The organism is uncultured Alsobacter sp., assembly GCF_945952055.1.
GTDB lineage: Bacteria > Pseudomonadota > Alphaproteobacteria > Rhizobiales > Beijerinckiaceae > Alsobacter.
The window spans coordinates 1-42,528 of sequence record NZ_CAMFHB010000051.1 but is presented as its reverse complement, the minus strand read 5'-3'; the positions used below and the strand labels follow the sequence as shown (position 1 = coordinate 42,528).

General features: G+C 69.4%; 36 protein-coding genes and 1 tRNA gene. 20 read left to right on the top strand and 17 right to left on the bottom strand.

Annotated elements, in window-relative coordinates:
* The 7 genes from Q0Q47_RS26195 to Q0Q47_RS26165 all read left to right on the top strand — a co-directional run.
* The coding region (locus Q0Q47_RS26195) for a 2-oxo acid dehydrogenase subunit E2 (protein ID WP_293867242.1) at window positions 1-494 on the top strand (494 nt) is incomplete at its 5' end.
* Window positions 495-610: 116 nt separating this feature from the next.
* A complete protein-coding gene (gene lpdA, locus Q0Q47_RS26190; RefSeq protein WP_293867240.1) occupies window positions 611-2,008 on the top strand; it encodes a dihydrolipoyl dehydrogenase in 1,398 nt (465 codons plus the stop codon).
* A gap of 810 nt (window positions 2,009-2,818) precedes the next feature.
* Window positions 2,819-6,217 carry a helicase-related protein gene (locus tag Q0Q47_RS26185; protein ID WP_293867252.1) on the top strand — a complete coding sequence of 1,133 codons (3,399 nt, stop codon included), beginning with the start codon at window positions 2,819-2,821 and terminating at the stop codon, window positions 6,215-6,217.
* 6 nt (window positions 6,218-6,223) lie between these two features.
* Entirely contained in the window at window positions 6,224-6,544 is a 321-nt protein-coding gene (locus Q0Q47_RS26180; protein WP_293867238.1) for an RNA-binding S4 domain-containing protein, read from the top strand.
* Window positions 6,545-6,644: 100 nt separating this feature from the next.
* Window positions 6,645-6,983 (top strand): ferredoxin FdxA, encoded by a 339-nt coding sequence (gene fdxA, locus Q0Q47_RS26175; protein WP_293867236.1) that lies wholly within the window; start codon window positions 6,645-6,647, stop codon window positions 6,981-6,983.
* A 382-nt stretch (window positions 6,984-7,365) separates the two neighbouring features.
* Window positions 7,366-7,962 carry a CarD family transcriptional regulator gene (locus tag Q0Q47_RS26170; protein WP_293867250.1) on the top strand — a complete coding sequence of 199 codons (597 nt, stop codon included), beginning with the start codon at window positions 7,366-7,368 and terminating at the stop codon, window positions 7,960-7,962.
* A 151-nt stretch (window positions 7,963-8,113) separates the two neighbouring features.
* Window positions 8,114-8,198: transfer RNA gene (locus tag Q0Q47_RS26165), tRNA-Leu, on the top strand.
* 41 nt (window positions 8,199-8,239) lie between these two features.
* Here the strand turns inward: Q0Q47_RS26165 and Q0Q47_RS26160 are convergent.
* On the bottom strand, window positions 8,240-9,493 hold the full coding sequence (locus Q0Q47_RS26160) for a PAS domain-containing sensor histidine kinase (protein ID WP_293867234.1): 1,254 nt from the start codon (window positions 9,491-9,493) through the stop codon (window positions 8,240-8,242).
* A gap of 233 nt (window positions 9,494-9,726) precedes the next feature.
* On the opposite strand from Q0Q47_RS26160, the gene Q0Q47_RS26155 reads away from it, so the two are divergent.
* The gene (locus tag Q0Q47_RS26155) at window positions 9,727-11,196 is read left to right on the top strand and encodes a hypothetical protein (RefSeq protein WP_293867232.1); all 1,470 of its coding nucleotides are present in this window, start codon (window positions 9,727-9,729) and stop codon (window positions 11,194-11,196) included.
* Window positions 11,197-11,248: 52 nt separating this feature from the next.
* Window positions 11,249-11,587: a hypothetical protein gene (locus tag Q0Q47_RS26150; RefSeq protein WP_293867230.1), complete on the top strand. Its 339-nt coding sequence runs from the start codon at window positions 11,249-11,251 to the stop codon at window positions 11,585-11,587.
* A gap of 79 nt (window positions 11,588-11,666) precedes the next feature.
* On the opposite strand, the gene Q0Q47_RS26145 is transcribed toward Q0Q47_RS26150, so the two are convergent.
* The 6 genes from Q0Q47_RS26145 to rsfS all read right to left on the bottom strand — a co-directional run bounded on the left by Q0Q47_RS26145 (window position 11,667) and on the right by rsfS (window position 17,269).
* Window positions 11,667-12,173 (bottom strand): RNA pyrophosphohydrolase, encoded by a 507-nt coding sequence (locus Q0Q47_RS26145; protein ID WP_293867228.1) that lies wholly within the window; start codon window positions 12,171-12,173, stop codon window positions 11,667-11,669.
* Window positions 12,174-12,212: 39 nt separating this feature from the next.
* The gene (locus Q0Q47_RS26140) at window positions 12,213-13,421 is read right to left on the bottom strand and encodes a divergent polysaccharide deacetylase family protein (protein WP_293867226.1); all 1,209 of its coding nucleotides are present in this window, start codon (window positions 13,419-13,421) and stop codon (window positions 12,213-12,215) included.
* Window positions 13,422-13,666: 245 nt separating this feature from the next.
* Window positions 13,667-14,995, bottom strand: coding sequence for a S41 family peptidase (locus Q0Q47_RS26135; RefSeq protein WP_293867248.1), 1,329 nt, complete (start codon window positions 14,993-14,995; stop codon window positions 13,667-13,669).
* Window positions 14,995-16,398: a peptidoglycan DD-metalloendopeptidase family protein gene (locus tag Q0Q47_RS26130; protein WP_293867223.1), complete on the bottom strand. Its 1,404-nt coding sequence runs from the start codon at window positions 16,396-16,398 to the stop codon at window positions 14,995-14,997. The genes Q0Q47_RS26135 and Q0Q47_RS26130 overlap by 1 nt, the downstream gene beginning before the upstream one ends.
* A gap of 16 nt (window positions 16,399-16,414) precedes the next feature.
* Complete coding sequence (gene rlmH / locus Q0Q47_RS26125; RefSeq protein WP_293867220.1) at window positions 16,415-16,894, bottom strand: 23S rRNA (pseudouridine(1915)-N(3))-methyltransferase RlmH; 480 nt, start codon at window positions 16,892-16,894, stop codon at window positions 16,415-16,417.
* A gap of 18 nt (window positions 16,895-16,912) precedes the next feature.
* Window positions 16,913-17,269, bottom strand: coding sequence for a ribosome silencing factor (gene rsfS, locus Q0Q47_RS26120; protein ID WP_293867246.1), 357 nt, complete (start codon window positions 17,267-17,269; stop codon window positions 16,913-16,915).
* A gap of 302 nt (window positions 17,270-17,571) precedes the next feature.
* Here rsfS and Q0Q47_RS26115 point away from each other — a divergent pair, with 302 nt between their 5' ends.
* The 3 genes from Q0Q47_RS26115 (at window position 17,572) to Q0Q47_RS26105 (ending at window position 21,768) form a co-directional block, all read left to right on the top strand.
* Entirely contained in the window at window positions 17,572-19,377 is a 1,806-nt protein-coding gene (locus Q0Q47_RS26115) for a long-chain-acyl-CoA synthetase (protein WP_293867217.1), read from the top strand.
* A gap of 136 nt (window positions 19,378-19,513) precedes the next feature.
* Window positions 19,514-20,779, top strand: a complete 1,266-nt coding sequence (locus Q0Q47_RS26110) for a GNAT family N-acetyltransferase (protein ID WP_293867214.1) — start codon at window positions 19,514-19,516, stop codon at window positions 20,777-20,779.
* A complete protein-coding gene (locus Q0Q47_RS26105) occupies window positions 20,776-21,768 on the top strand; it encodes a cupin-like domain-containing protein (RefSeq protein ID WP_293867212.1) in 993 nt (330 codons plus the stop codon). The genes Q0Q47_RS26110 and Q0Q47_RS26105 overlap by 4 nt, the downstream gene beginning before the upstream one ends.
* A gap of 39 nt (window positions 21,769-21,807) precedes the next feature.
* Here the strand turns inward: Q0Q47_RS26105 and Q0Q47_RS26100 are convergent, their stop codons facing one another.
* The 4 genes from Q0Q47_RS26100 to Q0Q47_RS26085 all read right to left on the bottom strand — a co-directional run bounded on the left by Q0Q47_RS26100 (window position 21,808) and on the right by Q0Q47_RS26085 (window position 26,165).
* Window positions 21,808-23,424, bottom strand: coding sequence for an AMP-binding protein (locus Q0Q47_RS26100; protein ID WP_293867210.1), 1,617 nt, complete (start codon window positions 23,422-23,424; stop codon window positions 21,808-21,810).
* Between the two features lie 107 nt (window positions 23,425-23,531).
* Window positions 23,532-24,320 carry an ABC transporter permease gene (locus Q0Q47_RS26095; protein WP_293867208.1) on the bottom strand — a complete coding sequence of 263 codons (789 nt, stop codon included), beginning with the start codon at window positions 24,318-24,320 and terminating at the stop codon, window positions 23,532-23,534.
* A complete protein-coding gene (locus Q0Q47_RS26090) occupies window positions 24,317-25,102 on the bottom strand; it encodes an ABC transporter ATP-binding protein (RefSeq protein ID WP_293867205.1) in 786 nt (261 codons plus the stop codon). Before Q0Q47_RS26090 ends, Q0Q47_RS26095 begins: the two co-directional genes overlap by 4 nt.
* 34 nt (window positions 25,103-25,136) lie before the next feature.
* Entirely contained in the window at window positions 25,137-26,165 is a 1,029-nt protein-coding gene (locus Q0Q47_RS26085; protein WP_293867202.1) for an ABC transporter substrate-binding protein, read from the bottom strand.
* 299 nt (window positions 26,166-26,464) lie between these two features.
* Here Q0Q47_RS26085 and Q0Q47_RS26080 point away from each other — a divergent pair, with 299 nt between their 5' ends.
* Window positions 26,465-27,469, top strand: coding sequence for a TerC family protein (locus Q0Q47_RS26080; protein WP_293867199.1), 1,005 nt, complete (start codon window positions 26,465-26,467; stop codon window positions 27,467-27,469).
* Between the two features lie 12 nt (window positions 27,470-27,481).
* On the opposite strand, the gene Q0Q47_RS26075 is transcribed toward Q0Q47_RS26080, so the two are convergent.
* Entirely contained in the window at window positions 27,482-28,810 is a 1,329-nt protein-coding gene (locus Q0Q47_RS26075) for an NRAMP family divalent metal transporter (RefSeq protein WP_293867196.1), read from the bottom strand.
* A gap of 164 nt (window positions 28,811-28,974) precedes the next feature.
* Here Q0Q47_RS26075 and Q0Q47_RS26070 point away from each other — a divergent pair, with 164 nt between their 5' ends.
* A complete protein-coding gene (locus Q0Q47_RS26070; RefSeq protein WP_293867193.1) occupies window positions 28,975-29,595 on the top strand; it encodes a TetR/AcrR family transcriptional regulator in 621 nt (206 codons plus the stop codon).
* A 313-nt stretch (window positions 29,596-29,908) separates the two neighbouring features.
* Here the strand turns inward: Q0Q47_RS26070 and Q0Q47_RS26065 are convergent, their stop codons facing one another.
* Both Q0Q47_RS26065 and Q0Q47_RS26060 read right to left on the bottom strand, forming a co-directional pair.
* Window positions 29,909-31,072: a M20 aminoacylase family protein gene (locus tag Q0Q47_RS26065; RefSeq protein ID WP_293867190.1), complete on the bottom strand. Its 1,164-nt coding sequence runs from the start codon at window positions 31,070-31,072 to the stop codon at window positions 29,909-29,911.
* Window positions 31,073-31,135: 63 nt separating this feature from the next.
* A complete protein-coding gene (locus Q0Q47_RS26060; RefSeq protein ID WP_293867187.1) occupies window positions 31,136-32,107 on the bottom strand; it encodes a threonine/serine dehydratase in 972 nt (323 codons plus the stop codon).
* Between the two features lie 133 nt (window positions 32,108-32,240).
* Here Q0Q47_RS26060 and argE point away from each other — a divergent pair, with 133 nt between their 5' ends.
* From argE to Q0Q47_RS26030, 6 genes are all read left to right on the top strand, one after another.
* Window positions 32,241-33,401 (top strand): acetylornithine deacetylase, encoded by a 1,161-nt coding sequence (argE, locus tag Q0Q47_RS26055; RefSeq protein ID WP_293867185.1) that lies wholly within the window; start codon window positions 32,241-32,243, stop codon window positions 33,399-33,401.
* A 148-nt stretch (window positions 33,402-33,549) separates the two neighbouring features.
* Window positions 33,550-35,136 (top strand): ABC transporter substrate-binding protein, encoded by a 1,587-nt coding sequence (locus Q0Q47_RS26050; RefSeq protein WP_293867182.1) that lies wholly within the window; start codon window positions 33,550-33,552, stop codon window positions 35,134-35,136.
* Between the two features lie 73 nt (window positions 35,137-35,209).
* On the top strand, window positions 35,210-36,187 hold the full coding sequence (locus Q0Q47_RS26045; RefSeq protein WP_293867179.1) for an ABC transporter permease: 978 nt from the start codon (window positions 35,210-35,212) through the stop codon (window positions 36,185-36,187).
* Window positions 36,188-36,202: 15 nt separating this feature from the next.
* The gene (locus tag Q0Q47_RS26040; RefSeq protein ID WP_293867176.1) at window positions 36,203-37,141 is read left to right on the top strand and encodes an ABC transporter permease; all 939 of its coding nucleotides are present in this window, start codon (window positions 36,203-36,205) and stop codon (window positions 37,139-37,141) included.
* A complete protein-coding gene (locus tag Q0Q47_RS26035) occupies window positions 37,138-38,184 on the top strand; it encodes an ABC transporter ATP-binding protein (protein ID WP_293867173.1) in 1,047 nt (348 codons plus the stop codon). Before Q0Q47_RS26040 ends, Q0Q47_RS26035 begins: the two co-directional genes overlap by 4 nt.
* The gene (locus Q0Q47_RS26030) at window positions 38,181-39,149 is read left to right on the top strand and encodes an ABC transporter ATP-binding protein (RefSeq protein WP_293867170.1); all 969 of its coding nucleotides are present in this window, start codon (window positions 38,181-38,183) and stop codon (window positions 39,147-39,149) included. Before Q0Q47_RS26035 ends, Q0Q47_RS26030 begins: the two co-directional genes overlap by 4 nt.
* Before the next feature lie 21 nt (window positions 39,150-39,170).
* Here the strand turns inward: Q0Q47_RS26030 and Q0Q47_RS26025 are convergent, their stop codons facing one another.
* From Q0Q47_RS26025 to Q0Q47_RS26015, 3 genes are all read right to left on the bottom strand, one after another.
* The gene (locus Q0Q47_RS26025; protein ID WP_293867167.1) at window positions 39,171-40,388 is read right to left on the bottom strand and encodes a peptide ABC transporter permease; all 1,218 of its coding nucleotides are present in this window, start codon (window positions 40,386-40,388) and stop codon (window positions 39,171-39,173) included.
* A gap of 184 nt (window positions 40,389-40,572) precedes the next feature.
* A complete protein-coding gene (locus tag Q0Q47_RS26020; protein ID WP_293867164.1) occupies window positions 40,573-41,718 on the bottom strand; it encodes a M48 family metallopeptidase in 1,146 nt (381 codons plus the stop codon).
* 22 nt (window positions 41,719-41,740) lie between these two features.
* On the bottom strand, window positions 41,741-42,304 hold the full coding sequence (locus Q0Q47_RS26015) for a LemA family protein (RefSeq protein ID WP_293867244.1): 564 nt from the start codon (window positions 42,302-42,304) through the stop codon (window positions 41,741-41,743).
* Between the last annotated feature and the right edge of the window lie 224 nt (window positions 42,305-42,528).

Here is a 42,528-nt window from a genome sequence, read left to right as displayed (position 1 = left end):
GCGTGCAGGCGCTGAAGGAGATCCCGGCCGTCAACGCCGAGATCGACGGCACCGATCTCGTCTACAAGAACTATTACCACGTCGGCATCGCCGTCGGCACGGACAAGGGCCTCGTGGTCCCCGTGGTGCGCGACGCGGACCAGCTGTCGATCGCCGGCGTCGAGAAGAAGATCGCCGAGTTCGGCAAGCGCGCCCGCGACGGCCAGCTCAAGATCGAGGAGCTGCAGGGCGGCACCTTCACGATCACCAACGGCGGCATCTACGGCTCGCTGATGTCCACGCCGATCCTGAACGCCCCGCAGTCGGGCATCCTGGGCATGCACAAGATCCAGGACCGGCCGATGGTCGTGGGCGGCAAGATCGAGATCCGCCCGATGATGTATCTGGCGCTCAGCTACGACCACCGCATCGTCGACGGCAAGGAAGCCGTGACCTTCCTCGTCCGGGTCAAGGAAGCGCTGGAAGATCCGGCGCGCCTCGTCCTGGATCTCTGAGTCCCCCTAGCGTCGTGCCCGGGCCACGCCCGGGCATCCCCGCCTTTCGCCCGCAGCGCCACAGCCGTGGATGGCCGGGCCAAGCCCGGCCGTGACGGGCCCCGGAGAGCGAGACCATGTCCTACGACCTCATCGTCATCGGCACCGGACCGGGTGGCTATGTCTGCGCCATCCGCGCGGCCCAGCTCGGCCTCAAGACGGCCGTCGTCGAGAAGCGCAAGACGCACGGCGGCACCTGCCTGAACGTCGGCTGCATTCCCTCCAAGGCCCTGCTGCACGCCTCCGAGATGTTCGACGAAGCCGGACACGGCTTCGAGGCGCTGGGCATCTCGGTGCCCGCGCCCAAGCTCGACATCAAGGGCATGATGAAGCACAAGGACGACACCGTCGCCGCGAACGTGAACGGCGTCGGCTTCCTCCTCAAGAAGAACAAGGTCGAGGCCTTCCTGGGCACGGGCACCATCGTGGCCCCCGGCCAGGTGAAGGTCACGGCCGAGGACGGCACGACGCAGACGCTGGAGACGAAGGCGATCGTCATCGCCACCGGTTCGGACGTCGCCCCGCTGCCGGGCGTCACGATCGACGAGAAGGTGGTGGTCTCGTCCACCGGCGCGATCGCGCTCGAGAAGGTCCCGGGCAAGCTCGTCGTGGTGGGCGCCGGCGTGATCGGCCTCGAGCTCGGCTCCGTGTGGCGGCGCCTGGGCGCGGAGGTCACCGTGGTCGAGTATCTCGACCGCATCCTGCCCGGCATGGACGACGAGGTCGCCAAGCAGTTCCAGCGCATGCTGCAGAAGCAGGGCTTCGCCTTCCACTTGGGCTCCAAGGTCACGGGCGTGAAGACCGGCAAGGGCGGCGCAAAGGTCACCGTGGAGCCGGCGGCCGGCGGCGAAGCCAAGACGCTCGACGCCGACGTGGTGCTCGTCGCCATCGGCCGTCGTCCCTACACCGAGGGCCTCGGGCTCGACACGGTGGGCGTCACGATGGAGCGCGGACGCGTCGTCATCGACAACCACTTCCAGACCAACGTGCCCGGCATCTTCGCCATTGGCGACGTGGTGCGCGGCCCGATGCTGGCCCACAAGGCCGAGGACGAGGGCATCGCGGTCGCCGAGATCCTGGCCGGCAAGGCGGGCCACGTGAACTACGACGTGATCCCGGGCGTGGTCTACACGATGCCGGAGATCGCCACCGTCGGTAAGACCGAGGAAGAGCTCAAGGCGGCCGGCATCGCCTACACCGTCGGCAAGTTCCCCTTCACGGCCAATGGCCGGGCGCGCGCCATGCGCCACTCGGACGGGTTCGTGAAGGTGCTGGCCGACGCCAACACCGATCGCGTCCTCGGCGTCCACATCGTCGCCGCGGGCGCGGGCGAGATGATCCACGAGGCCGCCGTGCTCATGGAGTTCGGCGGCTCGTCGGAGGACCTGGCCCGCACCTGCCACGCCCATCCCACGATGAGCGAAGCCGTCAAGGAAGCCGCTCTGGCGGTCGACAAGCGCGCCATTCACATCTGAGGCGGCGGACCCGACCTTCTCACGACGGGACCCAACGAAGGCCCGGGGCGCGCTGCGCCCCGGGCCTTTTGCGTTTTGGGACATGCCCCGGACCCGCGAATCGCCGATCTCCCGATTCGTGCCGGTCCTGTTCACCTTTGGCGCCAGACGTGAACGCCCGAAGCGATCCCGGGGCGGACGTCCTTCACGTTTCGGCAAGATCCGTCCCGCCGCCGTCGCGCGGAATGCGTCGTGCCGGGACGAGAGTGTGAACGCGCGAACCACTCCGGCGCCCCCGCCGAACCGCTCGCGCCGGCGACGGCCCGAGGCGGGCCAAGGCCCCGGCGCCGCCGACAGTGATTCGTGCACGGCCTGTTCCCGCCCCGCACCATTCATGAACGGCACCACTGCGAATTGCGCGCTCGTGTTTACCACCCGTCAATGATCGGCCGCCCACTGTGCCACTTCCGCACGCCCGCCTGCGGCAAAGCTTAAGACGGGCCGAGTCTTGGCAGAGTTGTATCGCTGACGGTTACAGTTTTCACGCGCGCCTCGTGAGTCGTTACGAGTCATCGGCGGTAAACGACGAATCACCGCGAATCGTCCCCCTATGCAAAAGCACCCCCAAGACTCTGGTGGCACCGACGAGCCGCAGGCCCAGATCTTGTGGAGAACGAACGAAGACTCTGCCCGAGTCAGCGATTCGGGCGCGATTCGTTCCCACACCGTTCTGTCCGTAAACGGGGTGCCGCCCCGGCGTGCCGACGTGGTACACAGGGGTGCGTGACAGCCGTCCCCCGGGGGCGGCGCACGGCCGGACGTCAGGTGTCGATGTTTCCTCGCTCGCTTCCTTCCTCGATCAGATCCCGCGGCGTCACGGCAGTCCTGGGTCCGACCAACACCGGCAAGACACACCTCGCCATCGAGCGGATGATCGGGCACGGCTCCGGGATGATCGGGCTGCCCCTCCGGCTCCTGGCCCGCGAGGTCTACCAGCGGGTCGTCGATCGCGTGGGTCCGTCCGCCGTGGCGCTCGTCACCGGCGAGGAGAAGATCAAGCCGCCGGATGCGAAGTTCTGGGTGGCGACCGTCGAGGCGATGCCGCGCGACATCCAGGTGCCGTTCGTCGCCATCGACGAGATCCAGCTCGCGGCCGACAGGGACCGGGGCCACGTCTTCACGGACCGGCTGCTCAACATGCGCGGCCGGGCCGAGACCCTGCTGATCGGCGCCGCCACCATGCGCCCGCTCATCGAGCAGCTGCTGCCCGGCGTGGCGATCGTCTCGCGCCCCCGCCTCTCCACGCTGAGCTTCGCGGGCGAGAAGAAGATCACGCGCCTGCCGCGGCGCTCGGCCATCGTCGCCTTCTCCGCCGACGAGGTCTACGCCATCGCCGAGGTGATCCGCCGCCAGCGCGGCGGGGCCGCCGTGGTGCTGGGCGCGCTCTCGCCCCGCACCCGCAACGCCCAGGTCGCCCTGTACCAGTCTGGCGACGTGGACTTCCTGATTGCGACCGACGCCATCGGCATGGGCCTGAACCTGGACCTCGATCACGTCGCCTTCGCCGCGGATCGCAAGTTCGACGGCGCCATGCACCGCCGGCTCACGCCCGGCGAGTTCGGCCAGATCGCCGGCCGCGCCGGCCGCCACCTGCGCGACGGGACGTTCGGGACGACGGGACGTTGCGAGCCGTTCGAGCCGGAACTGGTGGAGCGCCTCGAGGATCACAACTTCGATGCGATGAACGTGCTGCAGTGGCGCAACGTCGACCTCGACTTCGGATCGGTGGCCCGTCTCGTCACCTCCCTGGAACAGCTGCCGACCGAGCCCGGGCTGACGCGGGCGATTGCCGGCGAGGATCTCGTCGCCCTGGAGATCGCGGCACGCGATCCCGAGCTGGCCGGATTCGCCTCGACCCCGGCGACGGTGGAAAGACTGTGGGAAGTCTGCCAGGTGCCCGACTATCGCCGCGTGGCGCCCCAGGCCCATGCCGACCTCGTGGCCACCCTGTTCCGGCAGCTGATGCGCCAGGGACGGGTCGCAAACGACTGGTTCGCCCGCCAGGTCGCCGAGATCGACAGGACGGACGGAGACATCGACACCCTCTCAAACCGCATAGCCCAGGTTCGCACCTGGACCTTCGTGGCCAACCGGCCCGACTGGCTCCGCGATCCTGAGCATTGGCAGGGCGTCACCCGTCAGGTAGAGGACAGGCTGTCGGATGCTCTGCACGAGCGCCTGACGCAACGGTTCGTGGATCGGCGCACCAGCGTGCTGCTGCGTCGACTGAGAGAAAACGCGATGCTCGAGGCGGAAATCACGGCGGCGGGCGATGTGCTTGTCGAAGGTCATCCCATCGGCCGCCTGCAGGGCTTCCAGTTCGCGCCCGATCCGCAGGCCGGCGGTCCGGATGCCAAGGCCCTGCGCAATGCCGCAATGAAGGCTCTCGCAGGCGAGATCGAGACGCGCGCGGCGCGGCTCGCCGGCGCCGGGGACGATGCCTTCGTGCTGTCCAACGACGGCGCGCTGCGCTGGCAGGGCGAGGCGGTGGCCCGGCTCGTGGCCGGCGACAAGCTTCTCGAACCACGGCTTCGGCTGCTGGCCGACGAGCAGCTGACCGGCGGCGCACGCGAGCAGGTCCAGGGCCGGCTCGACGCCTGGATCAAGGCGCATGTCGAGCGTCTGCTGGGCGGCCTGCTCAAGCTCGAGGATCCGGCATCGCTGTCCGGCATCGCCCGGGGGCTCGGCTTCCAGATCGCCGAGGCGCTGGGCGTGCTGGAACGCTCCCGCGTCGCCGACGAGGTGAAGGGGCTCGACCAGGAGGCCCGCGCCGCGCTGCGCAATCTCGGCGTGCGCTTCGGCGCCTACCACCTCACCGTGCCAGCCCTCCTCAAGCCGGCACCGCGGTCGCTGGCCGCGCAGCTCTGGGCCCTGAAGCACGGCGGCCCCGAGGTGCATGGCCTCAGCGACATCCTGCATCTCGCCGCGTCCGGCCGGACCTCGATCCCGGTGGACAAGGAGGTCCACAAGGGCCTCTACCGCGCGGCGGGCTTCCGCGTCTGCGGCGAGCGCGCCGTGCGCGTCGACATCCTGGAGCGCCTGGCCGACCTGATCCGGCCCGCGATCCACTACCGCCCCGGCGCCACGCCGGGCGAACCGCCGCCCGGAACAGCCGACGGCGAGGGCTTCGTGGTGACGACGTCGATGACCTCGCTCTGCGGCTGCGCCGGCGAGGATTTCGCGTCCATCCTGCGCTCGCTGGGCTACGTGATGGACCGGCGTGCCGGCCCCGCGATCACCGTTCCGCTGCTGAAGGCGGCCCCGACCGCCCCCGCCGCACCTGCCGCGGCCGAGACCCCGGCCGCCGGCGAGGCGCAGCCCGAGGCCGCGTCCGAGGGCGCCATGGCAACCGAGGACGGCACGCCGCCGGCCGAGGCGGCCACGGAAACGCCTGCCGCCGACGCGACCCCGGCGGCCGAAGCGCCGGCCCAAGACGTCGTGGCCCAAGACGTGGTGGCGCAAGACGTCGCAGCCCCTGAAAGCGTGGCGCAGGACAGCGCAGCTCAGGAGAGCGTGACGGAGCAGCCGGCCGCGACCGAGGCGTCTGCCGAGGCCCCGGCCACGGATGCCCCCGCGGAAGAAGCCCCGGCCGAAGTGCCGCTGATCGAGGTGTGGCGGCAGCACCGCCACCAGGGTGGGCGGCACCAGAACAACCGGCGTCCGCAGCCCCGCCGTGGCGAGGGAACCGGTCCTGCCGAGGGCCGCGAGCGTGGGCCGCGCGACGGCCAGCGCCGCGACCGTGGACCGCGTCAGGATCGTCCCGCCGGTGGCGAGCGTCCGGCAGCGGCGCAGGGTGCCTCGACCGAGGCGACCGCCGAGCGGGCTCCGCGGCCCGATCGCCAGGACCGTCCCGGTGGACAGGACCGCTCCGGCGGCCAGGGACGCCAGGACAGGCCGGCACGTCCGCAGGGCGAGGGCCGCCAAGACCGCGGAGAGCGCCGCGACCAGCGCCCGCCGCGCCGCGACGACCGTCCCGACGGGGGGCGCGGTCCGCGCCCGCAGGGTGGCAGGCCGGGAGGTCCGCGTCCCGATCGCGACCGTGGAGACCGGCAGGATCGGTCGTGGAGCAGCGAGCGCCCGTCGCGCGACCGGGCACCCGACCCGAATTCGCCCTTCGCCAAGCTGTTGGCGCTGAAGGCGGAGCTGGAAGCCAAGCAGGGCAAGGACTGACGCCTGGTGGCCCGCCAGCGCGAACCGCGGGACGAGGATGCACCGGATCCCGCGGAGCGCCAGCGGCTCGACAAGTGGCTGGTCTATGCCCGGTTCGCCCGCACCCGGTCGATGGCCACCGACCTGGTTGAGGGCGGGCGGGTCCGCGTGAACGGGCAGCGCGTCACGAACACGAGCCGCCTGGTCGGCCCGGGGGACGTTCTGACCATGGCCTTGCCGCATGCGACCAAGGTCGTCCGCATCCTGGGGGCCGCCGAGCGCAGGGGCTCCTTCCCGGACGCGCAGCAGCTCTACGAGGACTTGGGATCGGGAAACGAGCGGACCTGATGCGCGGCGGCGTTGCCTTGCCAGCGCGGCGCATCTCCGCTACGGAGGCTGTCGACCCTGTCCTTGAGAAGGACCGGCCGCTGGGGGCCGGAAGCACCACATGACGTATGTCGTCGTCGAGAACTGCATCAAGTGCAAGTACATGGACTGCGTTGAAGTGTGTCCGGTGGACTGCTTCTACGAGGGCGAGAACATGCTCGTCATCCACCCCGACGAATGCATCGATTGCGGCGTCTGCGAACCCGAATGCCCGGCCGAGGCGATCAAGCCCGACACCGAGCCGGGTCTCGACAAGTGGCTGAAGCTCAATGCCGAGTACGCCAAGGGCTGGCCCAACATCACCGTCAAGCGTGACGCCCCCGGCGACGCCAAGGAGCACGACGGTGAAGAGGGCAAGCTCGAGAAGTATTTCTCCCCGAACCCGGGTGAGGGCGACTGAACGATCCGGCCTCCGGCTGTGTCAAGCTGGAGTTAACGTAAGGGTTGCCGTGCGGGTCAGATGGCCCGCGCGGACGAAAGCCTTTGATTTAGTGCCCGTTTTGAGGTAGTATCTCTGTTGTGGTCGATCGCGCCCGGCAGATCCTGAACCATCCCACCTCTCCCCTTGGCTGCGGCCTGATGCCGTGGCGGGAGTACCCGAAACGGCGACGGGGTCGCCCGGTCATTGGGATAGCAGGCTTGCGGTTTCGTCATTCGGCTCGGTGAATCTCCGCGGCGTGGACTGTATCGATCGGTCCGGGCCGTGGTGTTGTCGTGCCGGGGAGGACCCGGCCTTGCGTGATGAGCCGGCCTGCGCGCCGGCACGGGAGAAGAACTGGATCATGACGAACGCCAAGAAGAATTCCCACCGCCAGGGTTATCGGACCGGCGAGTATGTCGTTTATCCGGCCCACGGCGTGGGGCAGATCACGGCGATCGAGGAGCAGGAGGTCGCTGGCTTCAAGCTCGAGCTGTTCGTGATCTCGTTCGAGAAGGACAAGATGACGCTGCGCGTCCCGACCGCGAAGGCCGCGGCCGTGGGCATGCGCAAGCTCGCCGAGAACGCGCTCGTCACCAAGGCGCTCGAAACCATCACCGGCCGCGCCCGCGTCAAGCGCACCATGTGGTCGCGCCGCGCCCAGGAATACGAGGCGAAGATCAATTCCGGCGACCTGATCGCCATCGCTGAAGTCGTGCGCGATCTGCATCGCTCCGACGCCCAGCCCGAGCAGTCCTATTCCGAGCGTCAGCTCTACGAGGCGGCCCTCGACCGCATGGCGCGCGAGGTCGCGGCCGTGAACAAGCTGCACGAGGGCGAGGCCCTGAAGCTCATCGAGGCGCAGCTCGCCAAGTCCCCGAAGCGGGCGAAGCCGGCCGACGCCGACGCCGATGCGGAATCGGCCTCCGACATCGACGAAGTCGAGGAAGAGGCGGCCTGAACCGCCACCTCTTGCCCCTGATTGCAAAGGCCCGGCTCACGCCGGGCCTTTTGCTTTGCGGGCCTTTTGCCTTGACGCCGACGATTTCCCCGCCTGCCACGTTGACCTGCGAGTCCCGGCGGCTATGATCCGCCCGCTGCCCTCGGGGCATGCCCCTGTGGCGGAACTGGTAGACGCGCTCGACTCAAAATCGAGTTCCGCAAGGAGTGCTGGTTCGATCCCGGCCAGGGGCACCAAACAATCTCTCCTCCTCGGCAGTCCCGCGGGTACTTACCGTTCAGAAGGTGCCGGGCGGATGGGCCTGGTCGCCATCGCCCTCGTCGTCCGACGCCAGGAACGTCATCTCGCAGACGAGACCCGTCGCGTGCCACGCGATATCGATCGAGCGGTTCGCCGTGGCAAAGCCGCGGCCGAGCAGCCGCGATCCGAAGCCGGAATGGGTCGGCTGCGACACCGTTGGCCCACCCTCCTCCACCCAGGCCAGGTGGACGCGCCGCGCCGCGGGATCGGCCAGGCGCCAGCGGATCGAGACATGGCCGTCGGCGGTCGAGAGCGCGCCATACTTGACCGCATTGGTGGCCAGTTCGTGCAGCGCCATGTTCAGGGCGAGCGCGAGGTCGGCCGCGATGGCCACGCTCGGTCCTTCGACGAAGACGCGGTCGTAGGGCGCGAGCGTCTGCGTCACCACGTCCGACAGCAGGGCGCCTTCCCACGATTCCGTCATCAGCAGGTCGTGAGCCCGCGCCATCGCCGTGATCCGTGCCGTCAGGGCGTCCCGGTACTGTGCGGCCGTCCCGGACGTGGCGGTCTGACGCGCCAGGGACAGCGCCGACGTCAGCACGTTCTTCACGCGGTGATTGAGCTCGCGCATGAGAAACTTTTGCTTCTCGATGGTCGCCCGGGTGTCGGTGATGTCGCGAAACGTGACGGCGATGCGGTCGCCGCCGGCGCGCGTGGCGAAGTTGTAGAACCAGCGGCGGCCGGCCTCGAGCATGAACTCGTCGGCCGCCGGAATGCCGGTCTCGAGCACGGTGACGTAGCGGGTGAACAGGGCCTCCCGGCTCACCGTGGGAGAGCTGTCCAGGTAGCTCTGGCCGACGAGCTGCCGCGCGGGGCCCAGCACGCGCTCGGCCGCCGCGTTCATGGCGATCCTGCGCAGGTCGACGACCTTTCCTGCGCCGTCCCTGATCGCCTCGTAGATGACGATGCCGTCCAGCGCGACGTGCTGGACGACGCCGTACAGGTCCTCCAGCTCGCGCAGGTCCGCACGCGAGCGCCTGAGACCCACGGCCAGCACCGACAGGACGCCGCAGGAGGCCACGAACAGCGCGGCGTTGAGGGCCATGTCCGCCGGCGGCTGGCCGGGCGGCATGAACAGCCATACGGCAAGCCCCGTCGCGGCCGCCGTGGTGGCGAGCGCGGGCAGCGTTCCCCCCGTGAAGGCGGCCCAGGTGACGACGGGGAAATACAAGGCGAAGGGCACGACGAGCGCGGCGTAGGCGCCCAGCTGCCAGCGCAAACCGGTCGCCACGGCAATGCCTGCCCCGGCCTCGACACAGGCGCGGAGCAGTGACCGGGGTGCGACGAGCCGCTCGAACCAACCATTCGGGTCGGACGAGCCGCGGCCAATGCGAGCTGAGCCCATGGTCCGGTCAACGCGCTGCCACGCCAAAGGTTCCCTGGCGCGTTGACACCGTCCGCTGCGCGTGTAACCGTTTGGTGAATTAGCGCGACCGCCGATCGGGTCCGCAGGGGAAGAAACGCATGAAGTTCGGTGACTATCCCAAGGTCGCGTCGCTCGCGACCGGCGAGGGCTTCAAGGCTTATCTGCAGGCCCAGGGCCTTGCGATGCCGTTCGACGACGTCATCGAGGCAGGTCCCTCCTCACCCCTGGCACAGCCCCTGTCCGTTGGGCGGATGCGCATCGGCAATCGCCTCGCCGTCAATCCCATGGAAGGCTGGGACGGCCAGACCGACGGTCGCCCCTCGGCCAATACCATCCGGCGCTGGCGGCATTTCGGCCTCAGCGGGGCAAAACTCATCTGGGGCGGCGAAGCCGTGGCCGTGCGGGCCGACGGACGGGCGAATCCCAACCAGCTCATGCTGACGGACGCGACCCAGGGCGACATCGCGGGACTCCGCGACACGCTGGTGAAGGCCCACCGGGAGGCCTTCGGCAACGACGACGGGCTCGTCGTCGGCCTGCAGCTCACCCATTCCGGCCGCTTCTGCAAGCCGGACGACCACAAGCGCTTCAAGCCGATGATTGCCTACCGGCACCCCGTGCTGGACCGGAAGTTCGGGATCACCTCCGACGACGCGGTGATGAGCGACGACGACCTGAAGCGCCTGATCGACGATTTCGTGCGCGCCTCGAAGCAGGCCCTGGCCTGTGGCTACGACTTCGTCGACCTGAAGCATTGCCACGGCTATCTCGCCCACGAGCTGCTGACGGCCGTCGACCGGCCCGGCCCCTTCGGCGGCAGCCTGGAGAACCGCACGCGCTTCCTGCGGGAGATCACGGCCGGCATCCGCGCCGAGGCCCCCGGCCTGGAGATCGGCGTCCGCCTGAGCGCCGCCGATTTCGTGCCGTTCAAGCCCGACCCGGAGCAATCGACCCCCGGCGCTCTCGGCCCGGGCATCCCCGAGACCGTGGCCCTGCCCTACCCCTACGCCTTCGGCGCCGATCCCCAGGATCCGACCCGCGTCGACCTGGCCGAACCCGCGGCGATGATGACGATCATGCGCGAGCTGGGAATTGTTTTCGTCAACGTCACGCTGGGCAGCCCCTATTATACGCCGCATCTCATCCGCCCGGCCATCTATCCCCCGTCCGACGGCTACGCCCCTCCCGAGGAGCCGCTCGCCGGCGTCATGCGGCACCTGGAGGTCGTGCGCGATCTCAAGAGGCTGTTCCCCGACATGGTCTTCGTCGGCAGCGGCTACACCTACCTGCAGGACTTCTTCGGCCATGTCGCCCAGGCCGTCGTGCGCGAGGGCTGGACCGACAGCGTGGGCCTCGGCCGCATGATGCTGTCCTATCCCGAACTGGCCGCCGACACGCTCGCCGGCCGCCCGAGCCAGCGCAAGCGCCTGTGCCGCACCTTCAGCGACTGCACCACGGCGCCGCGCAACGGCATCGTCTCGGGCTGCTATCCGCTGGACCAGCACTACAAGAAGTCGCCGGAGTTCAAGGCGCTGGCCGCGATCAAGAAGCCCGCCAAGGTGGACTGACGCCCCACCACGGCTTGGCGGCCTGTTAACCGGCCCGTGCGAGGCTCGCGCCATGAGCCCGAAATCTCACGGCCGTGCCATGGCCACCGCGCTTGCCACGGGCGCGGCTCTCCTGGCTGCTCCCGCCGTGGGGCAGGTGCTCCAGCAACCCTCGTCGGATCCGCAGATGCGGCTGCAGATCCAGCTCCCGCCCGCGCCGGCGCCCGATGCGGCCCGATGCCCCGACACGGGCTCCTTCGTGGTCGTCGGCCCGACCGTGAAGCGCGGCGAGCCGATCACCGCCCAGGCCTGGAACGACTGCGCCGACCTGCCGAGCCGATCGGCACCGCAGCAGCCGCTGATCGGCGTCGAGATCCCCGTTCCGATGACGCAGGGCAGGCCCCGGCGCTAGCGCGTGCCGCCGAAGGTCACATCCGGCCTTTCGCGGGACGCATCAAGACGCCCGGACACGCAAAGGCGACCCGGCCCGATCAGCGCCCGGCCAAATGGGCGAAGGCCGCCACGACCTGCTCGTAGACCGGCCGCTTGAACGGGATGATCAGCGAGGCGAGCCGGTCCATCCGTTCCCAGCGCCAGGCCCGGAATTCCGGCTTGTGCCCACCGGCGGGCGCGTGGATGTCGATTTCCGCGTCGTCCCCTTCGAACCGAAGCGCAAACCACTTTTGCGTCTGCCCGCGGTAGCGGCCCTTCCAGGCCTTGCCCGCCACGTCCGGCGGCAGGTCGTAGGCGAACCAGCCGGGCGACTGCGCCAGGAGTGAGGTGCTGGTGACGTTGGTCTCCTCCGCGAGCTCGCGCAGGGCCGCCGCGTAGGGATCCTCGCCCTCGTCGATGCCGCCCTGCGGCATCTGCCAGCTGTGGCTCGCATCGACGTGCTCGGGCCCGGCGGCCGCCTTGCGTTGACCCACGAACACGAGGCCGTCGCGGTTGAGGAGCATCACGCCGACGCAACGGCGATAGGGAAGGTCTTCGAAGGCCATGGCGCAGTCCGGGCGGGAGGAGATCGTCCCCCCGGTCTATCAGCCCCGGTCGCCGCGCGCCACGATGGCACTCACCGGCACGAGCTGGAAGCCGCGGCTCTCCAGCCCCTTGGCCCAGGCCGCGATGCGCTCGATGGACACCGGCAGCCCGCTCGCGACCCCGACGGCCGTGCCCTTGTCCCGGGCGATGGTCTCGAGACGCGCGAGCTGGTCGTCGATCGTGGCGGCCTTCGGCACGGTGTCGACGGTCACGTCGGCCTTGGCCGCCGGCATCTTCAGGCTCTGCGCGAGCGTGGGCACGAGCGAGCGCGCCGAACTGCCGTCGTCCAGCACCATCAGGCCGCGGCCGGCGATCTCGCGCAGCACGGGTCCGACCGACGCCTCGCGCGCGGTGAACTTGCCGCCCATGTAGTTGACGATGCCCACGTAGCCGGGAAAGCGGCTCATGACCCACTGCAGCCGGTCGAGCGTCTCCCCCGACGTGGCCGTCGCCGTGAGCGTGTGCGGCCCGGGGTCGTTGTCGGGATAGTCGAACGGCTCCATCGGCACCTGGAGCAGCACCTCGTGGCCGTCCTCGCGGGCGCGGCCGACCTGACGCTCGATGTCGGTGCCATAGGGGGCGAAAGCCAGCGTGACGGGACCGGGAAGCTTGGCCACCGCATCGCTCGTGAGGGACTGGCTGAGCCCCATCCCACCCATGACGATCGCGATGCGTCCCACCACCTTGCCCGCCGGCGGCACGACCGGACGCGCATAGACCTCGAGCGGACGGGCCCCGTCGGGCCCGATCTTCGGCAGCATGCCCTGGCGGCCCCGCTCGATGAGGCGCTTGTCGGGTGCGGGCGCGAGCTTGTCGGGATTGCCGGGAACGCGAATGACGATCGAGGGCGGCGCCTCGCCGCTGCCCCGCACGACCTTGACGCCGCTGGCGCTCTCGAGCTCGGCGGCGGTCGCGCGCTCCGGCGTGCTCTGGTCCTCGCCCGTCACGGTGCGGACACCGGTGTCGGGTTGCGCGGCCGGGGGAGCGACCGGCTGCGCCTGCGGCTTCGAGCGCTCGATGCGGCTCACCACGACGGGCTCGCCGCCGTCGGGATCGCGGGCCACCGCCAGCCAGCCGGCCAGCGCCAGGCAGACGAGACCCGACCCCGCCACCACGATCTGGCTCCACGGCAGCACGGGAAGCCGGCGCCGCCTGGTGGCGGGCTCCAGCCCCAGTGGCCGGGTCAACTCGTCGTGGCTGATGGTCAAGCGTTCCTCTTGGCGAAATCGGTCTACCGGAACCTGAGCCGGGCCGGACCGGGACCGGTCATGGCCCCCTCACGCAACGCACGAACGACTGCGGCGAATCATAGCGCAAATCCATGCCAAGGTCGCGGTCCCGGAGCAACTGGGGACTGTGCGGATGGGCGCGCGCGCGGAACCGGCACGCGGGACGGCTGGAATCGAAACGGCGGGGCCCTGCCCCGCCGCTCGATCGTCCCGACGGTCGCGGGTCAGTTCTGCTTGGTCTTGTCCGGCTGCTTGGCCGCGCTGCTGGCGTCGTTCACCTTGACGCCGCGCAGCAGGTCCAGCGCGTAGTTGAGCTGCTTGTCGTTCTTGGGATCCGGCGGAACGTAGGCGGAAGAACCACCCTGCTCGTCCTCGCCGTTCTTCAGGTGTCCCTTGAGCGCGGCCTCGCCCTTGGTCTCATCCTTGCCCTTCAGCTCGGCCGGGACCTCGTTGAGCACCTGGATCTCGGGATCGATGCCCTTGGCCTGGATGGAGCGGCCCGACGGCGTGTAGTAGCGCGCCGTGGTGAGGCGGATGGCGCCGTTCGAGCCCAGCGGAATGATCGTCTGGACCGAGCCCTTGCCGAAGGACCGCGAGCCGATGATCGTCGCGCGCTTGTGGTCCTGAAGGGCGCCGGCCACGATTTCCGACGCCGAGGCGGAACCGCCGTTGATCAGCACGACCACCGGCTTGCCCTTGGTCAGGTCGCCGGCGCGGGCGTTGTAGCGCTGGGTCTCGTCGGCGTTGCGGCCGCGGGTCGAAACGATCTCGCCGCGCTCGAGGAAGGCGTCGGACACCGCGATGGCCTGGTCGAGGAGGCCGCCCGGGTTGTTGCGCAGGTCGATGACGAAGCCCTTCAGCTTGTCGCCGCCGATGTCCTTGGTGAGGCTGTCGATCGAGTTCTTGAGCCCTTCGAAGGTCTGCTCGTTGAACTGGGTGATGCGGATGTATCCGACGTCGGTCTCGTTGCGCGAGCGCACCGAGCGGATCCGGATCACGTCGCGGGTCAGCTTCAGCTCGAGGCCGTCGGAAGCTCCCTTGCGGGCGATCTTGAGGCGCACCGAGGAGTTCACGGCGCCGCGCATCTTCTCGACGGCCTGGTTGAGCGTCAGGCCCTGCACGGGCTCGTCGTCGATGTGGGTGATCACGTCACCGGCCATGACGCCGGCGCGGGACGCCGGGGTGTCGTCGATGGGAGTCACGACCTTGATCAGGCCCTCTTCCATCGTGACCTCGATGCCGAGGCCGCCGAACTCGCCGCGCGTCTGCACCTGCATGTCGCGGAAGCTCTTGGAATCGAGATAGCTCGAATGCGGGTCGAGACCCGAGAGCATGCCGTTGATGGCCGACTCGATCAGCTTGCCCTCGTCCGGCTTCTCCACGTAGTCCGAGCGAATCTTCTCGAACACGTCGCCGAACAGGTTGAGCTGTCGGTAGGTGTCGGAGGCCGCGGCCACGGCACTCGTCGTCGACAAGAGCCGGCTCTGCGTCGCCAGGGTCACGGTACCGGCGCCGAGCATGGCGCCGAGCAGGAGGAGTGAGAGCTTGCGCATCATCCGCGAACTTTCTCGTTCGTCGAGGCCGCCCACCAGGGCGACGGGTCGATCGACACACCGTCTTTTCGAAACTCAACATAGAGCACGGGTTGGGTCGTGTCGCTACCCACCGATGCCGCCGTCGCCTGCGACGCCTCGCCCATCACGGCGACCGGTTCTCCGGTCAGCACGAATTGCCCGAGCGCGACGTTGATCCGTTCCATGCCAGCAAGAAGGACATAGTACCCGCCGCCCGCATTGATGATCAAGAGTTGGCCATAGCTGCGGAACGGCCCGGCATAAGCCACCCAACCATCACATGGCGCCGAAACCATGGCGCCCTGGCGGGTTCCGTAGGCGGCCCCCTTCAGCGTTCCGCCGGCGGCGTCGGACGCGTTGAATCCCTTCAAAAGCGAGCCCACGACGGGCAAAGGCAGCAGTCCGCGCGTCTCGGCGAAGGAAACCTTCGGCGCCAGCCGTGCGGGATCGCGGAAGGCGAGCGCCGCGATCTTGTCGCGCGTCTCCTTGGCCTGCGCGTCGTTGGCGTTGCGGGCATCGGCCTCGGCCCGCTCGGCGGCGCGCCGCGCCTCGTCGGTGGCCTTGCCGGAGGCCTCGATCTCCCCTTCCAGCCGCCCGATCAAATCCTTGAGAGTTTGGGCCGACTGAACCATCGCGGCGATTCGCTCGCCCTCCTCCCGCGCCTTCTTCTCGGCGGAGGCCACCTCCTGCTGGCGTGCCTCGACGAGCGCCGCGACGCGCTGGCGGTCCTCGGCGAGCGACGTGACGTCCCGGGCCAGTTGCTCGCGCTCGGTGACGGCCGTGGAGCGCAGGCGCACGAGTTCGGACAGGTCGCCGGCGAGCGCTTCCGTCTCCTGCCGCAGTTCCGGCAGCACGGCGCCGAGCAGCATCGACGCGCGCACCGCCTCCAGCATGTCCTCGGGGCGTACGAGCACGGCGGGCGGAGGGCTGCGGCCCAACCGCTGCAGCGCGGCCAGCACCTCCACGATGACGTTGCGCCGCGCCGACAGGGACCGCCGGATCGCCTCCTCCGTCTGGGACAGCGTCACCAGGCGCTGCTCGATGGCGGTGATGCGCCCCTCGGTGGCGCGCAGCCGGGCCGTCGTGTCGACGAGGGCGGCATTGAGCCTCGCCCGGTCCGCACGCAGTCCGTTGACCTCCGCCTCGAGCTTGGCCTTCACGTCCGTGGACGACTGGAGCAGCCGCTCGGCCGCCTCCAGTTCGAGGCGCCGCGTCGAGCGCTCCATCTCCTTCTCGGCCAGGCGGTCGGGAGGCAGGATGGCGGACGGCGCCGCCGGGCGCGGCCCGGGCGGTTGCTGGGCGAGCGCCGGGCCGCAGGCCACCCAGCATGCCGCCAGCAGCACGGGCATGCGGACCATCGCGGCGGAACGGCGGCTGGGCATGGGGCTGCGTGACTCCTCAGGCCCGATGATAGGGATGCCCGGACAGAATTGTCATGGCGCGATAGAGCTGTTCGGCCACAAGCCCGCGGACGATCTGGTGCGGCAACGTCATGCGCCCGAAGGAAATGCGGGCCTCCGCGGTCCCGGCCAGCGCGGGATCGAGCCCGTCCGGGCCGCCGATCACCATCGCCATGCTGCGCCTGCCCGCATCGCGGCCCGCGGCCAATAGCCCGGCAAAGGCTTCGCTGGTCGGCGAGGAGCCCTTCTCGTCGAAGACGACGAGGCCGGAGTCGCCCGCCTTCGCCCGAAGGGCGACGGCCTCCTCGGCCTTGCGGTCGACCGGGCGCTGGGCGCGGCTCTCAGGCAGTTCGACGCTATCGAAACCGGTGAAGCCCAGGGGGCGGCCGGTGGCGACCGCCCTCTCGCCGTAGCGCGCGACCAGTTCGCGCTCGGGTCCGTCCTTCAGACGCCCGACAGCCAGAATCAGGATGCGCACGACGGCGGTCGTGCGCGATCAGGAAACGGCGCGCTGCTCGCCCGGCCGGTCACCACCCCACATCTTCTCGAGATTGTAGAAGTGGCGGACTTCCGGTCGGAAGACGTGCACGATCACGTCGCCCGCATCGATCAGCACCCAGTCGCAATGCGGCAGGCCTTCGACGCGCAAATCCTTGCGGCCGCGCTCCTTCAGCATCTCGATGACGTGATCGGCAATCGATCCGACATGCCTGTTGGAGCGGCCCGACGTCACGATCATGGCATCCGCGAGGGTGGTCTTGCCCGCCAGGTCGATCACGACCGTTTCTTCGGCTTTCGAATCGTCGAGAACGCCGAGAATGAGCGGGAGTGAGGCGCCGGCATCCGGCTCGATCGAACCGGTGGCGGCGATGGGCGAAGTGGTTTCGACTTCGCGCAGACCAGGTCTCGTCAGCTTGGTATCCTCTCGACACCGTGCGCACACCGCGCACTGTTCCAATATAAGCCGAAACGACGAAAAGTTCCACAACGGGCGCGCACGTGCAGTTCCGGACCCTCGCAACTCCTACTGTTCATATGTGAACGATATTGCACGGCCGGTCTCGACCCCCTATCACCGGGGCCGACGGATCGGCATGATGAACGGACGTCGGGCGACGCGAGTCGAACCGGGCGCGATGCGGGGGGAGAGTGCATATGGCGCTTCTGGAGCGTCTCGCGAGTGAGTTTGCGTATCTGAAGGGATCGCTGCGCATCCTGCGTCGGACGTCCCCGATCGCCCGCAACCCGCGCGTGACGATCAACGACGTCCTGCCGGAGGTCTGCGCGCGCTTCGCCGACCGCACCGCCCTCCTCACCGAAGGCCAGACCCTCACCTTCGCGGACTTCGACGCCCGCGTGAACAAGGTGGCGCATTGGGCCCGCTCGCGAGGCCTGGGCAAGGGCGACGTGGTGGCCCTGCTGATGGGCAACCGGCCGGACTACCTCTGCGTCTGGCTGGGCATCGCCCGAGTCGGCGCGGCGACGGCCCTCATCAACACCAACCTGACCGGCGCCGCGCTCACGCACTCGATCGCCATCGTGAAGGCGAAGATCGCTATCGTCGGATCGGAACACCTGCGCGCCTTCCAGGTCGCCAGCGCGGCCTTGCCCGAGACGCCCGACCTGTGGGTTCACGGAGCGGCCGAGGGCGCCCACCAGCGGTTCGACACGGCGCTGGACGCCCTGCCCGGCGGACCCCTTCCCGCCGAGGCGCGGCCCGCGCTCACCATCGAGGATCGCTGCGTCTTCATCTACACGTCGGGAACCACCGGGCTTCCCAAGGCCGCCAACATCAACCATTACCGCATCATGGCGATGGCCCGGGGCTTCTCGGCCCTGATGAACACCGGTCCGGACGACCGGATGTACGACTGCCTGCCGATGTACCATTCCAACGGCGGCACGCTGGCCACCCTCGGCACGCTCATCGAAGGCGGCAGCGTCGTCATCCGGGAGCGCTTCTCGGCCCGCGACTTCTGGCCCGACATCATCCGGCACCAGTGCACGCTGTTCTTCTACATCGGCGAGCTGTGCCGATACCTGCTCAATGCGCCGCCCGGCCCGCAGGACCGCGCGCACAAGATCCGGCTCATCTGCGGCAACGGGTTGAGGCCCGACGTCTGGACGCCGTTCGTGTCCCGCTTCGGCATCCCGCAGGTGCGCGAGTTCTATGCCGCCACCGAGGGCAACGTCGTGCTGTTCAACCTCGACAGCCGGCCGGGCTCCGTCGGGCGCATTCCGAAATGGGCCGAGAAGCGGTTCGTGGTGAAGATCGTCCGCTTCGACGTCGAGCGGGGCGAGCCCATCCGGGGACCGGACGGCTTCTGCCAGCCCTGCGCCCCGGACGAGGTGGGCGAGATCCTCGGGCAGATCATCAACGACCCCGCCAAGCCGGCGAACCGCTTCGAAGGCTATGCCGACCGCGCCGCCACCGAAACGAAGATCCTGCGCGACGTGTTCGAGAAGGGCGACGCGTGGTTCCGCTCGGGCGACCTGATGCGGCGCGATGCCGACGGCTACTTCTTCTTCGTGGACCGCATCGGCGACACCTTCCGCTGGAAGGGCGAGAACGTCGCGACCTCCGAGGTCTCCGAGACGATCTCGGTCATCCCGGGGATCGCGGAATGCACCGTGTACGGCGTCAAGGTCCCGGGCTGTGAAGGCCGCGCCGGAATGGCGGCCCTGGTTCTCGATCCGAGCGTCGACTTCGACACCGTCGCCTTCCACGCCTATCTGGCCACGCATCTTCCCGACTATGCCAGGCCCGTCTTCCTGCGGATCCGCCCGGCCCTCGACGTGACCGGCACCTTCAAGCAACGCAAGGTGGATCTCGTGAAGGAAGGCGCCGATCCCGCCGGCATCGCCGATCCATTGTTCGTATTGCACCCAAAAGAAAAACGGTTCATTCGCCTCGACGCGGAACTTTACGCCGCGATCACCGGCGGGCAGATCAGGTTGTAACCCTTCAAAGATCAACTGGTACGCGAATTGAGAGGACGGGCAGGTCGGTGCCATCCCGTCCCCCGCGTCGACCGATTTCGGGACATTAACGTCCTGTTCTCGTCGGCCGACCGTCCTGAAAGCGTACGAGTTGCCCATGTCGCGTTCCGCCTTCCCGGCCACCGCTTCGGCCGGGGTCCTTCCCCCGGCCGGTCCACGGTCCCTGTTCCGCCTGGCTCCGCCCCCCCTGCGGGAGGCCGCCGCCGCATCCGCGGCCAGCGCCGCCCTGGCGGTCGACATCTGCGGCCTGATGCAGGCGGGCGACCACGCGCCGGCCTGGCGCGACCTCGCCCTGCGCTCGCTGGAGCGCAACGTCTTCTACGAGCCTGACTTCGCGCTCGCGGTGACCCGCCACATGCGCGACTTCGCCCGACCCGTCTTCGCCATGGTGCGCGATCCGCGCAAGCCGGCCGAGTCCGGGCTGCTGGGCCTGTTTCCCGTGGTCATGCCCAAGGGCGCGCTGGGGACGCTGGAACTGTTCGGCTGGCGCCACGAGCAACTGGCGCTGGGCACGCCGCTCGTCGACCGCGACCACGCCCCGGCCGTCATTGCCGCCTTCCTGGACTGGATCGCACGCCAGAGCAGCCGCGCCGGCGGTGTCCTGCTTCCGTTCATCACCGAGGACGGCCCGACCGCGGCCGCCATTCGCTCCGTCGCCGAGGCGACCGGGCGCGGCATCCGCCGCTTCGGCGAGCACCAGCGCGCCGTGCTGCGCGGGGGTGCGACCCTCGACGAGACGCTCGGGCGCTCCATGCCCGGCAAGAAGGTGAAGGAACTGCGCCGCCTGCGCCGCAGGCTCGAGGAGCGCGGCGCGGTGGAGGTCGTGCGCCATGCCGACCCGCGCGGCGTCCGCGACGCGACCGAGCTTTTCCTTGCGCTCGAGGCGAAGGGGTGGAAGGGCCGCAACGGGACGGCGTTCCTCGACAACGCCAACGCCGCCACGTTCCTGCGGACCGTGACCCGCTCGCTCGCCCAGCAGGGCGAATGCAGCGTGGACGTGATGTCGGTGGGCGGCACGGCCGCGGGCGTCGGCATCATCCTTGGCGACGCGACGCGATCCTTCTACTGGAAGACCACGTTCGACGAAGAGCTCTCGACCTACTCGCCCGGCGTCCAGCTCACCCTGGAGATGTCCTCCCGCCAGCTGGAAGGCGGCGTGACCGAGACCGACAGCTGCGCCATTGCCGACCATCCGATGATCGACCGGCTCTGGCCCGACCGGCTGGCCGTCGCCGACTGGTTCGTCGAGGCCCGCGGCGCCAGCGCCTCGGCCGCCTTCGCGGCCGCCGGCGAGAGCGCCCGCCGCTCCATCCGATCCACCGCCAAGAATCTCTACCATCTCGCCAAGGGACGGAAGCCATGACCGACGCGCCGACACTCGACCGCGCCCCCGCGACGACCGCCAAGGGCCAGCCCGCCCGCCTCGTGTCCTTCGACGGCGCCGAGATGCGGTCGCGATTCCCCAACGAGCCGTTCCGCCTGGGGCACGCGCTGTCGTCGCACCCGCTTTTCACGATCACCCGGCTCGCCGAGCTGGCCCGCACCCTGCCGCGCGACCAGGTCGAGATGACCGAGGCGGCCGTGAAGGTGGAGACGCGCTTCGAGGACGTGAAGATCATCGACGCGCCCGCCGACGAGGTGGTCCGCCGCATCGAGTCGGGCCATGCCTGGATGGTGCTGAAGCGCGTGGAGCGGGATCCGGCCTACGCCGCGCTGCTGCGCGAGATGCTGGACGACGTCGCCCGCGGCGCGGGCTTCGCCGATTGCGACGAGGCCGGCTTCTACGACCTGCAGGGCTTCATCTTCGTGACCTCGCCGCGGGCCGTGACGCCGTTCCACTACGACCCGGAAGAGAACATGTTCGTCCAGATCCGCGGACGAAAGGCCTTCCACCAGTACGACAATCGCGACCGCTCGATCCTCTCCGACGAGGAGCTGGAGATCAGCCCCTCCAAGCATCGCAACCTCACCTTCGACCCCGCCTTCGACACCCGCAAGACGAGCTTCTACCTGGAGGGCGGCGAAGGCTGCTTCGTGCCGCACCTGTGGCCGCACTGGGTCGAGACGTTCGACGACCTGTCGATCTCCATGGCCTTCACCTGGAAGAGCCCGGCCGCCGACCGGCTGAACACGCTGCTGCAGGCGAACGGGCTTCTGCGCCACCTCGGCCTGCCGCAGGCCAGCCCCGGGCAGCGTCCGATGCTCGACACCGCCAAGGTCGCGGGCTACCGCGCCATGCGGGCCGTCATCGCCCCCCTGCGCCGCAGCGAAGGCATGCGGCGCGCGCTGCGCGGCCTGCTCTTCGGCCGCAAGGCCAACTATTACTACGGCAAGGACGGCGAGGCGGCCTGACAAGGGCCGCCGCGCTGGTCTCCGGGTCCGTCGACCCGCTCAGGCGACCGCCCGCAGGGCGCGCCGGATGACCTTGCCCGTGGTGGTGAGGGGCAGCGTGTCGACGAAGGCCACCTCGCGCGGGTATTCGTGGGCGGAGAGCCGCTCGCGGACGAACCGCTGGATGTCGGCGGCCAGTGCGTCGCTCGACGGATGCCCGGGCTTCAGCACGACGAAGGCCTTCACGATCTCGGTTCGCAGCGGATCGGGCTTGCCCACGGCCGCGGCGTTGGTGACGGCTGGATGGCGGATCAGGCAGTCCTCGATCTCGGTCGGCCCGATGCGGTAGCCGGACGAGGTGATCACGTCGTCGTCCCGGCCGACGAAGCGGACATAGCCGTCGGCGTCCATGACGCCCTGGTCCCCCGTCGTCATCCAGTCGCCGACGAACTTGTCGCGCGTCGCCTCCGGGCGGTTCCAGTATTCCAGGAACATCACCGGGTCGGGCCGGCGCACGGCGATCTGGCCCTGTTCGCCGGGCGCGCAGGCGAGGCCGTCCGGCCCGATGATCGCCACCTCGTGCCCCGGGACGGCCTTGCCGATCGAGCCCGGCCGGACCACGCCCAGCGTGGCGCAAGAGGCCAGGACCAGGTTGCACTCGGTCTGGCCGAACGCCTCGTTGATGGTGAGGCCGAGCGCCTCGCGCCCCCAGGCGAGCGTCTCGGCTCCGAGGGCCTCACCGGCCGAGGCCACGGTGCGCAGGGCGAGGTCGTGGCGGCCCTTCGGCGGGGCGACCGAGCGCAGCATCCGCAGGGCGGTCGGCGGGACGAAGGTGTTGCGCACGCGCAGGCGCGCCATCATCGCGAAGACCCGCTCGGGATCGAACTTCTCCTGCTTCCAGGCCACCACCGGCATGCCGTGGTGCAGGGAGGGCAGCAGCGCGTTGAGGAGGCCGCCGGCCCAGGCCCAGTCGGCCGGCGTCCACATGAGGTCGCCGGTCTGCGGGTAGAACTCGTGCACGAGTTCGAAGCCCGGCAGGTGACCCAGCAGCACGCGGTGCCCGTGCAGCGCGCCCTTGGGCTGGCCCGTCGTGCCGGACGTGAAGATCATCATGGCCGGGTCGTCGGGCCCCGTGTCCACGGGAGTGAAGACGGCGCTCTCGGCCTGCATGGCGGCGGCGAGGCCGTCCGCCCCGCCTCCGGCGCCGTCGGTGCACAGCACCACGTCCAGCGCCGGCAGGTCGCGGCGCACCGGCGCCAGTCGCTCGACCCCGGCCGCGTTGGTGATAAGCCCCTTGGCGCCGGCATCGCGCAGCCGATAGGCCAGTCCGTCGACGCCGAAAAGCACCGCCAGCGGCAAGGCCACCGCGCCGAGCTTGTAGATCGCGACATGGGCGACGACGACGTCCCGGCACTGCGGCAGGAGGATCGCCACCCGGTCGCCGCGCCCGATGCCGCGCCGGCGAAGCGCCTGGGCCAGCCGGTTGGAGGCATCCCGGATCTCGCCGAACGTGACGGCGGTGACGCCGTCGTCGGCGGCGACGTCGAGGAGCGCCGGGCGCTGCGGATCCAGCGTGGCCCAGCGGTCGCAGACGTCCACGCCGATGTTGTAGCGCTCCGGGATCGGCCAGCGGAACGACGCGCGCAGGGCCTCGAAATCGCGGATGGCAGGCAGCATGGTCGCAGGCTCGTCACCTCAGGGGAGGCGGAGACTACGCCTGCTGCACTGCAACACAAGATCGACCTCGGGCGGAGGTGAACGAACGCTCACCTGCGCGGCTTCGCTCACGCCGCGAAGTTCGAGCGCTGCGCCCAGCCGGTCGTGCGACGCTCCAGCACGGCCATCGCGGCGTAGATGATCACGCCCAGGATACCGAGAGCGACGAGTGCGGCGAACAGCAACGGCACATTGAAGTCGGCGCTGGCGCGCGCCATCAGGTTGCCGATGCCGTAGTTGGACGCGTTGTACTCGGCGATGACCGAGCCGACATAGGCCAGCGTGATCGCCACCTTCAGCGAGCCGAAGAAGTACGGCATCGACCGCGGGATGCCGACCTTGGCGATGATGTCGAGCTTGGAGGCGCCCAGCGCGCGCATCACGTCCTCCACCTCGGGCTCGATGGTGGCCAGGCCCGTCGCCACATTCACGACGATGGGAAAGAAGGAGATCAGGAACGCGGTGAGCACCGCCGGCATCCAGCCGACGCCGAACCAGATCACCAGGATCGGGACGACCGCGACCTTGGGGATGGCGTTGAAGGCCACCAGCAGGGGATAGCTGCCCGCGTGGACGAGGCGCGAGGCGCCGAGCGCCACGCCGAGGAGGATGCCGGCCACCACGGCGATGCCGAAGCCGGCGAGTGTCATCCACAGCGTGTGGGCGGAGTGGAAGGCCAGCGGCCCGCGATACTCCCACATTGCCACGGCGACCGCGCTCGGCGGCGGCAGCACGAAGGACGACACCTTGAAGATCCGGCAGATCGCCTCCCAGACCAGGAAGAAGCCTACGGTGAAGACCCACGGCGCGACGGCGAGGGCCATCTTGCTCGGGCCGGGCGCAGCGACGGTGCTCATGCCGCGGACCTCGCGTGGGCGATATGGCCCCGCAGTTCATGGACGATGTCGCTGAACTCGGGCGTGTAGGTGACTTCCAGGTCCCGCGGGCGCGGGAGACCGATCTCGCGCTCCGCGATGATCCGGCCCGGGCGCGCGCTCATGCAGAAGACGCGGTCGGCCAGGAACACGGCCTCGCGCAGGTCGTGCGTGACGAGGATGACCGTGACCTTGCGCGCGGCGTGCAGGTCGCGGATGACGCACCACAGCTCCTCGCGCGTGAAGGCGTCGAGCGCCCCGAAGGGCTCGTCCAGCATCAGGAGCTGGGGCTCGTGGATGAGGGCCCGGCAGAGCGAGGCGCGCTGCTGCATGCCCCCGGAGAGCTGCCAGGGAAACTTGTTGCCCATGCCCTTGAGGCCCACCTGCTCCAGCAGGGCCTCGGCGCGGGCGACGTATTCGTCCCGGTGGCGACGCAGGCGCCCGCGGTGCGGCTGGACGATCTCGAGCGGCAGCAACAGGTTGTCCAGCGTCGTGCGCCACGGCAGGAGCGTGGGGTTCTGGAACGCCATGCCCGAGATCTTCACCGGGGCGCCGACGCGCGCCCCGGCGACGGTGACGACGCCGGCCTGCGGGAACTGCAGGCCGGTCGCCAGCTTCATGACGGTGGACTTGCCGCAGCCCGACGGGCCGACGATGGCGGCGAACTCGCCCTCGCCGACGGCGATCGTCATGCCGTCGACGGCGGGCGCGCCCGTGCCGCCATAGGCGTGCGTGACGCCCGTGAGGGAGACGAAGGGAACCATGGACACTCCGGTCGGGCCGTGGGCGCGGCGGCGGTCAGTTCACCTTGCGGTCCGCCGCCGGCGGCAGGAACGCGTCGGTGAAGATGTCCTCGGTCTTCGGCTTCGCCTTGTAGGTGAAGGTCAGCCCGATCTGGTCGATGGAGCGCGAGAAGCGGTCCGGATCGATCCCGCCCCAGCCGTTGGCCTTGACCCACGGCGTCAGCATGTTCTGCTCCAGCACCATCTTGAGACGCTCGAGCTCGACGTCCTTCTTCACCACGTCGTTGCGCTTGATGACGGAGTCGACCGCGGTCGACGGGTCGGCCACCGTGTCCTTGAAGCCCTTCACGAGGGCCTTGATGAAGCCCTTCACCGCCTCGGGCTTTTCCTTGGCGAACGCGGCGTTGACCATGATCACGTTGCCGTAGAGCTCGACGCCGTAGTCGGCCATCAGCAGGGTGACAATGTCGTCCACCGGCACGCCGCGGCTCTTGACGTTGATGTAGGACGACATGGCGAAACCGAAGACGGCATCGACCTCGCCCGAGGCCAGCATCGGCTCGCGCACGGGGAAGCCCACGTTCTCGAACTTCATGCCGGAATCGTCGAGCTTGTTGACGGTCTTGAAGATCGGCCACTGGGCGTAGGCGCCGTCGGCCGCCGGCGCGCCGAACTTCTTGCCCTGCAGGCTCTTCACGTCGGTGGAGATCCCGCGGCTCTTGCGCCCGATGATGGCGAAGGGCGGCTTGTCGTAGACCATCAGCACGGCCTTGACGTCCACGCCCGGGTTCTCGTCGCGGAATCGCACCAGCGAGTTCACGTCGCCGAAACCAAGCTGGTAGGTTCCCGACGCCACGCGCGGGATGGTCTCGCGGGAGCCGTTGCCGATGTCGATCGTGACATCCAGGCCCTCAGCCTTGAAGTAGCCCTTGTCGATGGCCACGACGAACGGGGCGGCGGGGCCCTCGTAGCGCCAGTCCAGCGTGAAACGGATCGCGGTCTGCGCGGCCGCCGAGCCCGCGCCGGCCACGATTCCCAGGACGACCGCGGCGGCGCGCAGGGCCCGGGCAGCATGATTGGACATTACATTCCTCCACAAGAATATTGGCGTGCTGTAACGATCTAGCGCGGAGCCTCGCAACATCCATGCCGCGTGTCATCCCGGGACAGACCGGGCGACGTGAGCTTGAGCGGCGGGGGATCAGCATGGCGCCGCCTGTTCAGCGGTCAGTTTGCCTGTTTTTTTCTCAGTGACGACTATCGGCCGGGGGCTTGACGCTTGCAAGGGGCCACCCCACTTCCGCCGGAAGGTGACCGGGCCCCTCTGACGGAAGTTCAACTCTTCCGTGATGTCGGCACCCTCTCGAACCAAGGGGTCCCGGAATGCTCGACTTCGTCGCGCTCGAATTCTTGTCGAAGCCCATCTGGATGTGGGCGATCTTCGGCACCGTCGTCATCGTGCTGATGGCGTTCGATCTCGGTGTGCTGCACCGCGACAGTTCCAAGGAGATTTCCGTCAAGGAGAGCCTCTGGCTGTCGGCCTTCTACATCTCCATCGGCCTCGCCTTCGGCGGCTGGGTCTGGGTGTCGCTCTCGCCCCAGGCCGCGGTGGAGTACTGGACGGGATTCGTCATCGAGAAGAGCCTCTCGATGGACAACATCTTCGTCATCGCGATGATCTTCGGCTATTTCGGCATTCCCCGCGGCTCGCAGTACCGGGTGCTGTTCTGGGGCATTCTCGCCGTCATCGTCATGCGCGGCCTGATGATCGGCGCCGGCGCGGCCCTGCTCGCCCGCTTCGACTGGATCCTCTACGTCTTCGCCGCCTTCCTCGTGATCACCGGCGTGAAGATGCTGATCGGTGCCGACAGCGCCTACGACGTGGAATCCAACCCGCTGCTCAAGCTGATGCGGCGCCGGTTCCGCGTGACCGACAAGCTGCATGGCGAGGCCTTCATGGTGCGCCAGCCCGATCCGGCAACCGGCAAGATGGTCTGGGCCCTCACCCCGCTGTTCCTGGTGCTGGTGCTCGTCAACGTCGCCGACGTGATCTTCGCGGTCGACTCGGTGCCGGCCATCTTCGCCATCACCAAGGACACCTACATCGTCTTCACCTCGAACATCTTCGCGATCCTTGGCCTGCGTGCCCTCTACTTCGCCCTGGCCGCGATGATCGACCGCTTCGCCTACCTGAAATACGCGCTGGCGGCGGTCCTGATCTTCATCGGCACGAAGATCGCGGTGGCCGACATGCTGGGTCTCGCCAAGGTGCCCCCGTCCGTCTCGCTCGGCGTCACCTTCGCCCTGCTCTTCGCCGGCATCGGGTACTCGCTGTGGAAGACGCGGTCCGCTGCTCCCGCGGTGGAAGCCGGCGCCCAGGCAAAGTGAGCCGCGGCCCGCTCAGCCTGCCGACCAGGTGACGAAAAGTGCGACGACGACGCCTGCCATGACGATCGTCGCCGCCCAGCCGCCGGCCCTGAGGACAGGGCCGGCGGCAACGTTTCCCATGACCTTCCGGCTGGAGACGAGGACCATCATCACGGCCATCACCGGAACGGCCACGATGCCGTTGATGACCGCGGTCCAGAACAGCATCCGCATGGGGTCGAGCGGCGAAAGCGCGATGAGCGCGCCGATGAAGGTCGACCCCGCCACGATCGAGTAGAACCCCTTCGCCTGCGCCGGCGCGAGTTCCAGGCTGGAGCGCCAGTGCAGGGCCTCCGCGACGGCGTAGGCCGCCGATCCCGCCAGGACCGGCACCGCGAGCAGCCCCGTGCCGATGATGCCCGCGGCGAACAGGTAGAAGGTGAGGTCACCGGCCAGCGGCCGCAGGGCCTCGGCCGCCTCCGACGCCGTGGTGATGGTCGTGATCCCCTCGACGCTCAGCGTCGCCGCGGTCGTGACGATGATGCTGGCCGCGATGAGGTTCGAAAATCCCATCCCGATGGCGGTGTCGATGCCGATGCGCACGAGGGTCGGCCGGGTGCCCCGCTTGAGGGTGCGCAGCGGGTGGGGCCGGCGCGAGAGGTTCATGTCCTCCACCTCCTCCGCCGCCTGCCAAAAGAAGACGTAGGGGCTGATGGTGGTGCCGAAGACGGCCACGACCATGACGATCGTCGTCTGGTCCAGCGCGATGCTGGGCAGGAAGGCCCCCCGCAACGCCTCGCCCCATGGAATGTGGACGCTGAGCGCCGTGGCCACGTAGACGAGGAGCACCATCGTCAGGAGCTTGAGGAACGGCGCATAGCGCCGATAGGGAATGAAGACCTCCAGCGTGAGGCAGAAGAGGCCGAAACCGACGGCCAACAGCGCCGGATGGCCGCCCGCGACGAGATTGAGCGCCGCACCCATGGCCGCGAGATCGGCGGCGATGTTGATCGTGTTGGCGGCCAGGACCAGGAACACGAGCCAGGTGACCACCCACCCCGGGAACACCGAGCGGATGTTGGCGACGATCCCCTCTCCCGTGGACCGGCCGATCCGCGCACCGACGATCTGGATGGCCACCATGAACGGATAGGTGATCACCACCGTCCACAGCATGCCGAAGCCGAACTGGGCGCCGGCCTGCGAATAGGTGGCGATGCCGGACGGATCGTCGTCGGCCGCGCCGGCCACGAGGCCGGGCCCAAGCAGATGAAGGAGCGTCTTGCGGGCATGGCCGTGCCGGGCTTGCGGGCGGCCATCCGTCTCGGGCCGCGCAGGGGACGGCCGTTCGGTATCGCTCATGGCATGCTCCTGGTGGCGGGCGGGACCATGGCGCGAAGGGGATAGCAGGCCTTTCGCGAGACACATGCAGTCACGACGCAAGTAGAGCACGGCGGGACGGGCAGGCCTATGCGCCCGTCTCAACCCGCTCCCGCATCCGCCGCACATGGTCTAGGCTCGCGGCCATGAACGCGCCCGTCCCCGCAGCCTCCGACGCGCCGTCCACCGATGCCAGGATCCTGGCGGTGGCGACGGATCACCTGCGCCGCTACGGGCAGGAGCGCACCACGGTGGTTTCGGTGGCCCGCGCCGCGGGCATGAGCCACGCCAACGTCTACCGCTACTTCCCGTCCAAGGCCGCCCTCATCGACGCCGTGACGGCGCAGTGGCTGCGGCCGCTCGAAACGCAGTTGCTCGTGGTGGCCGACGCGCCCGACCCCGCCGACGACAAGCTCGAGCGCCTGCTGCTGGCCTGGGCCGGCGCGCTGCGCGAGCGGCTGGAGCTGGATCCCGACGTGTTCGATGTCTTCGTCGAGGCCCACACCGCAATGCGCGGCGTGGTGCGCAAGCACCGCTCGCGCATTCGCGGCCTCGTCGAGCGGATCGTGGAGGAAGGCGTCGGGTCGGGCGTGTTCGCCATCAGGCGCACCGACCGGGCCACGACGCTCGTGCTGGACGCGCTCTTCCGCTTCGTCCACCCCGCCGCCGTGCGCCTCGACCGCGAACTGTCCCGCCGGGTCATGGAGGAGCGGCTGACCGTCGTCGTCCGCGCCGTGCTGCGCGCGATGAAGGCGGGGACGCTTTAGGAGCGCCGGACCGACGCAACCTGCGGCGCTCGACACAAGGAATCTTGTGACGGCAACGACCCCCTCGTCTCGAGAGGGTGTGAAAATGTGGCCAGTGCAGCTTGCCTCACACTCTCCGCGTCATGGCCGGGCCTGGCCCGGCCACCCACGACTTGAGAATGGCGCCGGCAAAGTCGTGGGGCCCCGGGCCAAGCCCGGGGATGACGGCTGAGAGGTCGGTTTGAACTGGACGGCCAGTCCTCAGGCTAAGGGCCACACCCTCTGAGCAGCGCGCGGAGCGAGCGTGCCGATGCACGCCCAACCCCGCGGGGCCTCAGGCCGGCATCGCGTTCTCGACGAGCCGCGCCCAGTAGCTGATGCCGACCGGGATGATCGAATCGTCGAAGTCGTAGCCCGGATGGTGCAGGCCCGCGGTGTCGCCGTTGCCGATGAAGATGAATGCGCCGGGGCGCGCCAGCAGCATGTAGGAGAAGTCCTCGGCGCCCATCACCGGCGGCGTGTCGGTGATGACCTTGTCCGCCCCCGACACCTCGGCCGCCACCTTGGCGGCGAAGGCCGTCTGGTCCTCGTGGTTGCGCGTGGAGGGATAGCCGCGCTCGTAGTTCAGGGTGGCGGTCGCGCCATGGGCCGCGGCGATGCCGGACGCGATCTCGCCCATGCGGCGCTCGATCATGTCCTGGACCTCGGGCTGGAACGTCCGCACCGTGCCCTTGAGCTCCGCGGTCTGCGGCAGGACGTTGAAGGCCTCGCCGGCCTTGAACACCGTCACGGAGACCACCGCCGAGGCGAGCGGATCGACGCCGCGCGAGACGATGCTCTGCAGGGCCGTGACGATCTGGCTGCCGATGACCACCGTGTCGATGCTGTTGTGGGGCTGGGCCGCATGGGCGCCCTTGCCCTCGATGGTGATCGTGAAGCGGTCCGCCGCCGCCATCAGCGGGCCGGGGCGCAGCGCGAAGGCGCCGGGCTCGAGGCCCGGCATGTTGTGCATGCCGTAGACCTCGTGGACGCCGAAGCGATCCATCATTCCGTCGTTCACCATCTCGCGGCCACCGCCGCCGCCCTCCTCGGCCGGCTGGAAGATCACGACCGCGGTGCCGGCGAAGTTGCGGGTCTCCGCCAGGTACTTGGCGGCGCCCAGCAGCATCGCCGTGTGGCCGTCGTGGCCGCAGGCGTGCATCTTGCCGGGGGTCTGCGAGGCGTAGGGCTTGCCCGTCGCCTCGACGATCGGCAGGGCGTCCATGTCGGCGCGCAGGCCGATCACCTTGTCGCCCGGGAGGCGTCCCTTGATCACGCCCACCACGCCCGTGCGACCGATGCCGGGGACGACCTCGTCGCACCCGAAGGCCTTGAGCTTCTCGGCGACGATCGCCGCCGTGCGGTGCACGTCGAAGTCAAGCTCGGGATGGGTGTGCAGATCGCGTCTCCACGCGGCGACCTCGTCGGCCATGGCGGAAACGCTGTTGATCACAGGCATGGGAACCTCGGACATCAGGGCAGGCCGCCAGCAAATCCCAAGCTGACCAGCCGGTCAACACGCTCATGCGGCGAAGCGGGCGCAGAGCGCCTCCACGTCCGCGAGCGCGATGTTGGAGCCGCACAGGACGAGGCCGATCACGGCGTCCTCGGGCAAGGCGGCCGCCCGCCGCATGGCGGCGGAGACGGTGCACGCCGCCGCCGGCTCGCAGAGCACCTTCTCGGCCTGCAGGAGCCAGCGCATGTCGACCACGGCGGTCGCGTCCGGCACCACGTCGACCGCCGACAGCAGCTCCGTGGCGGCGGCCAGCGTCCGGTGCGTCACGAACGGCGCGCCCAGCGTGCGCGCGATCGACGTGGGAGAGATCGTCACCGGCTCGCCGGCCGCAAGCGCCCGGGTCATGGTCTCGGCGCCCTCCGTCTCGACGCCATGCACCGACAGCGTCGGCTTGCGCCCCTTCGCGGCCGCCGCGATGCCGGCGATGAAGCCACCACCGCCGATGGAGGCGAACAGGTGCGTGAGTTCGGGATGCGCGTCGATGAATTCGAGCCCCACCGTGCCGTTGCCGGCGATGATGGCCGGATCGTCGAAGGCATGCAGGTTGATCCAGCCCTCGCGCGACAGGGCGTCGGCCTTGGCGAAGGCCTCGGCGGCGGACTCGACGAGCTCGATCGTGGCGCCGAAGGCGGCGGTGGCGTCGATGTTGAAGCGGGCGGTGACGCGCGGCATCAGGACGAGGGCTGGAACGCCGAACGCGGCGGCGCCGCGCGCCACGGCGATGGCGTGGTTGCCGCCCGACACGGCGACGACCCCGCGCCCCATCTCCTGCGGCGTGCGCATCATCAGGCGGTTGGCCACCCCGCGCACCTTGAAGGACCCGGCGAGTTGCAGGCATTCCAGCTTGACCACGACCTCGCGGCCGAGCCGCTCGCTCAGCGCCGGGCTGCGCCAGGAGGGCGTCCGGCGAACGTGGCCGGCGATCCGTGAAGCCGCAGCCTCGACATCGGCCAAGGTGACGTCGAAACGGCTGGTCATCGCGGTGCTCCGTGGTGGTGGGGCGGCACTGTCGTGAAGGCCGCGGGGGCTGTCAACGCGAACCGGCTTGACCCGCCATCGTGCCTCGGCCGAATGTCGGACCCGCTCGGGGTTGCCGACACGGGAGCTGCAAATGGCGCTGGAGATGACGACGCGGGACATGCTCGCGCGGCTGGTGGCCTTCCCGACCGTGTCCAGCGACTCCAACCTCGACTGCGTGGCCTTCATCCGGGACTGGCTCGCCGGCTGGGGCGTCGAATCGCACCTCGTCTACAATCCCGAGGGCAACAAGGCGAACCTTTATGCGACGGTGGGTCCCCGCGTGGAAGGCGGGGTCGTCCTGTCGGGGCACACCGACGTGGTGCCCGTCGAGGGGCAGGCCTGGACCAGCGACCCCTTCACCCTCACCGAGCGCGACGGCAAGCTGTTCGGCCGCGGCACGTGCGACATGAAGGGCTTCGACGCCGCCGTGCTCGCCGCCGTGCCCGCCATGGTCCGCGGCGGGCTGAAGCGGCCGGTACACATCGCGCTGTCCTATGACGAGGAGGTCGGCTGCCAGGGTGCCCCCTCGATGGTCGACGAGATGGCGCACACCATCCCGGCCCCGTCCGCGGTCATCGTCGGCGAGCCGTCGATGATGAAGGCCGTGGTCGGCCACAAGGGCGGCCTCTCCTGGTTCACCGAGGTGCGCGGCAAGAGCGTGCATTCGAGCCGCATCGACACCGGCGTCAGCGCCGTCATGACCGCCGCGCGCCTGGTCACCTGGCTCGACGACGCGCTGCAGGCCAACCGTGAACGGGCCGATCCATCCAACCCCTTCGCGCCGCCCTACACCACCATCCACTGCGGCACCATCAACGGCGGCACAGCCACCAACATCGTGTCCGCCTCGTGCCGCTTCGTCACCGAAGTCCGGGCGCTGCCGCAGGAAGACGCGCTCGAGGTGAAGAACCGGTTCGAGCGCTTCGTCCGCGAGGTCATCGAGCCGAAAATGAAGGCGATCGCGCCGGAATCGGGCGTCGACATCATTGCGCGCGCCGCCGTGCGGGGCCTGGCGCCGGAGGAGAACGGCGCGGCGGAAGCACTGGTCCGCCGCATCACCGGCGACAACGAGCGCAGCTTCGTGTCCTACGGCACCGAGGCCGGCATCTTCCAGTCGGCCGGCTGGTCGTCCGTCATCTGCGGACCGGGCGACATCGCCCAGGCCCACCAGGCCGACGAGTACATCACCATCGAGCAGCTCGCCGCCATCGACGGGTTCATGCACGGGCTGATCGCCGAGCTTTCGGACTGAATCGACGCGCCAGGCGTTGGCGATGGTGGCACCCGCTCGGACGGGTGCCACGGCTAAACTCACGGTTGCTAACTGAATGGCGAGGAATGCCGGCCTATAAGGCTCGGCGCGCCGCTCCGCGCGAACCAGAATGAAGCAGGGGAAGGTCATGGGGCTCCGTCGGGTCGTCATGGCGGCCATCGCCGCATTGGCGCTACTCAGCGCACCCGCCAGCGCGAGGACCTTTCGGTTCGCGGCGCAGGGGGATTTCAAGTCGCTCGATCCCTACACGCTGAACGAAACGTTCACGCTGGCCATGCACGGCGCCGTGTACGAGGGCCTGACGAAGCGCGGACCCAATCTCGAGATCCTGCCGGGCCTGGCGGAACGCTGGGAGATCGCCGAGCCGACGCGCTGGCGCTTCTACCTGCGCAAGGGCGTGAAGTTCGCCAACGGCGAGGACTTCACGGCCGACGACGTCCTGTTCTCCGCCGACCGCGTGCGCGCCACGGGCTCCAACCTCACGGCCCGCATCTCCGCGGACACGCAGTTCGTGAAGGTGGACGACTACACCGTCGACGTCGTGCTCTCGGCGCCCAACCCGATCCTGCACTACGAGTGGGACACCTGGTACATCATGTCGAAGAAGTGGGCGGAGGCGAACAACGCCGTCGCGCCCACGCCTCCGAACGCCCAGACGCCCGGCTACGCCGCGCTGAACGCCAACGGGACCGGCCCCTTCCGTCTCGAAAGCCACCAGGCCGGCGTGAAGACCGTCTGGAAGCCGAACCCCGCCTGGTGGGGCAAGCCCGAGCACAATCTGACCGAGGTGATCTTCACGCCGATTGCGTCGGATGCCACGCGCGTCGCCGCCCTGCTGTCGGGTGAGATCGACTGGATGGACCCGGTGCCCGTGCAGGACATCCAGCGCGTCAATGCGGGCCAGTCGACCACGGTGATGACCGGGCCGGAGCTGCGCACGATCTTCCTGGGCTTCGACCAGCGCAGCAACGAGCTCAAATACTCCAACGTGAAGGGCAGGAACCCCTTCAAGGACGCCCGCGTCCGCCAGGCCGTCTACCAGTCGATCGACATCAACGCGATCCGCGACAAGATCATGCGGGGGCTGGCGACGCCGACGCCCCTGATGATCTCGCCGCTGCTCTACTCCCGGGCAGGCGAGTTCAAGCGCTTCCCCTATGACGTGGAGGGCGCCAAGAAGCTCCTGGCCGAGGCCGGCTACCCGCAGGGCTTCGAGGTGACGCTCGATTGCCCGAACGACCGCTACGTCGCGGACGAGGCCATCTGCCAGGCCGTCGTCGGCATGATGGCGCGCATCGGTATCAAGGTGACGCTGAACGCCCAGCCCAAGGCCAAGTACTTCGGCAAGGTGCTGGCGCCGAGCTTCGACACCTCGTTCTACCTGCTGGGCTGGACCCCGAGCTCGTTCGACAGCTGGAACATCATCTACGGGATGTATGGCTGCCGGAACGACCAGGGGAAGGGCCGGGGCGAGTCCAACCTCGGCGGGTACTGCAACCCCGAGATCGACAAGCTCGCCGACCAGATCCTGTCCGAGAACGACCCGAAGAAGCGCGACGACCTGATCTACCAGGCCTACGACATCGGCCAGAACAAGGACGTGGGCTACGTGCCCCTGCACCAGCAGTCGCTCGCCTGGGGCGTGTCGAAGAAGGTGAAGGTCGTTCAGCGGGCCGACAACCAGTTCCTGTTCTACTGGGCGACCAAGGAATGAGGCTGCCGCCCGGGGGGTCGCGGCCGCGCTGGCCGCTCCCCGCGGGCGGGGTCCCGACGGAGGTCGACGACGCATGATCGCCTTCGTGATCCGCAGGCTGTTCCAGTCGGTGATCGTGATGATCGCCGTCGGGCTGATCGCCTTCACGATGTTCCGCTTCGTGGGCGATCCGGTGAACCAGATCGTCTCCATCGACACCCCGCGCGAGCAGCGCGAACGCGTGCGCCAGGACCTCGGCCTCGACCGACCCGTGCCGGTCCAGTTCGCGGCCTATCTCGTGCGGGCCGCGCAGTTCGATTTCGGCATGTCCTACCAGTTCCGCCAGCCGGTGAGGGGCCTCATCGGCGAGCGGATGCCGGCAACCCTGGAGCTGGCGGGGGTCGCGGCCGTGCTCGCGCTGCTGGTGGGCATCCCGATGGGCGTGTTCACGGCCTTGCGGCGCGACAGCCTTCTCGCCTCCCTTTTCATGGCCGTCTCGCTGGTCGGGATCTCCCTGCCCACCTTCCTCATCGCCATCCTGCTGCGCTACCTCTTCTCGGTGCAGCTCGGCTGGCTGCCGTCCTATGGCCGGGGCGACGTGGTGATGCTGGCTGGCTGGAGCACGGGGCTGCTGACGGCCTCCGGCCTGAAGGCCCTCATCCTGCCGGCCGTCACCCTCGCCCTTTTCCAGATGACGCTCATCACCCGCCTCGTCCGGGCGGAGATGCTCGAGGTGCTGCGCACGGACTACATCCGCTTCGCGCGGGCACGGGGCCTGCGCAACCGCACGATCCATTTCGGGCACGCGCTGAAGAACACGCTCGTCCCGCTCATCACCGTCACCGGCCTGCAGCTGGGATCCCTGATCGCCTTCGCGCTGATCACCGAATACGTCTTCCAGTGGCCGGGCATGGGACTGCTGTTCCTCGGCGCGGTCCAGAACGTCGACATTCCGGTCATGGCCGCCTACCTCATGCTGACCGCGACCATCTTCGTGGGCATCAACCTGGTCGTCGACCTCCTCTACGCAGCCGTCGATCCGCGCCTGCGCATCGCAGCGCGGCCGGCCTGAGCGGTGGCGCAACCGATGTCCACGCCCGACACGCAGCGACGCGACGGCTGGTCCGCCCGGGCCAGGGACAACGAGGTCCTGGCGAGCCTCCTCGCCACCCCGATGGCGCTCGTCTCGGTGTGCGTGGTGCTGGCGATGGCCGGCGCGGCGGCCCTGGCGCCATGGATCGCCCCGTCCGATCCCTTCGACCCCGGCGCCGTGAGCCTCATCGATTCCCTGACGCCGCCCCGCTGGGTGGAGGGCGGCGACCCGCGCTTCCTGCTCGGCACCGACAACCAGGGCCGCGACCTCTGGTCGGCCATCCTCTACGGCATGCGCGTGTCGCTGATCGTCGGGCTCAGCGGCGTCGCGCTGGCGGCAGTGGTCGGGATCGGCCTGGGGCTCGTCGCCGGGTTCGCCGGCGGGCGGATCGACGCGGTGATCATGCGGATCGCCGACGTCCAGCTGACCTTCCCCGCCATCCTGATCGCGCTGCTCGTCGACGGGGTCGTCCACGCCATGGTCCAGGACAGCCAGCGCGAGACGACCGCCATGGCCGTGCTGATCGTGTCGATCGGCCTGTCCTTCTGGGTGCAGTACGCCCGTACCGTGCGGGGCTCGACGATGGTCGAGAAGAACAAGGACTACGTCCAGGCCGCCCGCCTGATGGGCCTGTCGGCCCCCGCCATCCTCGTGCGCCACGTGCTGCCGAACGTCACCGGACCGATCCTGGTGATCCTGACCATCAACATCGCCCTGGCCGTCATCACCGAGGCGACGCTGTCCTTTCTCGGCGTGGGCCTGCCGGCGACGCAGCCGTCGCTCGGCACGCTCATCCGCATCGGCAACGACTTCCTGTTCTCCGGCGAGTGGTGGATCGTCGCCTTCCCCGGCGCCACGCTCGCCGTCTTCGTGCTCGCGCTGAACCTGTGCGGCGACTGGCTGCGCGACGCATTGAACCCGAAGCTGCGATGACGAGCGGCCCCGTCCTTTCCGTCCGCGACCTGAAGGTCGAGTTCGCGTCCCGTCGCGGCGTACTGCGGGCGCTCGACGGCGTATCGTTCGACATCGGACGGGGTGAGGTGCTCGGGCTCGTGGGGGAATCGGGCGCCGGAAAATCCCTGACCGGAGCCGCCGTCATCGGGCTGCTCGAGCCTCCCGGGCGCATCGTGAGCGGGGAAGTCCGCCTTCTCGGCGAGCGCATCGACGCCCTGCCGGAGCGCCAGATGCGGGCCGTTCGGGGCCGCCGCATCGCGATGGTGTTCCAGGACCCGCTGACGAGCCTCAACCCGCTCTACACGGTGGGCCAGCAGATCGAGCAGACGATCCTCGCCCACCTGCCGGTATCGCGCCGCGAGGCCCGCCGGCGGGCCATCGACCTGCTGAAGGAGGTCGGGATCCAGGGCGCCGAGCGGCGCGCCGACGCCTACCCCCACGAATTTTCCGGCGGCATGCGCCAGCGCGTGGTGCTGGCGCTGGCGCTGTGCGCCGAGCCCGATCTCGTCATCGCCGACGAGCCCACCACCGCGCTCGACGTCTCGGTGCAGGCCCAGATCATCGCCCTCATCCGCAAGCTGTGCCTGGAGCGCGGCATGGCGGTGATGCTGATCACCCACGACATGGGCGTCATCGCCGAGACGGCCGACCGCGTCGCCGTGATGTATGCGGGCCGGATCGTCGAGACCGGCCCCGTCGCCGCGCTCGTGGGGGCGCCGCTGCATCCCTATGCCCGCGGGCTGATGGCCGCCATTCCCCGGCTCGATGGCGACCGGGAGCGCCTGGCGCAGATTCCCGGCGCCATGCCCCGGCTGCAGGACCTGCCCAGAGGCTGTGCCTTCTGCCCGCGCTGCCCCGAGAATTTCGCGCACTGCCACGTGGAGAGGCCCGAACTGGTCACGCGCGGCGAGCACCGCGTCGCCTGCTTCCTCTACGGCGACGGCCTGGCCGACCGGGCGGGAGACGATGGCGCCGCGCCGGCGCCGGAGATGGACGGCGCGCCGGGGGAGGCCGTCCCATGAGCGATGCCTTCGTCCGTGTCGACGGGCTGCATCGCTCCTTCGACGTCTCGCGCCCCTGGCTCGAACGCACGCTGAGCGGCCGCCCTCGGGAAACCCTGAAGGCTGTCGATGGCGTGTCCTTCGCCATCCGGCGGGGCGAGACCTTCGCGATCGTCGGGGAATCGGGTTCGGGCAAGTCGACCTTGGCCCGCATGGTCGTGGGCCTGCTCACGCCCACGGCGGGCGACGTCGTGATCGACGGCGTGTCCATGACCGGCCGGGCCGATCGGTCGCGGCGCAAGGAGCTGCGGCGCCGGATCCAGATGATTTTCCAGGATCCCTTCGCGAGCCTCGACCCGCGCTGGCGGGCGGGCCCGATCATCGCCGAGCCGATCCGCGCCTTCGGCCTCGCCGATGCCCGCGAGGCGGACCGGCAGGCCGCGGACTTGCTCCGGCGCGTGGGCCTAGACCCCGCCGATGCCCGGAAATACCCGCACGAGTTCTCGGGCGGGCAGCGGCAACGCATCGCCATCGCGCGCGCGCTCGCCCCGAAAGCGGAGTTTCTCGTTTGCGACGAGCCCACTTCGGCGCTCGACGTGTCGGTCCAGGCGCAGATCCTGAACCTCATGCGCGACCTGCAGGATGCCCTGGGGCTGACCTACCTCCTCATCAGCCACAACCTGGCCGTCGTGCGGCACATGGCGACGACCATCGGCGTCATGTATCTCGGCCGTCTCGTGGAGGTCGGGCCGGCGCGCACGCTGTTTGCCGAGCCCCGCCACCCCTACACGCGCATGCTGCTCGACGCGGTGCCGGACCTCGCCATGACGGGGCGGCGGCGCATGGCGGTGCTGGGCGACGCCCCCAATCCGATCGACCCGCCCGCCGGATGCGCCTTCCACCCACGCTGCTCCCTGGCAACGGATCGCTGCCGCGCGCAGGCACCCGCCCTGCGCGACGGCGTCGCCTGCCATCTGGTCGACTGAAGGAGCGCGGCGCCCGCCGGATCAGCGGGCCGGGCCGGAAGACCGCGGCCGGGTGGTCCGGTACTGCCCCCGGTCCACGGCCACGGCGAGGATCGCCGCGAGAGCCAATCCGATCAGCCACCACGCCTGCGCCGCGCCCTGCCCGAGCACCGCGAGCGAGAAGGCGACCGCGAGCGTCATCATGGCGCCCGGCGCCGCCCCGCCCTGGAGCCGCGAGGCACCGTTGACCGCCTTGGCGAGGAGGAGCGCGAGCGCGATGGCGCCCAGGAAGCCCAGTTCGAACCAGACCTCGAAGAGAATCCCGGACGGCGCCTGGTTGGGAACCAGTCCGGCGAGCTTGGCGCGCAGGGCCGTGTCGAGGCCGTGCCCTGTGATGAGCCGCGCCGGATCGTCGGTGACGATGCGCGACCAGGTGCGGATCGTCTCCACCTTGGGATGGGTGATGCCGAAGGTCACCTTGGAGACCGGCCGCAGCAGGAACGGCAGCGCCGGAGCGGCAAGGACGAGGCCCGGGATCAGGATCAGGGCGACCCAGCGTCCGGCCGCCGCGTTGAGCGTGACGATGGCGTAGACCACCGCGCCGATGGCGAAGGCCCCGAGCGCGGGCCAGGCCCCGCCATAGACGAGAGCCGCGGTGACGACGGCCACGAGCGCGAAGCAGGCGACGTAGCGGTCCTTCGAGGCCAGCCAGCTGATCGCCGACGGCGCCACCAGCACCAGCATCAGCAGGCCGCGGTCCAGGATCGCGGTGTCGGTCGTGGGCTCCGTGTCGAAGCTGACGCCCCGCACCTCCAGGAAGAGGGCGACCAACGCCGCGAGACCCGCGCCGATGGGCATCAGGTAGAGATTGCTGACCCGCATCCGCTGCGGCAGCGCGGCCGCAGCGATCATGCCGACCGCGGAGATGCCGGCCAGGTTGACCAGGCGCTCGGACGCGGCCGCGGGAAAGGGCGTCCACATCAGCGACAGCCCGGCCCAGAACACGAGAAACGCGGCGATCAGGCCCGCGGGTGCGAGCAGGGCGCGGCGCGCGCGCCCAAGCGGTTCGCGTCCCTCGCTCTCGATGAACGTCGCGAGGACGAGCAGGGCGATGCCGATGGGAATGAGGATCACGAGGCCACGGCGGCTCACGAGCGCCGCGACGGGAGCCAAGATGACCAGGACGGCGAAGCCGAAGCGGCGCAGCAGCCCGGCGGCGTCGGTCGCCGGATCGGCCGTGGTCGGGATGCTGCGGTTCATTGGGCCTGCCGAAACGGTGGACGGGTCTCAGGCCGCACTCTAGCCACAGGCCCCCGTTTTCGCTGTGGAGTTGCGGCAACACCCGCCCTGACAAATTCTCATGGCTGGTCGCCCGGTGCGGGCGGGCGCGGCCCCTTTCGCGTCCGTCGTGCCCCTGCCTGTAGCGCCGGGGTCGGACCGGGTCCTACCCCTGGTGCGACCCCCATGGACCGGGCGGACCGGAGGCACTTCCGTCGGGATGACCGGCGGTACGACCCCACGGATTCACCGGCCCGTCGGGATCGGGCCCCCCGGTGAGCCGGCCGTCCGGGGCCCCGGGCAGCGGGCGCTGGGCCGGCGCCTGGGCAGGATCCGGGAGCCGGCCACCGGCGAACTTGACCAGCGCCTCAACCCGATCCTCGATGGCGGGGTGGGTCGCGAAGAGATCGGCGAACCCCGACCGCGGATTGTCGATGCACATCTCCATGATGCCCGAGGGAACGCCCTCGAGTTCGCTGCGGCCGGAGATCTTCATCAGCGCGCTGATCATGGCGTCCGGGTTCTTCGTCAGCTCGACCGCCCCGGCATCGGCCAGGAACTCGCGTGAGCGCGACAGGGCGAAGCGGATGACCAGGGACAAGAGCCAGGCCGCGGCGATCAGCGCCACGGCGATGACGATCGCGACCACCGCCCCGCCCCCGCCCTTGCGATCGTCGGAAGAGCGGGACGAGCCGAAGGACCAGCGCGAGCGCATCACCACGCGGAAGAACATCTCCGCGAAGAACGAGATCGCGCCCGCCACGACGGCCGCGACCACCATCAGCTTCACGTCCTCGTTGCGGATGTGCGTCAATTCGTGCGCGAGAACCGCTTCGACCTCTGCATCGTCCAGGGCCGCCAGCAGGCCCGTGGTGACGCTGATCGTGTACTGCGCCGGCGTGAGGCCGGTCGCGTAGGCGTTGAGGACCTCGCTGTCGATGATCTCCAGCTTCGGCACGGGAAGGCCGCGGGAAATGCAGAGATTTTCCAGGAGGTTGTAGAGGCGGGGCTGCGCCGCCCTCTCCACCGCGTGCGAGCCCGTCACAGCATCGATGATGCCCTGGTGGAACTTGCGGGCGGCAAAGACCCAGCCCGCGGTGCCCAGGGTCACGAAGGGTACGATGCCGAGCCAGTCCCCCGCGGCCCGGCGGGCGATCAGGTCCACCGGCAAGTTGGAGCGGCCAATGGCGTTGTAGAACAGCGTGAAGGCATAGGCGAGAAGCCACACCAGCAGGAACAGTCCCGCCGTGAGCAGCACCGAGCGGATGCGGTTCGCCCGGATGTGGCTGTAGAGGCCGAAGGCGGTGAACATGACCGGCCCCCGTGGCCGCGGATCAGAACTTCACGGTCGGCGCCTGGTCCAGCGACTGGCGGGCCTCCTGCCCGACGTCGAAGAACTCGCGTTCGGCAAAACCCATGTTGCGGGCGAACAGCGCGGCCGGGAAGGCCTGGATCGAGGCGTTGTACTCGCTGACTGCGTTGTTGAAGAAGCGACGGGCCGCGGCGAGCTTGTTCTCGATGTCCGAGAGGTCCATCTGCAGCTGCTGGAAATTGGTGTTGGCCTTGAGGTCCGGATAGGCCTCCGACAAGGCGATCAGCCGTCCCAGCGCGGCACCCAGCTGGCCTTCGGCGGCAGCCTGGGCCTGCGGGCCCTGGGCCGCGAGCGCCGAGTTGCGGGCCTGGACCACGGCCTCGAGGGTGCCCTTCTCGTGGGTGGCGTAGCCCTTCACCGTCTCGACGAGGTTCGGGATGAGGTCATGGCGCTGCTTGAGCTGCACGTCGATGTCGGCGAAAGCCTGCGAGACGCGTTGCCGCATCGAGACCAGCCCGTTGTAGACGGTGATCAGCCAGAGTGCGCCGACCACCAGGATCCCCAGGATGATCCAGCCGCCCATCAGTCCCTCCTCGTGCCCATCCATGGCGCGGCGACGCAGAAGCCGAGCTTTTGGAGTGTGGTCGCGGTCGTGCGGCAGCGCAACCCCCGCGCGGGGCTCAGGGCTCGCAGACGGCCGCCACTTGGTGGCCCGCGGGATCGGTCAGTCCGGCCCACGGCCTGTCCGGCGCGCGCAGCGGCGCGGCCTGCGCCGGCCGGCCTCCGGCGGCGAGCCCGGCCGCCTCGAAC

What these genes read in the sequence shown, in the direction of transcription:
- lpdA (WP_293867240.1), top strand. Translation starts at nt 611, where the DNA reads ATGTCCTACGACCTCATCGTCATCGGCACCGGACCGGGTGGCTATGTC.
- Q0Q47_RS26185 (WP_293867252.1), top strand. Translation starts at nt 2,819, where the DNA reads ATGTTTCCTCGCTCGCTTCCTTCCTCGATCAGATCCCGCGGCGTCACG.
- fdxA (WP_293867236.1), top strand. Translation starts at nt 6,645, where the DNA reads ATGACGTATGTCGTCGTCGAGAACTGCATCAAGTGCAAGTACATGGAC.
- Q0Q47_RS26170 (WP_293867250.1), top strand. Translation starts at nt 7,366, where the DNA reads ATGACGAACGCCAAGAAGAATTCCCACCGCCAGGGTTATCGGACCGGC.
- Q0Q47_RS26155 (WP_293867232.1), top strand. Translation starts at nt 9,727, where the DNA reads ATGAAGTTCGGTGACTATCCCAAGGTCGCGTCGCTCGCGACCGGCGAG.
- Q0Q47_RS26150 (WP_293867230.1), top strand. Translation starts at nt 11,249, where the DNA reads ATGAGCCCGAAATCTCACGGCCGTGCCATGGCCACCGCGCTTGCCACG.
- Q0Q47_RS26145 (WP_293867228.1), bottom strand. Translation starts at nt 12,173, where the DNA reads ATGGCCTTCGAAGACCTTCCCTATCGCCGTTGCGTCGGCGTGATGCTC.
- Q0Q47_RS26135 (WP_293867248.1), bottom strand. Translation starts at nt 14,995, where the DNA reads ATGCGCAAGCTCTCACTCCTCCTGCTCGGCGCCATGCTCGGCGCCGGT.
- Q0Q47_RS26130 (WP_293867223.1), bottom strand. Translation starts at nt 16,398, where the DNA reads ATGCCCAGCCGCCGTTCCGCCGCGATGGTCCGCATGCCCGTGCTGCTG.
- Q0Q47_RS26115 (WP_293867217.1), top strand. Translation starts at nt 17,572, where the DNA reads ATGGCGCTTCTGGAGCGTCTCGCGAGTGAGTTTGCGTATCTGAAGGGA.
- Q0Q47_RS26110 (WP_293867214.1), top strand. Translation starts at nt 19,514, where the DNA reads ATGTCGCGTTCCGCCTTCCCGGCCACCGCTTCGGCCGGGGTCCTTCCC.
- Q0Q47_RS26105 (WP_293867212.1), top strand. Translation starts at nt 20,776, where the DNA reads ATGACCGACGCGCCGACACTCGACCGCGCCCCCGCGACGACCGCCAAG.
- Q0Q47_RS26100 (WP_293867210.1), bottom strand. Translation starts at nt 23,424, where the DNA reads ATGCTGCCTGCCATCCGCGATTTCGAGGCCCTGCGCGCGTCGTTCCGC.
- Q0Q47_RS26095 (WP_293867208.1), bottom strand. Translation starts at nt 24,320, where the DNA reads ATGAGCACCGTCGCTGCGCCCGGCCCGAGCAAGATGGCCCTCGCCGTC.
- Q0Q47_RS26090 (WP_293867205.1), bottom strand. Translation starts at nt 25,102, where the DNA reads ATGGTTCCCTTCGTCTCCCTCACGGGCGTCACGCACGCCTATGGCGGC.
- Q0Q47_RS26085 (WP_293867202.1), bottom strand. Translation starts at nt 26,165, where the DNA reads ATGTCCAATCATGCTGCCCGGGCCCTGCGCGCCGCCGCGGTCGTCCTG.
- Q0Q47_RS26080 (WP_293867199.1), top strand. Translation starts at nt 26,465, where the DNA reads ATGCTCGACTTCGTCGCGCTCGAATTCTTGTCGAAGCCCATCTGGATG.
- Q0Q47_RS26075 (WP_293867196.1), bottom strand. Translation starts at nt 28,810, where the DNA reads ATGAGCGATACCGAACGGCCGTCCCCTGCGCGGCCCGAGACGGATGGC.
- Q0Q47_RS26070 (WP_293867193.1), top strand. Translation starts at nt 28,975, where the DNA reads ATGAACGCGCCCGTCCCCGCAGCCTCCGACGCGCCGTCCACCGATGCC.
- Q0Q47_RS26065 (WP_293867190.1), bottom strand. Translation starts at nt 31,072, where the DNA reads ATGCCTGTGATCAACAGCGTTTCCGCCATGGCCGACGAGGTCGCCGCG.
- Q0Q47_RS26060 (WP_293867187.1), bottom strand. Translation starts at nt 32,107, where the DNA reads ATGACCAGCCGTTTCGACGTCACCTTGGCCGATGTCGAGGCTGCGGCT.
- argE (WP_293867185.1), top strand. Translation starts at nt 32,241, where the DNA reads ATGGCGCTGGAGATGACGACGCGGGACATGCTCGCGCGGCTGGTGGCC.
- Q0Q47_RS26050 (WP_293867182.1), top strand. Translation starts at nt 33,550, where the DNA reads ATGGGGCTCCGTCGGGTCGTCATGGCGGCCATCGCCGCATTGGCGCTA.
- Q0Q47_RS26045 (WP_293867179.1), top strand. Translation starts at nt 35,210, where the DNA reads ATGATCGCCTTCGTGATCCGCAGGCTGTTCCAGTCGGTGATCGTGATG.
- Q0Q47_RS26040 (WP_293867176.1), top strand. Translation starts at nt 36,203, where the DNA reads ATGTCCACGCCCGACACGCAGCGACGCGACGGCTGGTCCGCCCGGGCC.
- Q0Q47_RS26035 (WP_293867173.1), top strand. Translation starts at nt 37,138, where the DNA reads ATGACGAGCGGCCCCGTCCTTTCCGTCCGCGACCTGAAGGTCGAGTTC.
- Q0Q47_RS26030 (WP_293867170.1), top strand. Translation starts at nt 38,181, where the DNA reads ATGAGCGATGCCTTCGTCCGTGTCGACGGGCTGCATCGCTCCTTCGAC.
- Q0Q47_RS26025 (WP_293867167.1), bottom strand. Translation starts at nt 40,388, where the DNA reads ATGAACCGCAGCATCCCGACCACGGCCGATCCGGCGACCGACGCCGCC.
- Q0Q47_RS26020 (WP_293867164.1), bottom strand. Translation starts at nt 41,718, where the DNA reads ATGTTCACCGCCTTCGGCCTCTACAGCCACATCCGGGCGAACCGCATC.